The organism is Chloroflexota bacterium, from assembly GCA_014360805.1.
Lineage (GTDB): Bacteria > Chloroflexota > Anaerolineae > DTLA01 > DTLA01 > DTLA01.
In genome coordinates this window covers 1-43,383 of record JACIWU010000019.1, presented here as the reverse complement: position 1 = coordinate 43,383, position 43,383 = coordinate 1, and the positions used below count along the sequence as shown (strand labels likewise).

The window sequence follows — 43,383 nt, the reverse complement described above, 5'->3', positions numbered from 1 at the left end:
TCTCGCTGTACATGTACAACACGCTGGACGAGTGCAAGGTCTTCCTGGATACCGTGCGCGAAATCCTTGCAGAACCGATGTTTGAGGGGCTGCCCATACTCCCCGTGCGGGAACCATAACTGCGCGCGGGAGCACAATCGGGTGCGTGGAGATGTCCGACAAAGTCATCATCCAGAAGTTCCGTGAAATCTTCGCGGGGCCAAGCCCGTATCTCGGGCGGCTGGCCGATGCGACCGTTTGCGCCGACGCGCTGGCGTGCCGCGGGAGCAAAGACCACCTCTACCTTTACGCCCGCATCGCGGACGAGCGGATTGAGGATGTGAAGTTTGAGTGCGGCATGTGCGACCCGGAGATGTTCGTTACCGCCGACCTGTTGTGTCGCCTCATCCATGGCCGGCGCGTGAGCGAACTGGGGTATGTGGACTGGGCGGCGTTCAGCGCGGCGCTAGGGTTTGAGTCCGACGACATGAAGGCCCACTTTGAGGGCGCGCGCCGGGTGCTGGACGCGCTGGTGGAGCACCACTGGGCAGGCAAGCCCTGCGAGTTCTAGGCGGCCGGGGCGCACTTCGGGGATGTCGCCCTGGCCTGGCGGCGCGTGGCGTTTGCGGAGGGGGTATGCCCAGGCTTGGCGCTCACATGTCCATCGCGGGCGGGGTGGATCGCGCCATCCAGCGCGGCCATTCCATCGGCTGCGAGGCCATCCAGATTTTCACCAAGAGCAACAACCAGTGGCGGGCCGCACCGCTCACCGACGAGACGCTGGAACGCTTTCACGCCAACCGGCGGGCCACCGGAATCGCCCCCATCGTCGGGCACGACGCCTATCTCATCAACCTGGCGTCGCCCAACCCCGAACTCTGGCGCAAGTCGGTGGACGCCTTCGTGGACGAAATGGAGCGCGCGGGCCGCATGGGGCTGCCGTATCTCGTTACCCATCCCGGGGCGCATACGGGAGCGGGCGAGGAGGCAGGCCTGCGCCGCGTGGCCCAGGCGCTGGACGAAATCCACGAGCGAACGGCGCACGTCCCGACGAGGATTCTCCTGGAGACCACCGCAGGCGCGGGCAGCACCCTCGGCGGATCCTTTGAGCAACTGGCCGAGATCATCGCCCAGACGCGGCATCCGGAGCGCATCGGAGTCTGTTTTGACACCTGCCATGCCTTCGCTGCGGGGTACGACCTGCGCACGCCGGAGGCCTACGCCGCCACGTTTGATGCCTTTGATCGCATTCTCGGCCTCCATCGGCTGCGCGTGTTTCACCTGAACGATTCCAAGCGGGAACTGGGCAGCCGCGCGGATCGGCACGAGCACATCGGCCAGGGCTTTCTGGGGTTGGAGGCGTTCCGTCTCCTGGTGAACGACCCGCGATTCGCCGACCGCCCCATGATTCTGGAGACGCCCAAAGGCCCCGACATGGCCGAGGACGTGGAGAATCTCCGAGTGTTGCGCGCGCTGATGGGCGATTCGTCCCTGCTGCGCGGAGGTGAAGGATGAAGAAGAGGCGAATTCTCAAGCCCGACGGGCGCTACCTGATCCTCTACGAATTCGGCGAGTCCGAACCGCCCGCGCCGGTTGGCTCGGAGGCCCCCCTCGCGTATAATAGGCGCGAACTCACACCTACGCACAGGAGCAACGCCATGCGAACACCGATTATCGCCGGCAACTGGAAGATGTACAAGACCGTGGAGGAATCCGTCGCGCTGGTCAAAGCGATGCGGCCGGCGCTGGAAGCCATCGGGGGGATTGAGACGGTGGTGTGTCCCCCGTTCCTGTCGCTGCCCCACGTGGCCGAGGCGCTGCGCGGCTCCACCGTTGGCGTGGGCGCGCAGGACATGTTCTGGAAGGACGAGGGGGCCTACACCGGCGAGGTCTCGCCCCTCATGCTCAAGCCGTTCTGCCAGTACGTCATCCTCGGACATTCGGAGCGGCGGCAGTACTTCGGCGAGACCGACGAGACGGTGAACCTGAAGGTGAAGGCGGCTCTGGTGCACGGTCTGATTCCCATCGTCTGCGTGGGGGAGAACCTGGCGCAGAACGAAGCCGGCCAGACGCAGGAAGTGGTGGAGGCGCAGGTGCGCGGCGCGCTGGCGGGGCTGACCGCCGAGCAGACCGCGGGCATCGTCATCGCCTACGAGCCGATCTGGGCCATCGGGACGGGCAAGCCGGCCACGGGCGAGGGCGCCAACACCACCATCAAGACCGCTGTCCGGGGGACGGTGGCGCGTCTGTTCGGCGAGTCGGTTGCCGACAGGATGCGGGTTCAATACGGCGGCAGCGTGAAGCCCGGCAACATCGCCGAGTTCATGAGCCAGCCCGACATTGACGGCGCGCTGGTGGGCGGGGCAAGCCTCAAAGCCGAGGACTTCGTGGAGATTGTGCGCCTCTCGGCGGAGGCGAAAGGGCTGCGCCGCTAGCGCAGGGGGAACGATGCTCGGCCCCTGGACGCCGGTCGCCGCCTTCTTCGTCGGGTTCGTGATGGTGCTCCTGCTGACGCGGTGGATCACGCATCACCTGCAGGGCGTCCTGTTCCTCCTGGGCGCCGATGCAGAAGTCGTCATGTACCTGCAGTTTGCGTTCCTGTTCCCGGGCATCCTGGTTCACGAGGTGGCGCACTGGCTGACGGCGAAACTGCTGGGCGTCCGCACGCTGGGCTTCTCCGTCTGGCCCAAGCGCAAGACCAAGAGCAAGGTGCAGTACGGCGCGGTGCGCATCGCCCAGACCGACATCGTGCGCGGATCCCTCATCGGGCTGGCCCCGTTGGTGGTGGCGAGCCTGCTCATCATCGCCATCGGCCGCTACGCGCTAGGCACGGAGGCGCTGCGGCTGGCGGTGGCTTCGGGCCAGTGGGGGCAGGCATGGGGCGCGCTGTCCCAGTCCATACGCGCCGCCGATTTCTGGCTGTGGATGTACCTCGTCTTCGCCATCAGCAATGCCATGTTCCCGAGCGAGTCGGATAGGGAAGCCTGGAAGCCGCTGCTCCTCTACGCCGCCGTCGCCGCGGTCCTTCTGTACCTGGCCGGCTGGAAGCCCACGATGGAGTCGGTGCAGGGGGTGCTGGCTCGGGTGATGAACCCGCTCCTCTACGCGTTCACCGTTACCGCCGCGGTGGACCTTTTCTTCGCCGCGGTTATCGGCCTGACGGAGATCGCGATCGGCCGCCTGCTGGGCAAGCGGGTGGTGTACTAGGCCGCGGGCTGGCGGCATCCACGAATCACACGAACCCACGCGAAGGGTATTTGCGCCCAACGCTGGGGCATTGGGCTGAATAGGCGAAACCCCGCGGGGCGACGTTTCGCACGTAGGGGCGACCGGCGGGTCGCCCCTGATATGGAAGGGCGTGTCAAGTAGCGCCATCTGTTCATCGCTTTCTTTGGGCAAGGGTGATCCGAAACCCCCAGGGGAGACTGGAGAGGAACTCGGCGACGATGTGTCAACCGGATATTCGCGGGTTGGGTACCGCATGATACATTGTGCGTCGGGAGCAGCCTCGATCTACGGACGCGGGTTCGGCCATGCCCTTGACGGGCCGGTTTACCGCATAGGGGCGACCGAGGGTCCTCCCCAGGCCACCGTCTCCAGTCTCCCCTTTTAGGGCCTTCTCACCTTTACCCTGGTATCCTCCTACGCAGCGTCCAAAGTCAGTAGCGCCCAGACAAACCCGGCCATCTCTCGCGCGACGGCTATCGCTGCCGTGTTCCGGTCTTTGCGCACCGCGACTTTCCAGAATTTGTGATGCAGCCGCCGCTCTGCCTTCTGGGAGATCGCAACCACCTCCGGCGGTTGGTTGCGTGCTGTTTCGCCAACCGATCACTCCTCCCAAGGGGACGCGCCTGATTCCAGGCCGCCTCGCACAGAACCCACCGCGCGTGGCTGTTCCCCACCTTCGTGATCTTCCCGCTCCGCCGACGTTCCCCCGAACTATACTCTTGGGGCACCAGCCCAAGATAACTCATCAACTCAGGCGATCCTCGGAACCGGTGGGCATCCCCGATCTCCGTAATCAACACCATGGCGGTGTGCAACGCAATCCCGCGCAAGCACATCAACCGCTGCACCTTCTCTCGGTAAAAAGGAGTTTCCGCAATCTCCGCAATCTTCTGGTCTACCTCCCTTCGCTCCGCCTCCAACTGCTCCAGAACGCGCAGATGGCTCTCCACCACCATCGCCTGAAGAGGCTCCAGGTTCAAGGAACGCAGCCACTTGCGGTGCTTCTCCGTCCAGTTCCGCCCCTGGGTGTACCGAAGCCCTAACAACCCCAGAAACTTCAGGATGCGGTTCTTCGTCCGCGTCATGTCGCGTGTGAGATCCTCCCGATGGCGCACCACGGACCTCGCCATCTCTTCCCTCTCATCAGGAACGCGCACAGGACGTAACATCCCGGATTGGTACAATAGGGCCAGCCTGCGCGCATCCCGACGGTCGGTCTTGATGCGGTCTCCAGGCCCCTTCGGGATGAATGCCGGTGCGACCACCTCGCAAGGAATGCCCAGTTCATCTAGCCACCGCTTGACGACAAACCCCGCGCTGCTGGCTTCATAGCAGAGGCGCAACTCCCCCCGCTTGCGCCACCGTTTCGCAGCACGCTCCAGATGCTTGCGGTCATTGGGCACTTCATCCTCAAAACATTCCCCGGTCTCGGGTGAGAAGAGAAACGCCACGATACTCTCCTGATGGACATCCAGACCGCCATAGTATACAATGCTCATCGGGCTGACCTCCTTGGCAAAATGCCATAAGTTGTATGCGGATAGGGTGGAACACCCCACTAACCCGCGATTGTACAACAAGGTCGTCAGCCCTTCCATTTTATCTATGCGGCGCCCTTTGTTGCCCCTGCCATCCACATGCGCAGGTTATCCTATCCCCGCGGACAGACTTCAGACAAGACGAAAACCATAGTTGGCAGGCGTCTTGCTCGCGATATTCGTTCTATCCGTCGGCACGGATGACGTACTAGTTTTGCACAAACTTGTGAAATCTGCTATAATGCGTGCCGTACCGCTGAACCATCACGCGATTACATGAGGAGGAACGAGATGCCGACACGTGTACCCGACATCGTCATCGGTCGCCTGCCCCTGTATCTGCGCGCCCTTGAGCATCTGCTCAAGGAGGGGCGCGAGATCACCTCGTCCCAGGAACTGGGCGAGCGGCTGGGCTACAGCGCGGCCCAAATCCGCAAGGACCTCTCCTTCTTCGGCGAGTTCGGCAAGCAGGGATCGGGATACCGCATCGCGTATCTGGCGCAGGAACTGCGCAAGATTCTGAAGGTGGACCGCGAGTGGCCCGTGGTGCTGGTTGGTGTGGGCGACCTGGGGCACGCGCTGGTGCGCTACGCGGGCTTCAAGCCTAAGGGCTTCCGCATCGCGGCGGCCTTTGACAATGACCCCGCGAAAATCGGCCAGCAAGTCGGCTCGTTGGTGGTTCAGGATAGCCGCTTGATTCCGGAGGAAGTGAAGCGCATCGGCGCGCAGATCGCCATCATCGCCACGCCCGCCTCCGCCGCCCAGGAGGTGGCCGACACGCTGATCGCGGCGGGAATCCGCGCCATCGTGAACTACGCGCCCATCTCGGTGAAGGTGCCGGCGGGCGTGCGTATCCAGTACGTGGACCCGGCGGTGCAACTCCAGCGCCTCACGTACTACCTGTAGCCGCCGGACAAGGTGGAACCCACGCATGGTCGCTGATGTCCGGGCGAAGGCCCTGGAAGTCCATCGTCGTCTGCTGGCTGCCTACGGCGAACCGCCGCCTCCATCCGGGCGTGACCCCATCCAGTCGCTGGTGTTGACCATCCTCAGCCAGAACACCAACGACCGCCTGCGCGACATCGCGTTCCAGCGCCTGCGCGAGGCCTTCCCATCGTGGGAGCAGGTCCGCGACGCGCCCGTGGAGGCCATCGGCCAGGCGATTCAGGTCGCCGGCCTGTGGAAGCAGAAAGCCGCGCGCATCAAAGAGGCGCTCCAGCGCATCACGGCGGAGCGCGGCGCGTTGTCGCTGGAGTTCCTCCGCGAGTTGCCGACGGAGGAGGCCCGGCGCTACCTGCTCTCGTTCAACGGCGTAGGGCCGAAGACGGCCGCCATCATCCTGTTGTTCACCCTGGGCATGCCGGCCTTCCCGGTGGATACGCACGTGCATCGCGTAACGCGGCGGCTGGGGCTTATCCCCGACAAGACGGGCCGCGAACAGGCTCACGAACGGCTGGAGGCGCTCCTGCCGCCGGACATCTACTACGCCTTCCACATCAACGTGATCCGCCACGGTCGGGCCGTGTGCGCGGCGCGACGCCCACGCTGCGCCGAGTGCGCGCTCCGCGACCTGTGCGACTACTACGCCCGGACCTGCGGCCCCGCCGAGACGATGCAACCGTAGACCGCCGGCAATCCGAAGGAAGACGCTCATGACGACATTGCTCTTTGTACGGCACGGCGCCACCGAAGCCAACGACATCGGCTACTGGCAGGGCTGGGAAGACACCTGCCTGACGGAGACCGGCCTGGCGCAGGCCCAGGCGGTAGCCCGGCGCATCGCCCACGAGTTCGCGCCCGTGGCCGTGTACAGCAGTTCGCTGCGCCGCGCCCTGCAGACCGCCGAACCCATCGCCCAGTCCACCGCGTGCCCACTCATCCCCCACGACGGCCTGCGCGAAATCCACTTCGGGCAGGTGAGCGGCCTCACCATCGCGCAATTCCGCGAGCGATTCCCGGGCCTGTTTGAAGCCTGGGCCGACAAGATGAACCTGGACTTTCACTGGCCCGGGGGCGAAAGCCGCAGGGCGTTCTTCACGCGCGTGTGGGGGGCCGTGGACGAGATTCTGGCCGCGCACCCGGGGGACGAAACGGTGGTCGTCGTGGCGCACGGCGGCAGCCTGCGGGCCGCCCTGGCCTACCTGCTCCCCGACCGCTTTACCAACTGGTGGGCCTACGACTTGCGCAATGCGTCGCTGACCGTCGTGGATGTCGTCGCTGGCGTGCCGAGCCTGCGCCTGCTCAACGATTGCGCGCACCTGGAAGCGCAGCCCGGCCCACCGGCACCCCCGCCTACATGATGCTGAACGTGGAGCCGGCGGCGGTCTTCTCCACGTGGATGCGGACGGGGAATGCGTCCTGCAATTCCTCCACGTGGGTAATCACCAATATCTTGTCAAAGTCGTCCTGCACCGACTGGATCGCTTCTACCAGTTTGCGGCGGCCCGCGGCATCCTGGGAGCCGAACCCCTCGTCAATGATGAGCGTCCGCAGTTGCGCGCCCGCCCGCCGCGCCAGCAACTTGCTCAGCGCGACGCGGATGGCGAAGTTCACGCGAAACGCTTCGCCTCCGGAGAACAACTCGTAGGGGCGCGAGCCCAGTTCGTCCGAGATGTGGATTTCCAGCGTCTCCACCGTGGTGCCCGACTTGGTGTCCCGCTGCGTCTGGAGCGTTACCTGCATCCGACCGTCGGTCATGCGCTGCAGAAGGGCGTTGGCCTCGTCCTGAATCTCCGGGATGATGCTTTCTATGATCATGGCCTGAATGCCCTTCTTGCCGAAGGCGAGCCGCAGGTCATCGTACAGGCTCTTGTTGCTTCTGGCCTCTTCCAGCGCCCGGGATTTCTCTTCCCTGCGCGCGGCCAGGCGGTCGCAATACTCCAGTTTCTGGCGCGCCATCGCCAGCCGATCGCGGGCGCGCCGTTCGCGCTCGGCCAGCGACTCGGCTTCGGCCCGCTTCGCCTTCGCGTCGGCTTCGGCACGGGGCAGGGTCGCCAATTCTGCCTCCAGTTGGACCTTGCGGTCGCCGGACTCGGCCAGCGCCTTCCGGAATTGGGCGATTTCCTCCTCGTAGCGGGCGATGTCGGCCCGAAGGCCGTCAATCCGCTGGCTCGCGCTCAGCAGATTGGCGTGCTTGGTCTCGTACTCGGCCAGGGCTTGGAGTGCGCGGCGCGCTTCTTCGTGGGCCTGCGGGTCGTAGTCCAGCGCGCGAATCTCGGCCTGCACCTCGGCCAGGCGCTTCCGCTCGTCCTGGGCGAACTCCTCGCGTTCCAGGCGGCGCTGGATGTCAGCCGCCGCTTCGCGCAGCCGCTTCGCCTCCTCTACAGCCGTCTCTGCGCGGGCCAGCGCCTCCGAGAGCGCCGCTTCTTCCCGCTGCTTCGCGCCGCGGCCCTTCAGCGCCGCGTCCAGCGCCCCCAGTTCGCGCTCCAGCCGCTCGCGCTCGGCGTCCAGCGCCTGCATACGGTTCTGGTTGGCCGTGAATTGCTCCTTCTTGGCGCGCCCCTCCGCCGTCATGTCCTCAATCAGACGCTGGCGGCTCTCGTCGCTCAGGGGCGAACGGCACAGGGGACAGGTGGCTCCCGCCGCTCCCAGTTGGTCAATCTTGCCCCTAAGGTCGGCCATTTCCCGGCGCAGCCGCTCGTTCTCGGACCTCAGGCGCTCGGCTTCCAGGCCCGAATCCTGGATGGACTGGCGGAGAGCGTCCCGCTGGCGTTCCTTCTCGTCCAGGGCTTCCAGTTCCCTGGCGACCTGCGCTCGCTTGGCCCGCAGAGATTCGGCCTTTTGGGCCTCGGCTTCCTTGTCGGCGGCCTGCTTCTGCGCATGCTCCAGTTCCAGCGCCAGTTTCTGGCGGGCCTGGGCGATGCGGCCTTCCAGGCGCACCGCTTCGGCGTTCAGTTGGTTGGCGCGAATGCCCTTGCTCGCCAGGGCCGCTTCGCGTTCTCGCGCTTCCAGAAGCCGCTGGTAGCCCGCCTTGATGTCGGCCTCCTCGGCCAGCAGGGCCTCCAGCACGGCCATCTGCTTCAGCACAGACTCGCGCCTCTGCTCCCTGTCTCGGAGCGCGCGCTCGTCCTGCGCCCGCCTTGCGGCCAGTTCGTCCAATTCGCGCTTCTTCTGTTGCAGGCCGCTCAGCACCACCTCGGCCTCCCGCGTGGCCCGCTCGGCGTCCTCCCGCTGGCGGGTCAGACTTTCGCTCTCCAGGGCAAGCGCCTTCTCCTCATCCCGATACGCGGCCAGATTCTTCAGTTCGCCGTCCAGGTTCTGAATCTCGCCGGTGAGGTGGGCGATTTCCTGCTCGGCCTGCCGCGCATGATCTTTGGCGATTTCCTCCGCGCGGTCGTAGAGCGCCAGGCCCAGGATGTCGGCCAGCACCTGCTTGCGTTCCGCGGGGGCTTTCACCGTGAATTCGTCGGCGCGGCCCTGCACCAGAAACGCGGAGTTGATGAACGTGTCGTAGTCCATCCGAAGGATCGCGTTGATGCGCGCCTGGGTTGCGCGCTGCGAGTCTTCGGTCAGCACCACGAACTTGCCGCCTCTGTCCGCCTGCAACTCCAGCGCGCTTTGCCCGCGCCCCCTACTGGTGCGTTTGCGGATGACGCGGTAGAGTTGGCCGTCCATCAGGAAGTCAAACTCCACGTCCATGTCGGTCTGCCCCTGATGGATGAGTTGGTCGTCCTGGCGTGCGCGGGCCTTGCCCCACAGCGCCCAGGTGATGGCGTCCAGCAGCGCCGACTTGCCATGCCCATTGGCCCCCGACAGGCAGGCGACATGGATGCCGGCGAAATCCAACACGGGGGCGTTGTCGCTGTAGCAGAGGAAGTTGCGAACCTGAAGGCGTACCGGAATCATGGAACCTCACCTCGCCGTGGCTGAACTACGGGCAGTATAGCACAGGTGGCGGCCGAATCAAAGTGCATCCACGAAGAACACGAATGGGCACGAGCAAAGCCGGGGATGGGGGGTGCGCCCACGCCGCCCGACGCTCAAGCCTCGGGCAAAACGGGCGAAGTCCTGCGGGCTGTTACTCACGCTCGCTCTTTCATAAGAACGCACGATGTGGTAACATAGCGCCAGGAGGCCCATCGGGAGGGCGCACATTCGGTTGGCGCTGCTCTCTCGGCGGCCATCGTAGGGCAAATTGGCAATTTGCCCTACGTCTAGCGGCCCCCTGTTCTGACGGGCCGAACTCAAGATGCGAGTGTTCTAGCGGCCATCGTAGGGCAAATCGGCAATTTGCCCTACATCTAGCGGCCCCCTGTTCTGACGGGCCGAACTCAAGATGCGAGTGTTCTATTGGAGTAGCGAGATTCAATAGCCCCGAGGGGGCTTCGCGCCCATAGCGCGGGGGTTTAGCCCCGCGCGGTGTGTTCACGCTCGCGCCCAGGCGAAAGCCCAGGCCCGGAGCGCGTCCGAGCCTGGGGCTTTGCACACAAGGAGACTGCGATGAGGACTAGAAGGAGCGGCGCCCGCCGCGGCCCCCGTAGCCTCCGCCACGGCTTCCGCCGCGGCCACCGCCGCCTCGGCCACCGCGGTCCTCGCGGGGCCTCGCCTCGTTCACATTCAGCGCGCGCCCGCCCAACTCCTTGCCGTTGAGGCCAGCGATGGCCGCCTGCGCCTCGGCTGCGCTGGGCATCTCCACGAATCCGAAGCCTCTGGATTCGCCGCTGTACTTGTCCTTGATGATGGCGACCGAACTCACCTGACCGAAGGCCTCAAAGGCCTGGCGCAGTTCTGCTTCGGTGGTCTCCCGCGCCAAATTCCCTACATAGATGTTCATGTTACCCCTTTCTGGGTTCACCCTGGCGTCCGATACGGCATCGGACACATTCCACACGGTCAGTGAAATCGGCCGCACCCGGTGTGTGGTCATCCTGACACAAATACAGTGTACGCCAAGGCGCGGATTGTGTCAATTCGGGAGGGGCTTGCACGATGCGCCGCCTGGGGGGTCGCTATGCGGATGCAAGCCATTCGCCGCCGACATGGCGATTCACGCCGCGCAACGCAAAGGCCCATACGCCCAACGGCTCGCGCTTCACCTGCGCCGCGAAGCGGCGTCAGGTGCAAGCGCGTGTTAGCCTGCCATATCGCCCTCTATCGGGCCTTTGTTACGGCTCCCTTCTTGCCCTGTTGTATCTCCGACAACCGTATCACCAGGCGCAGAGCTTCATCCACTGCGGCTTCGTCTGGAAAGGCCTTGGCCACATCGGGGTCAAGCAGCACCAGATTAGTACCTGCACGATAGCGGGCTACATACTTGCCCCGAGTGCCACCCTTGAGTAGTTCGCGCAGATCATATTCGGGACGCAACTCATCGTCCATGTGTTTCCGCAAGTTCTTGGCTGCCTTCTGCGGATCCCATTCAAATTCCATTCATATACCCTACTGGGGATCTCACCCCCAAGAATGCCCTTTTGCCGTGTTCGGAAGCCGTCCAACATCCGTTCTACCGTAACTGTACCATACTCCTGCCCCTGTGTCAAGGAGTTTGTACCAGCGGTGGTGCCATTTCGGTGGAAACTGGTCAGACCGACAAGCGGCAGCATGAAAAGCATGGGCGCAGGGCACGTTCGCATACTGGCCCTGCCTCGGGCGGCTGCGGAGTGCCGCCCTACAAACTTGTGTTGGCGGCCAACGTGCGACGCACTTCCGAAGTGCGTCGCACCTTAGCCGCACTACGGAAAGGCGCCCCACGTGCCTACGATTCCCCATTCGCGTGGATTCGCGTTATTCGTGGATGGCTCTCCGGCGGCGGTGGAATGCCGCCCTAATTCACCGCACTTGCACGCTGCCGATCGTGAGGTTTTGCCCCTGACCCAGGCGGGCCAGTTCGGCGTCCAGCACCGGCAGCGGGTCTAGCGTGAACGCATCGTACACGGTGAGGCGCAGCGTGGCCTGCCCCGTCGCGCCTGGGGGAATCTCCAGCGCGTGCGGGTCGTCCACGGCCACGCCCCGCGTCCACTTCAGCGTGGGGATGGCCCCCAGCGCAGGCGTGGTGTCATGCTGCACGGCCCACGCGCCGTCGTCGGCGGCCAGCGACACCGACACGGCGTAGTCGTTCACGAGTGGCTTCAGCGCCACAAACCTGGCCGTAACCCGCAGCGATTCGCCGGCCTGGGCCTCGGCGGGCAGCGCGCCCACGCCCGCGAAGATCATCTCGCCGCCCAGGTTCACGTACCGTGCGCCGGCGGAGAAATGGGGCAGCATGGCTTCGTTGCTCCAGGCTCGACCCCACGGCCCCAGCGGTTGGAGCAGGCGGCCCGTTGCGTCGTGCAGGCGGATGGAGAGCCAACCCTCGCCGTAGGGCACGGGCGTGCCAGACGTGAAGTAGGCCGGGGCAGGCGGCACGTGGACGATGCCCTGGGCCGCCAGGTCGCCCGCGCGCAGGAATTGCACCGCGTAGTCCCCGGCGGGCAGGCCGTCGTTCCGCCAGTGCAGGTACAGCGCGCCCGATCCCGCGACGTCCCAGTCGGCGCCGACCAGGGTCAGCCCGCCCGCGAACCGCTGCACCATCGGGTGCAGGGTTACGGGCGGCTCCACGGCCGGCCGCACCCGCACGTCGGCAAGCGGTACGGCGTCGCGCCCGTCCGGCGTCTGCAACCGCCGCCAGCCGTCGGGCAGCGTGATGTACGTGCCCGCGATGACGGCGTACTCGCCCGCGTCGGCGGTCGGCAGGATGGCAAGCCGATGCTCATCCACCACCACCTCGCCGGCCTGGTACAGCCTGCCGTCGCGGGTGAGGTCGCTTTGGCCCTGCACCCGGCCGCCGGCATCCACCAGGTGGACGAAGAACGAGTAGTCGCGGTCCAGCGGCTCCACCGGTTGCCAGCACAGCCACAGGCGCAATTCCTTGCCCGGCGCGGTTTCGCTCTCGCTCAGCCGATAGCCAATGAGGCGGATTTTGCCGTCAAAGACGGCATCTACGGCGACCAGGCCCGGCGGCACGTCTCGCATGGGGGCGTCCGACACCCGCCAGCCACCTTCGGTGCGCACGAACCGGTAGGGCGTGGCCTTGTACGCCTCAAACCAGTTGGTGATGAGCACGGGGCCTTGCTGCAGCGCCTCGCCGATGCGCCGAATCCACACGTCCTCGTTCGGCGTCGCGCCTTCGGGATAGACGTAGAGCACGCGCACGTCGGGCCGCGCGCCTTCCACGTACTGCAGGTACCAGAGGGGCGTGGCCCAGTGCCAGTTGGCGAGAATCGTCGCGCGGGCCGGCGCGGAGCCGAGCAGGGTTCGCGCCGTCTGCTCGGTGGAATAATCCCGATGCAGGGCGCGGAAACTGGGCGCGTTGGCGACCCAGGGCGCCGCGCACAACGCCAGCACCCCCGCCACGACGAGAACTCGCAACGTCGCCTGGCGCGACGCCCACGCGATCCCCTCGGCCAGGCCGATGCCCAAGAGCACCGCCAGCGCCACGTAGGACGGGATGAGGTACTCCACCGTCTGCGGCGCGCGGTAGGTGATGGCCGTGGCGGTGTTGACCAGGAACACGCCGCCGATGAGGAGCGCGGCCTTGGGCCGCCTGGCCAGCGCCGCGATGCTCGCCAACGCCATCGCCACAGCCAGCGGCGCGCCGAACTCCATGCGCACGATGTTCAGCCACACGCCGATGCGCCCAGGAAGGAGGTCGGCGCGGGCGAAGTAGAACATGTCGCCCCTGAAGCCCGACGCCAGGATATGCTCCAGAAACCGGCCCACCGAATCAATGGGCGAGGGGTCAAAGGGCGCGCCCGTCAGGCTCCGCACGGGCAAGTACAGCAACACCAGGAGCGACGCCACGAATGCCCCCGCCGCCGTCAGAAGCCAGCGGGTGCGCTTGAGCAGCAGACGGTCGGCGACGAGAAGGTACACGACCAACGGGATGAACAGCAACCCCAACGAGCCGTGGTGCCCGACGGCCAGCCCCGCTGCCACCGCTAGCGCGATCAGCCCGTTTTCGGACGGCTTCGCGCCATACTCCAGCGCCAGAAGGAGCATGAGGGCCGTGAACAGCGCCATGAGCGAGCGGATGTTGGCGGTCGTCGCCTGTGCCCAGAAGGTGGTGATGCCGCCCAGGGCCAGCGCAGCCGCGAGACCGGCCACCGCCGATGCGGTCAGCCGCCGCACCGTTCGCGCCACCAGCGCCAGCGCCAACGCGGCGAACACGGCCGATAGGAGATTCACCCGCCATGCGACGGAGTTGAGGGGCAGGAGCGTCGCCAGTTTGCCCAGCAGCGTGTACAGGGGGTAGCCTGGCGGGTGCGCGATGCCCAGCACGCGGGCCACGAACTGGAATTCGCCGCTGTCGGCGGGGAGCAGGCCCGGAGCCAGAGTCGCCACGTACACGGCGAAGGCGACGACGGCGACGGGGCCTTCTACCGGCCAGTCGGCCCGCGCGGGCAAGTTGGCCAGCGCCAGCGCGAGCAGCGCGAACGCCGCCACCCATCCGGCCACCGCCGGCGACACGACAGGCCACGCGGCGTAGGCCAGCAGCACGAACAGCGGCCAGGTGCGGATGCGCAGGCGCGCCGAGGCCCATCCGAGCGCCCCGCCCGCCACGCAGACCAGGCCGGCGATGAGGAGCAGCCGCGGCGCGGATAGGGCAACGGATTGGCTCTCGGCCCAAACTCGGCCCGCGAAGAGCCCAAGGACGATGCCCGCCAGGATGTGGGATATGCCTCGCAGTCTTGCCAATGCGCCCTCCGGTGATGGTGGCGCTCATTCTATCCCGCCGACGCGGGGACGTCAAAGCGCGCCCTGCGGGCAGCAATGCCGCGCCATTCCCCTTCTCGCCCCGCTTGCGGGGGAGAAGGGGCCAGGGGATGAGGGGGTAAACCCTTGCCTCCCTATGCCCCGCCCAGCAGCAGGCTCACGACCATCACCAGCGCCACGCCCAACCCGGCCAGGACGCCCACCCTATCCCGACGCGACGCGGACACGACGACGGTTGTCGCCACGGCCGCCAGCGGCGTCAGCAGGATGCCCAGAAGGCCCGCCGAGACCAGGCCCTGCGCCTCCCCTGCCAACGCGGAACGGAGCACCTGCGTTGCAGGCAGCGTGCGTTCGGGCAGCGCACCGGTGGCCGCCAGTGACCATACGCTGCCGGCCAGGATCAGCACGACGCTTGCCGACAGCCCCACCAGCAGCACGTAGTACACGAAGCGATGCAGCGGCGTGGCGAATCTCATAGTCCCAGTGCCCTCCACCCCATCTGAACCGCGATCACCAGCAAGAGCAACTGGAACAGACTTCGCAGGGCCTTGCTTCGGATCCGAGAACCCAGGCGCGAACCGACCTGCGCGCCCAGGAATGCCCCAAACGCCACGGGGACGGCCAGCGAAGGGATGACCAACCCGCCGCCGTAGTACACCATCGCGGCTGTCGCCGTCGTGATCCCGATCATGAACGTGCTGGTGGCCGTGGCCGCCTTGATGGGGACGCCCAGCACCTGGCACATGACGGGAACCTTGATGATGCCGCCCCCGACGCCCAGCAGCGACGACAAAACGCCGGCCACGGTGCTCACCAGTGCGCCAATCCCCAGGTGCTGGACGCCGTAGCGCACTTCGCGCCCGGTGGCGGGGTCCGTGAACGCCGCCGGCAGAACGCCGTCGGGGTTGTCGGCTGTCTCGCCCAACGGGGGGCGCCGCATGGCGTACACAATGTACAAGGCCATCGCCGCGAAAAGGCCGTAGAGCCAGCGCCCGCTGACCCACATGGCGATCAGCCCGCTGCCGAGCGCCCCTATCGTGGTCGTGGTCTCCAGGATCATCGCCAGTTTGATGTGGGTGAACCCGCGGCGGACGTACACCAGGCTGCCCGCCAGGGAGTTGGTAACCACCGCCACGACGCTGGTGGCGACGGCTGTCTTGATGGGCAGGCCAAAAAGGAGCGTCAGGCCCGGCACGATGAGGATGCCTCCTCCCAATCCAAGCAGGCTGCCCAAGATGCCCGCAGCGATGCCCAGCCCCAAATAGCCAAGCGATGTCATCGTCCGCGTACCTCAGCGAGGGGCAGGATAGGAATGATTCGCGGCGACCACGGGCAGGTAGAGCCAGGGGCGGGGCCTGCCGGGGGTTGGCGGCGTCGCGGTTGGGGTCAGCGTGGCGGTCGGGGTTGCCGTCGGGCCGGCCGTCGGTGTGGGGGTGGCCGTGGGCGTGGCCGTCCCCGTGGGGATTGGCGTCGCGGTCGGCGAGACCATCGGCGTGGAAGTCTCGGTCGCCGTGGGCGTGGGCGACGCCAGCGCCCCGGGCAGCGATTCGGGTTCCGCATACGTGATCACCAGGCACGGACGCAGGTTCACGTCCCGCCACTCCGACGCCGCAATCTGCACTTCCGTGGACCCGACCGAGCCTTTGAGGACCACCCCGAAGTTGGCGGCGGGGTTGGCAACCCATTCCCGCACCGCCGGCGTGATGTCCAGCGAGTACCAGGTGGCATCATCCAGCAGGGTTTGCTGGCCCGTGTACGGATCTATGTACAGGAAGCGGCGCAGCGGGCGCGCGTCGGTGGCGTTGGCGTCCCTGTCCGGACTGTCGCCATCGGTGCTGTTGGCGCCTTTCGCGCCCCACGGAGTGGACGCCGAGGCCCGCTCCCACGTCGCCTCGTCGGGGTTCCATGCCTTGCGCAGAACGTAGGCCGATACGTCAATCTCGCCCTCGTTGGAGTGCTTCAGCACGTAGAAGCCCAACGTAGCCCTGAGAATGCGGGCATCGGCCGGCAGCGAAGACACGTCAAACCCCAGAAGCGCGGCCTTCCTGTCAGGGGATGTAACGCGCAGAACGGCCGCGTCGCCCGGGCTGTTGAAGTTCTTCTTTGGCTGGCCGGAGTCAATGTACGTGTCCACCGCGCCAGCGTATCCGTTCCATCCCTGCCGCAGGGCCACCTGGCGAATCTCGGGCGGGCGCGACACCACAGTAACCGCGCGGGCCGGCGCGCGGGTTACGACCGCATGGTCGCGGGTGGCCAGGTACTGGAAGACCTCGTCCGCTGGAGCCACCCATACCTCATCCGCGCCGCCCGGGCCGTAGGTGAAATGCAGGTAGTCCAGCGACGACCCAGCCACGTCGTTGGGCGCCACCTCATGCCCGTGAAGGCTCAACCAGAAGTGCAGCGTAGGGTTGTTCACGGCCTTCTGGTGTGCGTCGTCCATGTAGTAGATGGCGGCGCTGGTGTTGGGGCGCGACTCCCGGGGCCTGCCCACATCGTACCGTTGCAGCCGATAGGGAAGGGTGCTCCACGGGATGTTGTCCACTGCCGTCGCGCCCCCGCCATCCGCCTGGATGATGGGCAGGCCCAGGATGTCGTAGTTCGCGATCGCCAGGTCGCGCAGGTAGTTGCTATTCTGGTACGCCGTGTACACCAGCGTCCGGTACCCGCCCAGCGCATATTCCAGCGCCTCGGTGCATTTGGCAATGTTCTCCACGACGCAGCCGGGCATGGATTCGGGGCTAGAATGGAAGAAGCCGTGATTGTACAGACTCCAGCCGGACGCCAGAAGCGCGGACACCTCGTTGGCATCCATGTAGTCCCAGGTGTGCGCGCCGTCGGGATTGCCGCGCCAGGTGATGCTATCCCCGCATGTGCCCAACGAGAAGCCCGGCGGCAGCATCCACTCGCCGATGACGGCCACGCCCGCGCGGTATCCCAGGCGGTCCAACAGAGGCTTGCCATACTGCCACACCGACAGCCGCCCGTCGTCAAAGGTGAGGCTATAGGCCCAGCGCTTGTCGCCCCGCAAGGCCGCCTTCTGCACTTCGCCGATCTGCTCGGCAGGGGTAACCAAGCCCACGATGCGAATATCCACCTGCGGCGCGTTCGTGGTGAAGACCACCCATCCGCTCGCGGGGTCGTAGTCCGAGGGGAGCACGCGCCCGCCTGCGATCACCTCCACGCTCTCGGCTTGGCCCACGCGCACCTTGAGCGTCAAATCTCGGATGCGCACCCACGCCGGCACGGCCGAGTAGTCCACATCGTAATGCAACCAGGACGACGCTTCGGCGTCCGCGGACGAAGGCGCCACCCGGTCGGGGAGCGCGAGGCTGGCGGCAACCGCAAAGCCGAGTATGACAAGAGCGAGCAGGATCCGAATCGTGGAGTTCACGGGCATCGCCTTCCTGATAATCGTAACGCCGGGAAGAGCCCAACGGTTGCTCCGCCCGGCGCCTGATTATAGGCGCGCCCGCCCTGGGTTGTCAAAACGGGTGGACGGGCCGGCCGCCGCGGGGTATAATGCTCCCATGAAGGCATGGCTTCTCGCTGTCGGGCTGGTCTGCATGGGGCTACTTTGCGGGGGGTGCAGGAGCGCCGCGCCCGCCCCGCCTGCCGCCACGCCGAGCATCACCCCCGGCCTCGCGCAGACGGAGACCGCAACGCCACACCCCACGCCCACGCCGACGGGGACGGCGGTCGCCACGTCGGCCCCCACTGCCGCGCCGCCCTCGCCAACTCCAATCCCCACGCGCACGCCCAGCCCCGCGCCCAGCGCGACGCAGGAGGTGCAGGTGTACGAGCAGTCCATGACCGTTCTCACGTATCCGTTTGCCGCGCACCTGGTGGCCGCCCCGGATTCCGTGTACGGCGGCCAGGTGGTGCGACTGGACCGCAGCGCCTACGAGGCATCGCGGCCCGAGCCGTCGCCGCACACCTACCGGGCGCTGGTCGTAGAAAACGCCTACCTGCGGCTCACCTTCCTGCCCGAATTGGGCGGTCGGCTGTATCAGTGCGTGTACAAGCCCACGAATCAGGCGATTTTCTACAACAACCGCGTGCTCAAGCCCACGTATTGGGGGCCGCTGCCGCGCGAGGAGAACTGGTGGCTGGCAGCCGGCGGCCTGGAATGGGCGTTTCCGGTGAACGAGCACGGGTACGAATGGGGCGCGCCGTGGGAGGTTGCCGTCCGTCGGGAGGGCGCGGGCGTGGAGGTCGTCCTGCGCCGTGCGAGCGGCGCGCTCCACGCCGAGGTCGCCGTAACGCTGGCGGCCGGCGAGGGGCGCTTCACCGTGTCGCCGCGGCTCACCAACGCCGGCACCCGCACCCTGCCCGTGCAGTTCTGGGCCAACGCCATGCTTTCGCCCGGCAGCGCGACGGTCGGTCCCGACCTGCGTCTCATCTTCCCGGCGGCGCAGGCGATTGTCCACAGCACCGGCGACCCATCGCTCCCCGGCGAGGGCGCAACGATGCCCTGGCCCGTGGTCGGCGGGCGCGACTTGAGCCTGTACGCCAACTGGCGCAACTGGCTGGGCGTCTTCGCCGCCGAACCGCTGCCTGCGTTTGTCGGGGCCTATGACACTCGCGCGGATGTGGGGGTGGCCCGCGTGCTTGGGGGCGTCGGTGGGGTCAAACTGTTCGCCTTCGGCAGCGAGTTCCCGGGCCTTTCCACCTTCGCCGACGATGGCTCGGCGTATGTGGAACTGTGGGCGGGGGCGAACCGAACGTTCTGGCCCGACGATGACGTGGCGTTGAACCCCGGCGCGTCCCTGGGCTGGACCGAGACCTGGATTCCGGTGGCCGGCATGGGCGGATTCACCGCCGCCACGCCGGATGCCGTCGTCCGCGTGGAGCGCGGGGGCGGCGGCATTGCAGTGGGGGCGTTCAGCCCTGTGCCACGGGCAGCCACGTTGCAGGTGGATGCCGCGGGCACAATCCTTCTTTCCGAGCGCGTTCTGCTCGGCCCGGGGCGGCCCGTGGCGCGGCGGCTGCCTCCTGCGGAAGGCCCCGTCCATTTGCGGTTGTGGGCCGATGATGGTATCCTGTTGGCCGAAGCGCAGCGCCCGTAACGGCGCGGGGCCTGCGGGCAGACACGCGGCCCGCGCCGACCAACGGCCGCAACCTATCCCAGACTGTCGGACAGAGGACATGGACAAAGCGCCCACGGACACACAACCGACACCAAGCACGCACGCACCCAAGCGCCGATTTCACCCGCGGCTGGGCGTGGCGTTGGTGATTGTGGGTCTGCTGGTGCTCCTGGCGGCGGTTACCGCGCTGGCGGTGTACCAGGGGTTGCAGGATCGGGCCACCCTGGCGCGGCGCAACGCCGAGGCTCACTACCAGGCCGGCCTGGCCCACATGCAGGCGGGCGAGACCGACCTGGCCATCGCCGAGTTTGAACTGGCGTTGAGGCTGGCCCCGGACTATTCCGAAGCCCGCGCGCAACTGGCGGTGGCCCAGCGCACCCGCGCCGCCGCTGGCGTTCCCACGTCCGAGGTGTACCAGGCCGCGCTGGATGGCCTGTTCGCGCAGGCGGTGGACTTGTACAACCAGCGCGATTGGAGCGGTGCTGCCGCCGCTTTTGAGCACATCGCCACGCTAGATCCCACCTACCGCCCCCAGGAGATTCAGCAGTACCGCTTTGATTGCTATCGGCTCCAGGGCGAGGCGCTGGAGGCCGAGAATCGGCTGGAGGAGGCCATCCGCGCCTACGATCAGGCCCTGCGCGCGCGGCCATCGGCGGCCGATATCGCCCGCAGGCGCGAACTCCTGGCGCTGTACAGCACGGGCGCAGGGGCAGCGGGCGCCGATTGGGGCAAGGCCGTGGAGGTGTTCCGCCAACTGTACACCATTGACCCCACCTTCCGCGACGTGGGCCAACGCCTGTACGACGCCTATGTGGGGCACGGCGATGCCTACATGGGCTGGGGGTTGTGGTGCCAGGCGCAGGAAGCGTATGCCGCCGCCAAGAGCATGGACGACAACCCCACCATCCGCGCGCGACTCAACGACGCGTCGCAGCGGTGCGCCGGGCTGGCCGAAGCCGCGCTGACGCCTTTACCCACCCGCGCGGCGGGACCGCCCATCCTGTCCGAGTTTCCGTTCGGGAGGCTCATCTTCGCCCGCTACGATGACGCCCGCAAGACCTACGACATCATGGCGCTGGACGCCGGAGCGGAGCAGGCCCAACTCCTTGCCCGAAACGCGAATCAGCCGGCGACAAGCCCCGATGGCGAGCGCCTGGCGTTCCATTCCACCGACAAGACGGCGCCCGGCATCTTCGTCCTGGACGTGCGCGGCGGCAAACGATGGGCCATCTCCACCTCGGCGCGGGACTCGCGGCCCTTCTGGTCGCCCGACGGAACCCAGGTCGCCTTCATCCGCGACGCCGGCTCGCCGACGGCGATGATTTTGGCGGCGCCTGCGGACGGGTCCGGCGAGGCCGCGCCCCTGGCCAGTGGCTGGTCCGCCGCCTGGTCGCGCACGAACCACCTGGCCCTCACCGGATGCGACGAGGCCCAGCGCGAGTGCGGCATCTTCGTGGAAGACTTGAGCCGCGGCGGGCGCATTCGCCTCACTGCCGACAAGAACGACGTCGGTCTGGCCTGGTCGCCCGACGGCAGCCACGTGGCCTATGTGTCCAGCCACGACGGCAACTGGGAAATCTACACCGTGAGGATAGAAGGCGGGTTTGTCCGCCGATGCACCGTCAACGCCGCCGACGATGGGATGCCGACCTGGTCGCCCGACGGGCGGCAGATCGCCTTCGTCTCCAACCGCGACGGCGTCTGGAGCCTGTACGTGATGCTGGCCGACGGAAGCGAGCAGCGCAAGATCATGGACTTGAGCATGTCCAGCCCTGACTGGATAAGCGGGCAGATGGCCTGGCTGCCCTAGCGGCCGATGGCGTGCGGGTGATTCATCGGCCCAGTTTGCGCTCCAGGTCTCGTAGGGCCTCTTGCAGTTGGTCCTGGCGCACGGCGGTGGTGAAGTCGCCGCGCGTGCGCTCCAGGACGCCGCGCACCATGTCGGTGGTGCGGCGCAGCCCCCCTGTGATCGCGTCGGGATAGTCCACCATCGCCAGGTGGCTGTAGATGATGTCTATGGCTTCCAGGGCGCGCTCCCCTTCGGCCACCTGGCCGCGGCGGATGCAGTCCAGCACGAAGCGGCGCAGCTCGCCTGCGGCCTCGCCGATGCCGTTGAGGTAGGCCGCTGGCTCCACCGCCAACTCCTTGGGCGTGGGAACAGGCTTGTTGGCGATGATGGCGTAGGTAATGTGGGCCTCGGCCAGTTCCTTCAGGGCATCCTGGGTATAGCCAGCAAAGTAGATGTCGGGATAGGCCGCCAGGTCGCGCACCATCTCGGCGGCGACATCGCGGGCCGCCTGTAGCAGGGCTTCGGCTGCGGCAAACTCCCCCCGGTGCACCGCGCGGATGGAGTTGGCGCAGTGCCGAATCAGCGTGCGGGAGCGGGCCAGGGTCGCGTCCCGAACGGCGTTCTTGGTCTCCAGTTCGTCCAGGATGGCCGCAATCGTCTGGTGCAAATTGTCCATGCGCGTCTCCTTTGCTAGGGCTGCGGGCGCGAAGTTGCGGGCATCGGCTCTTCTGGGGCGGCCCGCTTCACGGCCAGCAGCGTATAGTCGTCAAACTGGGGTTGGCCGTTGACGTGAGCGGCAACCTCGCGGTCAATGTGCTGAATCAGGGCTTCGGCGGTCTGGCTCATCGCGTCCACCAGGCAGCGCGCCAGGCGCTCGGTGCCGAACTCCTCTTCGCGCTCGTTGATGGCGTCGGTGAGGCCGTCGGTGTACATAAGCAGCACGTCGCCCGCGTTCATGCGCGTCTGCTTTTCCTCCAGAGCCACATCCTCCATGACGCCCAGAATCATGCCGTCGGCCGACAGGTATTCGGGCGTCTGGCCGCCGACGCGGGCGAGGAGCGGCGGGTTGTGGCCGGCGTTGGCGTAAGTGAAGACGCCCTCGCGCACGTCCAGCACGCCGTAGAACACCGTTACGAACATGCCCGAGGACGAGTCGGCCACGAGGAGGTCGTTGGCCCTGCGCAGAGCCTCGGCGGGGCTGCGACGTTCCAGCGCCGAGGCGCGGATGATGGTCTTGGACAGCGCCATGTACAGCGCCGCGGGCACGCCTTTGTCCGAGACGTCGGCGACCACAAACCCCACGCGGCGCTCGTCAAACAGGATGATGTCGTAGAAGTCGCCTCCCACGCGCCGCGCCGACCGCCACAGGGCCGCCACTTCCCAGCCAGGCAGGAACGGGCACGAACTGGGGAGAAAACTCTTCTGGATGCTCCGCGCCACTTCCAGTTCCTGCTCCAGGCGCTGGCGCTCGGCCATCTCCTGGGACAGGCGGTAGTTCTCCACCGCCATCGCGGTCTGACTGGCGATGCCCGTGAGCAGGGCCATGCGGTTCTCGGGGAAGCGGTGCTCCAGCCCCTGGAAGTCCACCAGCATGGCCCCCAGGATGTCGCCTTTGGTCTGGAGGGGCAGCGCTAGGAGCGAGCGGATGCCGAACTTCTCGGCCAGGTCCTTCGGGACCAGGTCGCTTTCGGCTACATTCGCGACAATGAGCGGCTCCTTGCGGTGCGCCAGTTCGCCGAGCAGGGGGAATTCGTCGGCGCGGAAGGCCAGTCCCGCGAAGTCGGCCTCCAGTTTGCGGTCCACGCCGTACTGCTTCGCGGGCAGGAATTGCTGCCGACGCTCGTCCCACAGGAGAATCATGCAGCGGTCCACGCCAACCAGGATGGGCGTGATGCGCACGACGGCTCCGAGCGCCTCGTCCAGGTCCACGGCGGCGTTGATGGACTCGGCTACCTGGAGCAGGGCGTTGGAGACATAGGCCTCTTCCTGGAGGGCGTCGTAGAGTTGGGCGCTTTCAATCGCGGTGGCCGTCTGATTGGCCACGCCCGACACGATGGCCAGCGCCTTGCTGGCGGGGGGCCAGGCGGCGTCGGCGAATTCCACCGCCATGCAGCCGCGAACCTCGCCGCGCGCCACGAGCGGGAAGGCCGCCAGATGGCGGATTCCGTAGGCGCGCACCAGGTCGGCGGGAACCCAGGCCGTGATTTCCTCGTCTGGCACGATCACGGGGGACTTGCTGGCGACAATCCTGGCGAGCAGGGGCACATCGGCGGGGCGAAGGCACAGGGCGCCCACCCTGGGGGCGGCTCCCCGCGCCGTGCTGTACCCCTCGTCGGTGCAGAACTCGCCGGTGGCGCGGTCCAGCAGGAAGATGGTGCAACGGTTCACGCCCACCAGGAGCGGCACGATGTCCACCACCGCGCTGATGGCCCCCTCCACGGAAGTCTGCTGGCCCACCGCCTCGGCCACCTGCAGCAGGACGGTGGAGACCCACGCCTCTTCCTGCTGCGCGGCGAAGAGCGTGGCGTTGCGCACCGCCACGGCGATCTGGTCGGCCAGCGCCTGGAGCACAGGTAGATCTTCGGCGTCAAAGGCGTTGGGCTCCTGACTCTGGAGGTCAAACACGCCCAGAATCTGCTTGCCGAAACGCAGCGGCATGGCCAATTCGGAGCGGACGTCGCCGATGCTGGGGCCGGGACGGTAGCGGGGGTCCGCCTGCACGTCGTTCACCACCAGCGGCTCGCCGGTGCGAGCCACCCAGGGGACGATGCCCTCGGCGTCCAGGCCGAAGCGCAACTGGGCCGAAACGGAGTCGGCGGGGGCGGTTCCGGCTCGGTACACCACCTCGCGCTGCGCCCCGTCCACGGTGAAGACGTGGACGTGCGGGTAGTTGAACTGCTCGGACACCAGGTTCACCACCTCGTCCAGCATGGCGTCCAGGTTGAGGATGGAGACGATCTTGCGTCCCACCTCGCTGACGGCGGCCAGTTGCCGCGCGCGCTTGCGTTCGCGGTCGTACAGCCGCGCCTCGTGGATGGCGACGGCCACCTGGGTCGCCACCGTCTGCATCGTTGCCAGGTCGTCCTGGGTGAACGCGTTGCGCCGATCGCTCTGCACGTCCAGCACGCCGAGGATGCGCCCTTCCAGCAGCAGGGGAACGGTCAACTCGGAGCGGGTCTCCTCCAGGTGATCCACGGGCCTGTAGCGCGGCTCCTGCGTTACGTCGTTAGCCAGAACGGGCTGGCCCGTCTCGGCCACGTAGCCCGTGATGCCCTGGCCCAGTTCCACCTGAAAGTAGCAGGTGCGCCCCGACTCGGACGAGGCCGCCTGAAAGTCCAGTTTGCCCGTGCGCGGGTCAACGGTGAACAGGGCCACGTAGTAGTACCCGAACGTCTCGCGGATGACGTCCACCACCAGGTTGAAGAGCGTAGTCAGGTCGCGCAGCACCGCCACTTGTTGCGTAACGCGCGCGATGGCGGCCAACTGTCGGGAGCGGCGCTGTTCGGCCTCGTAGGACTGGGCCTTGCGGATGGCGAGCGCGCCCTGGGCCGCCAGCGCCGACAGGATGCGCAGGTCGTCCTCGGTGTACACGTTGGGGTCGGCGTGTTGCACCGACAGGACGCCAATGAGGTCGTGGTCGGCCACCAGGGGCACCAGGATGACGGAGCGGGTCGCCTGGCCGATGACCGTCGGCGTGAAGGGCAGGGCCTCGCGCTCCATGTCGCGGATGAGGAGAGGCTGGCGGTGCTCCTGGAGGTAGCGGATGCCGGGCGTGTAAGGGATTTCGTTGGGACTCAACCGCTGGCCGTTTTCCACCATGATCGCGTGCCGAATGCGTTGGTTCTGCGGGTCGGCGATTCCCAGCATGAACGTGTGCGACGTATCCACGAGTTCGGAGCAGTAGCGGTAGATGAGTTCGCACAGTTCGTCCACGTTCAGGGACGCGCGGGCGAAATCCCAGCCGATGCGGTCCAGGAGCGTGAGTTCGCGGAGCCGCCGCTCGCGGGTCAGGCGGGCGTCGGAGAACGCCTGCAAGGTGATGCTGGCGGCCACGACCCCCGCCGTTACGACCGCAAACAGGCCCATCTCGCCGCGCGCGTACAAAACCGCGATGGGCACGGCCATGGGCAGCGGCAGGAGTTCCACCAGCACGGAGACGGGGAGCGAGTCGCGGACGAAGGTACGCAGGCCCGCCCTGCCGCCGGATAGGGTCATCACCGCGCCCCAGGCCAGGTGATCCACGGCGAACCACGCGACGAAAAGCGCCGCAAGGGCTGGCACGTCGTGCCACGACGGGCGTAGCAGGGGGATGTCGCCGCCCAGATGGAGATAGAGTGCGCCGCCCCCCAGCGCCATCATCGCCTTCAGGCTGCCGTCAAACAGCGGGGTGAGCAGGAGCGTCTCCCAGTTGCGCGCCTTGCCCCGCAGCGCGTGGAGCCATAGGTACACGAACCCGCCCAGGAACGAGACCACCGCGCCGCCCAGCGGGCCGAAGATGAGAACCGCCGCCACGTCCACCATGCCCACCAGGCAATGGGTTACCTTCTGGGTGGTGTGGAACCCCGACCGCTGCAGGATAGCCGATAGGGCGACGAAGAGGAGCAGGGGGACAACCTGGGGACGCCATGCCATCGTCGCGGCGGCATAGGCCAGCGCGGCCAGCCCGCCGGCGGCGACCGTCAGTTGGAAAGCCACGCGCCCGAATGGGAGTCCTGCCTTCACCCTAGCCCACCTCGCCGCCCAGGAACGCGGCTGCCGCTTCTTGCTCGGACGCGTGAATCGCGAAGATCTTGTGGAAGCCGGATAGCACGAACACTTCCCTGACGCGGTCTTTCATGGCACACAGCCGGACATCACCGCCCTGTTTTCGCGCGGCGCGCAGGGCCACCAGGAGCACTTTCAGGCCGCTGCTGCTGATGTAACTCACCCGCCCGAAGTCCACGATGATGTGAGGGTGCCCCGCAGCCAGGAGTGCGTTCAGTCGCGCCTCCAACTCAGGCGCGAGGCCGGCATCCAGTCGCCCGCGCGCCTCCACCACCCACACATCCTCGGCCCAGTCGGAGCGGCGCACATTCACCGCGTTTTCCTCTTCACCATCGTCAGGCGGTTGCCGTCCTGGTCAAACTCAAATCGCACCTCGTCCATGATGGAGCGCATGAAGTGGAGGCCCAGGCCGCCGGTTTCGCGGCGCTCCAGCGGGGCCTCCAGGTCGGGCGTGTGCACCGCGCGGGGGTCAAAGGGGCGGCCTGTGTCGTGGACCTGGATTTGGATTCGGTCGGGGTACACGGTTACGGCGATGCGAATCTGCCCGGGGCCGCCGGCGTAGGCGTGCTCTATGACGTTGGTACACGCCTCATCGCAGGCCAGTTGCAGGTTGAACACACCTTTCTCGTCAAACCCAGCCTTGCGCGCGATGCCGGCGATGAAATCGCCGATGAGGGCCAGGTTCTCAAACCGCGCGGGTACCGTCAGTTCGTACAAAGAGGTTTCTTCCATCCGCTTGGTTTCCACGACAGGCGACCCGTGGCGCGGGTTTCCATACCCGCGGCCCGCACGCGCCACCGCTCGCTCGCGGTGCGCCCTGCCGCTACAGGTTCCCGACGGCCTCTACCGCATCCGGGAATATCTTGAACACGCGGGTAAGGCCCGCCAACTCAAAGGTCTCCATGATGTGCTGGGGAAGCGCCGCCAGGTACACATCCCCGCGATTCCAGCGGCGGCACGTCTTGGCCGTGGAGATGAGGACACGCAGGCCCGCGCTGCTGATGAAGTTCAGGCCCGACATGTCCACCGCGATGCGAAACTGCCCCTGCTCCATGAGGTCTTTGAGGACCTTTTCCAGGTCGGGGGCGTTGCTGCTGTCCACGCGGCCGGAGACCTTCACCAGGCTGGCCCGCTTGAGTTGCTTGACTTCCATCTCCATTGAGAGTCCTCCTTGCGCAAATGGGGTGATGGTGCGAAAGTTCACGGCCCATTATACCCGATTGCGTGGCGCGTGTACAATTGCGGACAGAGCGGATTCGCTTCACCGTGTGTTGGCAACGCCAGAAGCCAACACACTTTGGAGCCGCGCGCCAGGCCCAGCGTTGCATCCGCCCAAGCCCCGTGCTACAATGAAATCCAATCCCTGGTTGCGCTCTGCATTCTCCGGAGGAGGCGGGCAACATGAGACAGATGCTCGTGGGACTGATCGCCATGCTCCTTATTATTCTCCCCCTGCTGGTGCCCGCTCCGGACCTGCCGGCCCGCGCCCAAGGCCCGGGCATGACGCGTTCATCCTCCGCCCTATGCTCTCCCTTCCCCCCGCCGACCGGCCCTATCGTTACCGTCTCCACCGAGGCCGAACTGCGCGACCAGGCCCGCAACGCTGCACCCGGCACCACCATCCTCGTCGCCCCTGGCACCTATTATCTGCAGGATGCCGTCTGGGTAACCCACGACAGCATTGCCATTCGGGGCGCTACCGGGGACCGCGATGACGTAGTCCTGGACGGCGGCGGCATGCTCACGTGGACGAACACCCATGTCATCGCCATAGATGCCGACGACGTTACCGTGGCCGACCTGACCATCCGCAACGGCGACGAGCACGGCATTTCGGTGCAGGGTCGCGACCGTCCGGTCCTGTACAACCTGCACATCGTGGACACCGGCTACCAACTGGTCAAGGTCAACCTCCTGGGCGACGGCAGCGACGACGGCCTGCTGGCCTGCTCCCGCCTAGAGTACACCACAACCTCGCCGGAGGACTACACCAACGGCATCAGCGCCCACAATGCTCACCGCTGGACGGTGCGCGACAACCAGTGGATCCGCATACGCACACCGGGCAATGCCCCCGTCCCCGCCATTCTGTTCTGGTCAGGCTCGTCCGACACGGTGGTGGAGCGCAACCTGCTGGTGGACTGCTACCAGGGCATCGCCTTCGGCAACGCCAGCCACGGCCCCGGTGATCACATCGGCGGCGTGGTGCGTAACAACGTCATCTACGCGTCCCTGCCCCACGACGTGGTCGTTGAGATGGTCCATGCTACCGACTGGCTGGTGGCCCACAACACTGCCCTGCTCCTCAACCCCGACGCCGGCCTGACCTGGGGCATGGAAGCGCGCTTTGCTGACACCTCCGGCACCTTCGCCTACAACCTGACCAACATGGACATCCGGCTAAACCGCGACGGAGCCAACGCCACCGGCACGGGAAACGTCGTGAATGCCCAGAGCGACTGGTTCGCCGACCCGGCGGGCGCAGACCTGCACCTGACGAACGCGGCCACGGCGGCCATTGACCAGGCAGCGGCATTGGCGCAGGTAACCGACGATTTGGACGGCGACGCGCGGCCCATCGGTCCCGCGCCGGACATCGGCGCCGACGAGTTCCGATCCCAAACCCAAACCTCAATCCCGCTGGCGGCGGGGTGGAACCTGGTGTCAGTGCCCGTGGTGCCCCACAGCACGGCTATTACCGACGTGCTGGCATCCATCGCGGGCAGGTATGCCATCGTTCACACCTGGGACGCCGCCGCGCAGGGGTGGCGCACGTACAACCCCGCGCTACCCCCGGAAGCGAGCATGTTGCACTCCCTGGACGAAAAGACGGCGTTCTGGATTCTGCTGACCGAGGCCGCGACGCTGACGGTGGATGGCACGCCACCCGCCACGACCGACCAGACCTTGTTTGCCGGGTGGAACCTGGTGGCATATCCCTTTGCTACGGCGCGCCCTGTGGCCGAGGCGCTGGCGTCCATCGCGGGCAAGTACACCGTGGTGTGGGCGTACTACGCCGACGAGCCACAGCCGTGGAAGCACTACAGCCCCGCTGCACCCTTTGGCAACGATTTAGCGGAGATGGAACCCGGGCGCGGGTACTGGGTGCGCGCGACCGAGGCGTGCACCCTTGTGATTCCGTAGGGGCTGCGCCCGTGAGTACACGGGGCCAGCTCCTGGAACTGACCAACCCCTCTGTGCGCTATCTTGCCCTGCGCGATCTGTTGGAAATAGAATCCGCAGAGTTGTGCGCTTGGTACAGGCGCGGCGCACCTCAGGGAGTGTGTCGCACCTTACTCACCAACACAAAATAGAACCGAGCCCGAGGCCAGACAAATGCAGGGGCAGACCCAGGAGTCTGCCCCTGACATCTGGGGCGCGCACGCCGTTGCGCCCCCTGCTACTCGTACCGCAGCGCGTCTATCGGGTTCAGCGCCGCCGCGCGGCTCGCGGGGTAGATGCCGAAGAACAACCCCACCGCCGCCGAGAACCCTGTCGCCAGCAAGACCGTGGACACGGTGATGACCGGCTGCAGCGACCCCGACAGTTGCCCTACCAGTTGCGACCCTACGGCGCCCAGCGCGATGCCGATGAACCCGCCGGCCAAACTGAGCACCATCGCCTCAATCAGGAACTGCCACAACACATCCCGCCGACGCGCGCCTACGGCTTTGCGCAGGCCGATCTCCCGCGTGCGCTCCGTTACCGACACCAGCATGATGTTCATGATGCCGATGCCGCCCACCAGAAGCGAAATCGCTGCAATGGCCCCCAGGAAGATGGTCAGGATGGACGTGATCTCGCCGAAGATGTTGAGGATGTCCTTCTGGTTGATGACGGTGAAATCGTCGTCGCTCTCGTACAGGATGCCGTGGCGGTCGCGCAGCAACTGGGCGATCTGCTCCATCGCCGCCTCCATGCGGCTTTCGCTCACCGCCTGGGCGTAGATGGCCGACACAACGTAGTCGCCCGAGGCCGAGCGCCGCTGCGTCAGTTTGGTGTGGAACGTGGTCAGCGGCACGAACACCGAATCGTCCACCCCGCCGAACCCCGTGCCGCCTTTGCTGGCCAGCACGCCGATGACCCGAAACGAGATGCCTTTGATCTTGATCGTCTGGCCCACGGCGTAGCCATCTGGGAAGAGCGCCTCGGCAGCCGAATGGCCCAGCACCGCCACCCGCGACCCGCCATTGAAATCCTCCTCGCTGAAGAACGTCCCTTCGGCCACCTTGTGGTTGCGCACCTGGGGATAGTTCACGGTCGTGCCGCTCACCGATGTGCGGATGCCTCGGTCGCGGTAGACCACCGTGGTGTTTATGAAGGACTCCACCGCCACGGCCTGGACGTCCGGCACGCGCTGCGGGTCTGCGATGGCCTTGGCGTCGCCGTAGGTCAGGGTGTTGATCGTGCTAGTCGCCATCGCGCTGCCCGCGTTCCTGCTGGACTGGGCCGACAGGTTCCCCGGCACCACAAACAGCAGGTTGGAACCGATGCTCTGAATCTGTTCCTGCACCAGCACTTGCACGCCTTGCCCCACCGACAGAAGCGTGATCACCGCCGCGACGCCGATGATGATGCCCAGCATGGTGAGGGCCGCGCGCAGTTTGTTGGCCGAAAGGCTCCTGAAGGCGATCTTGATGCTCTCTGCGATGTTCATGGCGCGCCTCCCGCAGATTCTACGGCCAACTGCATCTGGGCCACCGGCTCGTCGCCCACGATCTTGCCATCCAGAAGCCGCACGATCCGCCGCGTGTGTCGCGCGATCTCCAGGTCGTGGGTTACGAACACGACCGTGATGCCCCGCTCCAGGTTCAGCCGCTGGAAGATGCCCACGATCTCGCGCCCCGACTTGGTGTCCAGGTTGCCGGTCGGCTCGTCGGCCAGGATGATGGACGGCTCATTGACCAGCGCCCGCGCGATTGCCACGCGCTGCTGCTCGCCGCCCGACAGTTCGCTGGGCCGATGATCCAGCCGATGCCCCAGCCCCACCGCCTGCAGCGCGGCCACCGCCCGTCTGCGTCGTTCCGCGCCCGAGACGCCGCCGTAGGTCAGCGGCAGTTCCACGTTCTGCAGCGCGCTGGTGCGGCGCAGCAGATTGAAGTTCTGGAACACGAAGCCGATCTTCTTGTTGCGGATGCTGGCCAACTGGTCATCGCTCAGGCGCGACACGTCCACGCCCTCCAGAGTGTACTGCCCGCTGGTGGGCTGGTCCAAGCACCCGATGATGTTCATCAGCGTGGACTTGCCCGAACCCGACGGCCCCATGATGGCCAACAGTTCGCCCCGACGGATTTGCAGGCTCACGCCGCAGAGCGCCGGCACCTCTACGACGCCCATCTTGTACACTTTGCAGATGTCGGTCATTTGAATCAATACGTCATTATCCATTGCACCCTGCCCGCTCTTGCCACTGGTAGCCTCATTGCGGCCCGAACAGGCTCCGCAACTGCTGGCTGGATGAGATCGTCGTGATGACGACGGTCTCGCCCTCGGCCGGGCCTTCCAGGATTTCGGTGTAGCGTTCGTCGCGGATGCCGGGCTTGATGTACACCTGCTCCACCTGCCCGTTGCGCAGCACCTGCACGTAACGCTGGCCCGTCTTCTCGTCGGTGCGAATGGCGCGGTTGGGCAGCACAAGGGCGTCGGCCTTCTCGGCCACGACGATGTCTATCGTCGCGCTCATGCCCGTGCGCAGGGGCGCGTCGGTGGGATCCACGGCGATGCGCACATCATAGGTAACCACGCCTGTGGTCTGCGACCCCGCCAGCCCGACGCGGTCCACATGTCCCTGAATCGGGGTATCGGGCAGCGCGTCCAGGGCGATGCGCGCCACCTGCCCCACGCGCACCAGCGCCACGTCCATCTCATCCACCGCCACCATGATGTGGAAGGCGGACGTGTCGGCGATGATCACAGCGGGCGTCCCCGCAGCCACCAATTGCCCCACATCCACCGACACCTTCTCCACGACGCCAGCAAACGGCGCGCGCAGCACCGCCGAGTCCAGCCTTCGCTTCGCCTGATCCACGGCGACCTGCGCCGAATCCACCTGCGACTGGGCGATGGCCAAATCCTCAGGCGAGGGGGTGCGCTTCAGCCGCTCTAGGTTGGCCCGCGCCTGGGCAATCTGCGCCTCGGCGGCCTTGAGCGCGCTCTCGCTGGGGCCTGCCGTCGCGACGCGGTAGTTGGCCAGGGCCGTCTGGTAGTCTATGGTTGCCTGCTGCAACTGGAGCGCCTGGGGCGAGGCCGCGGCATCCCCACGCCACGCGATGCGGTCGTAGGCGGCCTGCGCCTGCTTCAGCACGGCCTCGGCCCGCTCCACGTTGGCTTTGGCCACGGCCACCTCGTCGGCCGTCGGCCCTTTCTTCAGTTTCTCATAGGACGCGATGGCGCTGGCCAGGCTCGCCTCGGCCGCAGCGATGTCCTCTTTGCTGGGGCCGGCCTTGGTCTGCTCATAGCGGGCTTGGGCCGCGCGCAGCGATGCCTCGGCGCTCCGCAAGGTCAACTCCAGGTCGGTGGCGTCCAGCCGAGCCAGGGGCTGGCCCTTCTGGACAACGTCGCCCTCGTCCACCAGGACCTCCAGGACGCGGCCCGATATCTCAAAGGACAGCGTGGCCCTCTGGGCGGGCGCGACGTTTCCGGTGGCGTTGACCACCTGCGTGAGCGCCCCCCGCGCCACGGTTACAGTCTCGGCTTGGGTTGTGCCGTTGTCGCCTCGGCCCACCGCGCGCACCAGGAAGAACGCACCAACGGCCACAGCCGCCACGATGGCTACGATGACGATAGTCTTCCGGTTCATGTTGCCACTCCCTCATCATGCGACGCTACGCTGGAGCATCAGGTCCCGCAGGGGCAGGTCTGAAACTGCCCCTACCCTTACCGCGATGATTTGCAACGAGGATCGTCGCTTAGCGTCGCTATTATTTTGTGTCGCTAATTATATTCACCCCCGCACCACATGTCAAATCGGGTGTGTCTCCCAACGGCGACGCCCGCAGCGCGGGTTTCCATACCCGCGCGCCTGCACGGCGACGCCCGTAGCGCAGGTTCCCATACCCGCGCACCCCTCACGAGCGGCGAGGGCGGGCCAGATCCTCGGTGTCCAGAATCAACGTTACGGGGCCGTCGTTGTGGATTTCCACCAGCATGTGCGCCTGGAAGCGGCCCTCCTCCACACGGACACCGAGGCCCCGCAGCGCCTGACAGAATCGCGCCACGAGGGGTTCCGCCACATCGGGCGGGGCGGCGTTGGTGAAACTGGGGCGGCGGCCCTTCCGCGAGTCGCCGTAGAGGGTGAACTGGGACACCACCAGCGCGGCCCCTCCCACGTCCAGCAGCGACAGGTTGAACTTGCCGTCGGCGTCGCTGAAGATGCGCAGATTGGCCACCTTGTCGGCCAGTTTCGCCGCGTCTTCGGGCGTGTCTCCGTCTTTGACACCCAACAGGACGACCAGCCCGTCGCCGATTTCCCCGACGGTTTGGCCGTCCACCGTAACCTTGCCATGCGTTACGCGCTGCACCACGGCTCGCATGAGGTTTCCTCTCGCCTGTACAATCTATCCAGCGTCGCGGCCCACCAGTTGTCGCAAGTCGTCCAACGCTCGGTTCTCCAATTCATCCATGATAGCCGCCAAGACCTGGCCGGGCAAATCGGGCAGGCGGCAGATGGCGATGTCCAGCATCACGGCGCTGGCTCCCGCGAGCACGGCCTGCACCGCCTGATGCGGCGCGTGGAGGCCGCCGAAAGCGACCAGCGGGAAGGGGAACTCGCGCAAGGCGAGGAGCGCGCGAACACGCCCGGGCCGTGCACGTCGCCCTGCACCCAGGCTTCGTCCTCGACGCTCCACGCGGTCCCCTGCGGGGGCGCGCCCACTACGAGGGCATCGGCCACGCCGACCAGCGCCTCGGCGTAGTCGGCCGCGCCTGCAAGGGGGACCTGTACCAGCAGCGGCTTGTCGCTGGCAGCGCGCAGTCGGGCGGCGGCGCGCGCGGCCTCGTCGGGCGGCAGGGCGTCGGCCCGCCATTCCAGCGCAGCGACCTCGCGCGCCTCCTCCAGGGCCTCGGCGCAGGCGGCCAGTTCCGCCGGCGACTCGCCCGCCACGTGCGCGATGACCGGCGGATTGGCCCGCCGCCAGCGCTTTGCCCAGTGGCGCAGCACCGACCGCACCGCCGCCGGGCCTCCGGTGTCTATCACGACACCCGCGGGCACAGGCGCAAAACGCGGCGACTTGCCGACCGCCCGCGCGGCCAGCGGCAGCGTAACCACCGCGCCCAGCGCCGCCGCATCCACCGCCTCGGGCGCGGCCCCGTATCCGGCCGCCCCACACCCCAGCAGGATGGGCGTGGCCAGGGGAAGTCCTGTCTTGTGCCCAGGGGCCAAATCCACCGACAGGTTCGCAGAGGCTCTCATCGTTTCGCGCATCTTCACACCAGGTCGCGCAAGTCAAACACAGGGCCGTCGGCGCAGACGCGGGCCGACCCGCGACGCAGCCGAATCCGACACACGCCGCACACGCCGAGCGCGCACAGCATCCGCCCGCGCACCAGCACCTGGCAGAACCCCCGGGCGTAGCGCAGTCGCACCTGCTGTATGGCCTCGGCGAGGGCCAGATGGAGCGCGGGCGACCCCGCCGCATAGGCCGCATCGGCCCAGCGCAGCGTTTCGCTCAACGCCGCCGTCAGGGCCTCGGTTCCCACGGCCGAGCGGTACTCCGCCGATGACGGCAGCAGCCCGGGCGGCAGGAGTTCGGCGCGGCTGAACGGGCTCCACACCAGGAACGACACCTCTAGCCGCCGCGCCGCCGCTTCCTGCACCAGCGTCAGCAGCGGCAGCCCTTCCATCCCCTCGGACACCACCAGCAGATTGCGCGCCGCGGCGTTCAGCGCGAAGCCGTTGCCTAGTGGCCCTGTAACCTGAATCGGCCGCTCCGGCCATAGCGTCGCCAGCCAGCGGTCTCGGTCGTCCATCTGGAGCAGGCATCCCAGGTCCTCTGCCGAGAGGTGGGTGGGGAAAAGCGGCGTGGGCAGGTACGGCTCCAGCCGCTGGCGATCCACAACGGCGATGAACTGCCCCGGCCGCAGGGATGCGGCCACGTCGGGCGCGCGCAGGCGAAGCCAGAGCAGATCGGGGTCCAGCACCCGAACCTCGGCCACCCGCGCGCGTGTAACCCATGGGGCCATCGCTTGCCTCTCAGCCCGACAACGCCTCACGCAGCGCGTCGGCCACGCGGAACGGATCGCTGCTCACGACGCTGGACCCGAAAAACTCCATGGCACCCACGTCCGACGTCCTGCTGTGGAGCGGGCCGCGGTCCACCATCCGCGCGATGACCGGGAACCCGGCCCAGTCTTCGGGCACGGAGTCTATGGGCTTCCACAGCAGCGCCAGATTGAAACTCTGGACGCCGAGATGCCGCACATACGCCTGGAGCGCGCCGTACACGCCGTGGACAAACGCCGGCCCGATGCGGTCGGCCACCACCCAGACCTCCTTCTCCTTCTTGGGCGCCAGGTAGGCGAAGACGTGGACGCCCTGGGATTCCACGCCCAGGCCGAGCGCCTGGTGAACCGCGCAGAGGTCCGCGAAGTAGTCCGTGCCGTGGCCGATGCGGTAAAGGAGCGCCGCCCGCCTCAAGGCTTCCACCTGCGCGTAGTGGATACCCTTGCCCAACACGGCCTGCATGTGGCCGTGCACCCGCGACGCGGCGGCCCGCCACAGGCAGTTCCAGAACAGCATGAAGTAACGCACGTCGGCGTCGGCGCTGTGGGCCGCCCGCGCCCAGGCCAATGCGGTTTCCAACGCGTCGTCGATGGACGCCTCGGTGAAAGCCAGCGGGTCGTGCTCGTCAAAGATGATGACCGAGTGGAATCGCTCAATGGGCACAAGGTTCGCTGCCGTTACAGAGAAAGCGCCGCGCACCCGCCCGAAGGTGTTTTCGGTAGTGCGTTCCAGCGGCGCGCAGAAGGGGTCGTCGGCGGTCGGGCCTGGGATGTCCACCGATGACGCCAGCCGCTCGTCGTGGGGGCGGCGCTGACGCAGCGGGTTGAACAGCGTGCCGTCCAGGGTGATGAGGTTGGTAACCCGCACCAGCGTCTGGCGCAGCACGGGCTCCACGCCGCCGAACAGCGCCTCCACTTCGGCCTTCATCGGCGCGGGAATCACCACGTCGGCCTGGTCGGTTGCAATGTGGAAGATGCGGGCAAATCGTTCGCGTTCGGCCTCGGGCAGCGCGGCCACCAGGGATTCCAAATCGGCGATAGTACGTTCGTGTTCGGTCATGTTCTCCTCGTTTGGCGTCTAGTATCCCAGCGTCTTGTCCACCAGGTTCAGCAGCGGCTCGCCAGCCAGGTAGCGCCGCAGGTTCTCGGCGAACAGGTCGGTGGCGCGGTCGTTGTAGGCCGCCGTGGTCGCCGCGATATGTGGCGTCAGGATGACGTTGGGCAGGTCGTACAGCGGGCTATCGGGCGGCAGCGGCTCCTGCCAGAAAACGTCCAGGCCAGCGCCCGCGATGCGGCCCTCGCGCAGGGCGCGGATGAGCGCCTCCTCGTCCACCACCTCGCCCCGTGAGATGTTGACGAAGTACGCCGTCGGCTTCATGGCCCGAATGACCGATTCGCTCACGATCCCGCGTGTCTCGGGCGTCAGAGGGAGCGCCACCACCACGTAGTCGCACGCCGACACCATCTGCTCCAGTTGGTCGGGACCGAAAACGCCGTCCACATGCTGCATCTGGGCGTCGCCCGCGCCGGGGATGCGATAGCCGACGTCTTCGCGCCTGCCCGGGTTGCGCTTGGACGCCAGCACCCGCATGCCGAAGGCCTTGGCGAGACGGCCGATCTCGCGGCCGATGCTGCCGTAGCCGATGATGCCGATGGTTGCGCCGCGCAGTTCCGCGCCGAGCAGGGCCGCCCAGCGCCCCTTGGGCCATTCGTGCTTCTGCTGCAGGGCGAAGGCTAGGGGGAATCGGCGGGCGAAGGCCAGCATGGAGCCGAAGACGTATTCGGCGATGGGCACGGCGTGGATGCCGCTGGCCGTGGTGATGGCGATGTCCGATTTCATGATGGGCTTGTCCAGCAGGTGATCGGCCCCCGCGCTGGAGAGTTGCACCCACTTCAGGCGCGGCGCCTGTTCGGGCAGGAAGTCGGCGTGGTACGTGTACAGAATTTCCGGCTCGCCCACCAGCGGCAACATGTCTTCGGGCGTCTTGCAGGTGATCTGCGCGATGTCCAGGGCGGGCGAGACGGCTCGCAGCCGCGCCAGTTGCTCATCCGACAGTTTCAGCACGCTCAACACTTTGACTTTCTCGGCCATATCCACGCTCCGATGAGGGATTCGGCATTCAGTATAAACCGAGATGGCCTTCTCGTCCAGAACAGCGCAGCCGCGTCATCGCGGGCGAGGCGACTGCGCCGCCGTTCTTGCATCGCCGCCTCGCCCGTGCTACACTCCGGCACGAGTTCCATCTTGTTACCTCTCAATCGGGCGGAGCGCACTCTATGGCAAGGCTGCATATCGGCATCGTCGGCGCGGGGCCGGCGGGGATCATGGCGGCGCTGGAAGCGGCGCGGCGCGGCGCACGGGTAACGCTGTTTGACACCAACGCCATCGTCGGGCGCAAGATTCTGGTAACCGGCAACGGGCGGTGCAACATCACCAATGTCCATGCCGCGCCCGACAAGTACGCCTGCGCCGACCCCGAATTCGTGCGCGTGGCGTTCGCGCGCTTCGGCCACCGCGAGACCGTCGCCCGCCTGCGCGACGTGGGCATCCTCATCTACTCCACGCCCGACGGCTGGTGCTATCCTCTGTCCGAGTCGGCGGCCAACGTGGCCGACATTCTGGGGGCGGCGCTGGAACTGGCGGGCGTGGAGACGCGCCTGCAGACCAAGATCGCGGACATCCGCCCCGGCCCGCGCGGCATCGGCCTGGCGATCGGCGGGGGGCCGCACGTGCAGACCTTTGACCGCGTCATCGTGGCGTGCGGGGGCAAGGCGTATCCGGCGCTGGGGTCCCGCGGGGATTTGTTCCCGGTCTTGGAGTCACTGGGGCATCGCATCGTGCCGATTCGTCCGGCCCTCGCGCCCCTCACCGCCGACGTGAAGCGGTTCCACAAACTTCAGGGTGTGCGGCTGGACGTGGCGCTGACCCTGTACGACGGCGACCGCGTCCTGGGGCGCAGCATGGGCAACATGATGTTCACCGAGTACGGGTTCAGCGGCCCGGCGGCCATGGACTTGGCCCATCTGGTGAGCGCGCGCCCGGGCACCTACCTGACGCTGGAGATCAACCTGCTCCCCTACGTGCGGGCGGCGCTGGAGGAACTCCTGGCGCGCAAGAGCCGTGAGCCGTTCCCCGTGCGCGTTCTCCTGGGCGCGGTCCTGCCCCAGAAGATTCCGCCGCTCGTGATGGCCGTGGCCGGCGTGCGCCCCGACGCCAGGCTCACCGAAATCCCGGACGCTGAGCGCGCCCGCCTCATGGAGACGCTCACCTGCCTCAAGGCCACCGTTACGGGCACGCGCGGCTTTACGTTCGCGCAGGTGTCCACGGGCGGCGTCCCGCTCGCCGAGGTGGATCCGGCTACGATGGCGTCGCGCGTGGTGCCGCACCTGTACTTCGCAGGCGAGGTTCTTGATGTCGTCGGCCCGTGCGGCGGGTACAACTTGCAGTGGGCGTGGACCAGCGGGGCGATTGCCGGTGCGGGGGCGGCGGGTGGCGGGTAACCCCTCACATCCCCCTGGCCGCCCGCAGGCGCTGTTCCCTCGCCCGCGGCGGGAGAGGGCTAGGGTGAGGGGTGTTCGGATCACGAAGGACACGAAAGGGCGCGAAAGGCACGACCGCACATGCGCATGCCGCGCGGGGCTAAACCCCCGCGCTAAAGGCGCGAAGCCCCTTCGGGGCTGGCCCAGCCCGTAGGGCTTCGCCCATTCAGCCCGATGCTTCAGCGTCGGGCGACAAGCAACCGCGAATCCACCCCCAGCCCGCAGGGCTTCGCCCATTCAGCCCGATGCTTCCGCCTCGGGCGGGCGTGCGCGTAGGTTCGTGTAATTCGTGGATAACCGGGTGGTGTACGCTGGGGCCTCATGGGGGCCTGTCCTGGATGCGAAAAACGAAGAAAAAACGAGAAAACACGCGTTCCTGTCCGTCTTAACCCGAGATATCCTCGCAAATGTTCTCTATGATTCCCCTTGTCCCGCGAATCGCATTCCACATCCTTGCTTTTTGACCCTGGTTTGTGTATACGCTAGGTAGTCTGACACGGCTGTATGGCCATGAAGAAGGAGACGTTTATGGTTTTGGAATGGGAGTGCATGGAATGCGGCTATATTGAAGAAGGCTCTCGCCCGCCTGCGCGCTGTCCCGAATGCGGTGCACCGCGGCACCGCTTCCAGCGGCTGGATATCCTGGACGAGGAGGAGGAAGACGAAGCCTTGGACCTCCTGGATGACTACGACCTGGAGGAAGACGAAGACCTCTGGGACGAGGATGAGGACGAGGACTTCTTTGACGACGAAGATGAGGATTTCTAGTCCCTCGCGCGTATCCCAACGCGCCCGACCCGTGCCGGGCGCGTTTTTGTTTTCGGCCCCGCTTGTGCTATACTTCGCACCATGAACGAACCCGAAGTGATCCAACGCATTCTGGAACAAACCAAGACCATTGCCGTCGTGGGCCTCTCGTCCAATCCCGACAAGACTAGCCACCGCGTGGCGGCCTTCCTCCAGTCCAAGGGCTACCGCATCATCCCGGTAAACCCCACCGTGGAGGGTGAGATTCTCGGCGAGAAGGCGTACCCCAGCCTCCGGGCCATCCCGGAGCCGTTTGACGTGGTGGATGTCTTCCGCCGCGCCGAGGACGTGCCGGCGGTAGTTGATGATGCCATCGCCGCGGGCGCGAAAGTCCTGTGGATACAACTGGGCATCGTCAACGAGGAGGCGGCGGCCCGCGCCCAGGCTGCCGGCATGACGGTCGTCATGGACCGCTGCATGATGGCGGAGTACAAGAAGCGCTGGGGGGCATAGGAGCGGTGGATAGGCCGGCGCTCATCCTGCGCACGTTGCTGCTCGCCTGGGCCTTGCCGTTGGCGCTAGCGCTCTTTGCCGCTGCCCAGTTGCGCGCCGTGCCGGTGGAGCCCGCCTTTCTGCCCACCCGCGTGTGGCCCACCGCGACGCCAACCCCCACCGCGACCCACACGCCGACGCGCACCCCATCGCCCACGCCGACGCCAACACCCACCCCCACGCCCACAGCCACGCCGACGCCGCGCCTGCCCACCCCAACGCCCATCGTGTACAAAGGCCCCGACGCGGCCGCGCTGGCGCTGGTAACCAAAACGCAGGGCCTCTCGCCTGACTACGCGCCCACCGACTTGATCTCCCTCAACGACTTGGGTATCCTGACCTACAACAACGACCCGGAAGAACTTCGCTTCCAGGCCGCCATGGACCTGGCCGAGATGTTCGCCGTGGCCGAACGCGAGGGGATTCACCTTCTCGTCCGCTCGGCCTACCGTTCCTACGCGGTGCAGGCCGCCATATTCGCGCAGTACGTGGAAGAAGAGATGCGCCGCGCCGAAGCAGCGGGCCAACCCATCTCTCGTGAGGAGGCCGAGGCCCGCGCCAACCAGTACTCGGCGCGCCCAGGCTTTTCGCAGCATCAGTTGGGCACCACGGTGGACGTTACCAGCGCCGACGCCACCGACCTTGTCCCCGATTTCGGCCAGACTCCCGCCGGCCGCTGGCTCCACGACAACGCTCACAAGTTCGGCTTCGTCTTCTCCTACCCCCAGGGCAAGGAGCGCCTCACCGGATACATCTACGAACCCTGGCATCTTCGCTGGATCGGCCGCGGCCACGCCGAGATGCTCCACGCGTTGGACTACCTCAACCCCGACTCGCCCATGACGCTGGACGTGTACCTGCAGGGGCTACAGTAGGCGGAACCTTTCGCCTTGCGCGCGCGTCTTGGAGATAGCCGGGGCATTCGCTCTGGCCGAGTTGCGGACTTGCACGAGGAGGAGATCCGATGAGAATCCCATGGCTGAACGTGCTGATGATCTGTGTTCTGTTGGGGCTGACGGCCTGCGCCCCCGGCAGATCTGCCCAGGCTCAAATCGCCCAGTCCGACAAACCTCGCGTCCAATCGCCTGCGGTCGGCGCGTCGGACCTGGCCGAACTGGTCGCGGGCAACAGCGCCTTCGCCTTTGCCCTGTACCAGGCCATACGCCAGGAGCCGGGCAACCTGTTCTACTCGCCCTACAGCATCTCGCTGGCCCTGGCGATGACCTACGCCGGCGCGCGCGGCAACACCGAGCGCCAGATGGCCGACGTGCTCCGTTTCACGCTGCCCCAGGAGCGGCTGCACCCCGCCTTCAACGCGCTGGATCAGGCGCTGGCGAGCCGCGGCGCGGGGGCCAAATCCAAGGACGGGAAGCCCTTCCGCCTGAGCGTCGCCAATTCGCTGTGGGGGCAGGCGGGCTACAAGTTTCTGCCCGCGTTCCTAGACACTCTCGCCATGAACTATGGCGCTGGTCTGCGCCTGGTGGATTTCCGGTCTGCGCCCGAAGCCGCCCGCAAGACCATCAACGACTGGGTGAGCCAGCAGACCGAGGACAAGATTCGGGACTTGATTCCCCCCGGCGCGATTGACACGCTGACGCGCCTGGTGCTGGCCAACGCCATCTACTTCAACGCCGCCTGGCTGCACCCGTTTGAGAAGGAGAGCACGCAGGATGGGCCGTTCTACCTGCTGGATGGCTCGCAGGTTACCGTGCCCATGATGCGCGGAGATGCGCGCTTCCGCTACTTCGCGGGAGAGGGGATTCAGGCCGTGGAGTTGCCCTACGACGGCGAAGAGGTGTCCATGGTGATCCTCGTCCCCGATAAGGGCCACTTCCCCGCCTTTGAGGCCGCGCTCACCGCCGACCAGGTGGCCGACATCCTGGCGAAGATGGAATTCGCCAGCGTCAACCTCACCATGCCCAAGTTCAAGTACGATGCGTCGCTGAGCCTGGCCGACACGCTCAAGGCGATGGGCATGCCCGATGCCTTCAGCATGAGCGCGGACTTCTCGGGCATGGACGGCACGCGCAACCTGGCCATCACCGATGTGTTCCACAAAGCCTTCGTGGCCGTGGACGAAGCGGGCACCGAAGCGGCCGCCGCGACTGCCGTCGTCATCGGGCTGACGGCGATGCCCGCGAGTCCGGTGGATTTGACGGTGGACCGCCCGTTCGTCTTTCTCATCCGCGACGTGCAGACGGGTGCCATCCTGTTCGTGGGGCGCGTGCTCAACCCGGCGTAGATGACCACGCAGCGGCGTGCTTTCGGGCGCGCCGCTGCGCATATTTCCCGTTGCCGGCACGGTCGGCGCGGACCGCCTGGCCTAGAGGCTCACCACCTTGCCGGCCCGCAGCATCGTTTCGGCGATGGTGTACATGTTGGAGACCTCGCCGACGGCCACCTTGTCCTTCAGCCCGAAGTGGCCCAGGCACGTGCCGCAGGCGAGCACCTTCACCCCGCGCCCGCACAGCGCCTTCAGGTCTTCCACCACCGCCGAGCCTTCCACGACCAATTTGACGCCGGCGTTGAAGAAGATGACGGTCTCAGGAAGCGGGTCTACCTCGCCCAGAGTGTGGAAGAAGGCGCGGATGAGGATTCCGCCCAGTTCGGGGTCATCGCCGCGCCCCATGTACTGATCCGGCACGACCAGCACCAGCGGGCCGGATGCGGGCGCTTCGCCCGTCGGCTCGGGCTGGGCCGCGAGGTGCGCATGGGGGGTCTTGGCGATGTGCAGGTAGATGCCGTCCTCGCGCGTCTCCACGCGGACTTCGGCCCCGCTTGCCTGCGCCATCCGCTGCACGTTTTGGCGCGCGGTCTCGTTGTCCACGATGGTGGTAACGGAATCGGCCTCTTGCAGCGCGTTTCGGGTGAGGATGACGGGTTGGGGGCATGCAAGCCCGCGCGCATCCACGACCTTGCTCATAAGCGCCTCCTGGGTGTGAGGATTTGTGCCTATGATATGCGTTCGCCGCGATTCTGGCAAGGGGCGTGCCGTTCCCTCTCCCGCTGGGAGAGGGCGAGGGTGAGGGGTGCCACCGCCGCGCGGGGCGCGCGGGGCTGAACCCCCGCGCTACAGGTGCAAAGCCCCTTCGGGGCTGGGGTAGCCCGCAAGGGGCGTGCCGTTCCCTCTCCCGCTGGGAGAGGGCGAGGGTGAGGGGTGCCACCGCGCGCGCACACGGCGTACCGCGTAGGGGCGACTCGGCGAGTCGCCCCTACGGGCGAACCCGCGCCCGCAGGGCTTCGCCCTTTC

The 43,383-nt window shown here is 66.8% G+C and carries 37 protein-coding genes; 15 read left to right on the top strand and 22 right to left on the bottom strand.

Translation table 11 applies throughout. The annotated features are described in order from the left end of the window. Positions 1 to 151: 151 nt before the first annotated feature. The 4 genes from H5T65_05100 to H5T65_05085 all read left to right on the top strand — a co-directional run bounded on the left by H5T65_05100 (position 152) and on the right by H5T65_05085 (position 3,186). Positions 152 to 550, top strand: coding sequence for a hypothetical protein (locus H5T65_05100; GenBank protein ID MBC7258602.1), 399 nt, complete (start codon positions 152 to 154; stop codon positions 548 to 550). Positions 551 to 615: 65 nt separating this feature from the next. Continuing rightward, positions 616 to 1,494, top strand: coding sequence for a deoxyribonuclease IV (locus tag H5T65_05095; protein MBC7258601.1), 879 nt, complete (start codon positions 616 to 618; stop codon positions 1,492 to 1,494). Positions 1,495 to 1,637: 143 nt separating this feature from the next. Further along, on the top strand, positions 1,638 to 2,414 hold the full coding sequence (locus H5T65_05090; GenBank protein ID MBC7258600.1) for a triose-phosphate isomerase: 777 nt from the start codon (positions 1,638 to 1,640) through the stop codon (positions 2,412 to 2,414). Between the two features lie 13 nt (positions 2,415 to 2,427). Then, a complete protein-coding gene (locus H5T65_05085) occupies positions 2,428 to 3,186 on the top strand; it encodes a hypothetical protein (protein MBC7258599.1) in 759 nt (252 codons plus the stop codon). Between the two features lie 494 nt (positions 3,187 to 3,680). Here the strand turns inward: H5T65_05085 and H5T65_05080 are convergent, their stop codons facing one another. Then, positions 3,681 to 4,706, bottom strand: a complete 1,026-nt coding sequence (locus tag H5T65_05080; protein ID MBC7258598.1) for an IS110 family transposase — start codon at positions 4,704 to 4,706, stop codon at positions 3,681 to 3,683. Between the two features lie 315 nt (positions 4,707 to 5,021). Between H5T65_05080 and H5T65_05075 the strand changes: the two genes are divergently transcribed. From H5T65_05075 to H5T65_05065, 3 genes are read left to right on the top strand one after another with little or no spacing between them, the layout of a single operon-like run. After that, positions 5,022 to 5,651: a redox-sensing transcriptional repressor Rex gene (locus H5T65_05075; protein MBC7258597.1), complete on the top strand. Its 630-nt coding sequence runs from the start codon at positions 5,022 to 5,024 to the stop codon at positions 5,649 to 5,651. A 25-nt stretch (positions 5,652 to 5,676) separates the two neighbouring features. Next, positions 5,677 to 6,369: an endonuclease III gene (locus H5T65_05070; protein MBC7258596.1), complete on the top strand. Its 693-nt coding sequence runs from the start codon at positions 5,677 to 5,679 to the stop codon at positions 6,367 to 6,369. 28 nt (positions 6,370 to 6,397) lie between these two features. Beyond that, positions 6,398 to 7,045, top strand: a complete 648-nt coding sequence (locus H5T65_05065; protein ID MBC7258595.1) for a histidine phosphatase family protein — start codon at positions 6,398 to 6,400, stop codon at positions 7,043 to 7,045. Here H5T65_05065 and H5T65_05060 read toward each other — a convergent pair. The 7 genes from H5T65_05060 to H5T65_05030 form a co-directional block, all read right to left on the bottom strand. Next, entirely contained in the window at positions 7,038 to 9,590 is a 2,553-nt protein-coding gene (locus H5T65_05060) for an SMC family ATPase (protein ID MBC7258594.1), read from the bottom strand. The genes H5T65_05065 and H5T65_05060 overlap by 8 nt on opposite strands. 601 nt (positions 9,591 to 10,191) lie before the next feature. After that, positions 10,192 to 10,518, bottom strand: coding sequence for an RNA-binding protein (locus H5T65_05055; protein ID MBC7258593.1), 327 nt, complete (start codon positions 10,516 to 10,518; stop codon positions 10,192 to 10,194). A gap of 317 nt (positions 10,519 to 10,835) precedes the next feature. Beyond that, entirely contained in the window at positions 10,836 to 11,063 is a 228-nt protein-coding gene (locus tag H5T65_05050) for a hypothetical protein (protein ID MBC7258592.1), read from the bottom strand. 450 nt (positions 11,064 to 11,513) lie between these two features. Further along, positions 11,514 to 14,417: a DUF2723 domain-containing protein gene (locus tag H5T65_05045; GenBank protein MBC7258591.1), complete on the bottom strand. Its 2,904-nt coding sequence runs from the start codon at positions 14,415 to 14,417 to the stop codon at positions 11,514 to 11,516. A 152-nt stretch (positions 14,418 to 14,569) separates the two neighbouring features. Further along, entirely contained in the window at positions 14,570 to 14,911 is a 342-nt protein-coding gene (locus H5T65_05040) for a DUF1634 domain-containing protein (GenBank protein MBC7258590.1), read from the bottom strand. Continuing rightward, positions 14,908 to 15,714, bottom strand: coding sequence for a sulfite exporter TauE/SafE family protein (locus H5T65_05035; protein ID MBC7258589.1), 807 nt, complete (start codon positions 15,712 to 15,714; stop codon positions 14,908 to 14,910). Before H5T65_05035 ends, H5T65_05040 begins: the two co-directional genes overlap by 4 nt. Positions 15,715 to 15,726: 12 nt before the next feature. Beyond that, on the bottom strand, positions 15,727 to 17,832 hold the full coding sequence (locus tag H5T65_05030) for a DNRLRE domain-containing protein (protein MBC7258588.1): 2,106 nt from the start codon (positions 17,830 to 17,832) through the stop codon (positions 15,727 to 15,729). A gap of 130 nt (positions 17,833 to 17,962) precedes the next feature. Here H5T65_05030 and H5T65_05025 point away from each other — a divergent pair, with 130 nt between their 5' ends. Together H5T65_05025 and H5T65_05020 are read left to right on the top strand one after the other, a co-directional pair. Then, a complete protein-coding gene (locus H5T65_05025) occupies positions 17,963 to 19,501 on the top strand; it encodes a DUF5107 domain-containing protein (protein MBC7258587.1) in 1,539 nt (512 codons plus the stop codon). 79 nt (positions 19,502 to 19,580) lie between these two features. After that, a complete protein-coding gene (locus H5T65_05020) occupies positions 19,581 to 21,332 on the top strand; it encodes a PD40 domain-containing protein (GenBank protein MBC7258586.1) in 1,752 nt (583 codons plus the stop codon). A gap of 22 nt (positions 21,333 to 21,354) precedes the next feature. Here H5T65_05020 and H5T65_05015 read toward each other — a convergent pair whose 3' ends face one another. The 5 genes from H5T65_05015 to H5T65_04995 form a co-directional block, all read right to left on the bottom strand. Then, positions 21,355 to 21,987, bottom strand: coding sequence for a haloacid dehalogenase (locus H5T65_05015; GenBank protein MBC7258585.1), 633 nt, complete (start codon positions 21,985 to 21,987; stop codon positions 21,355 to 21,357). Between the two features lie 14 nt (positions 21,988 to 22,001). Beyond that, positions 22,002 to 26,033: a GAF domain-containing protein gene (locus H5T65_05010; GenBank protein ID MBC7258584.1), complete on the bottom strand. Its 4,032-nt coding sequence runs from the start codon at positions 26,031 to 26,033 to the stop codon at positions 22,002 to 22,004. Position 26,034: 1 nt separating this feature from the next. Next, positions 26,035 to 26,388, bottom strand: a complete 354-nt coding sequence (locus H5T65_05005; protein MBC7258583.1) for an STAS domain-containing protein — start codon at positions 26,386 to 26,388, stop codon at positions 26,035 to 26,037. Continuing rightward, positions 26,385 to 26,807 (bottom strand): ATP-binding protein, encoded by a 423-nt coding sequence (locus H5T65_05000; GenBank protein MBC7258582.1) that lies wholly within the window; start codon positions 26,805 to 26,807, stop codon positions 26,385 to 26,387. The genes H5T65_05005 and H5T65_05000 overlap by 4 nt, the downstream gene beginning before the upstream one ends. A 91-nt stretch (positions 26,808 to 26,898) precedes the next feature. Beyond that, on the bottom strand, positions 26,899 to 27,234 hold the full coding sequence (locus H5T65_04995; protein ID MBC7258581.1) for an STAS domain-containing protein: 336 nt from the start codon (positions 27,232 to 27,234) through the stop codon (positions 26,899 to 26,901). Positions 27,235 to 27,476: 242 nt separating this feature from the next. Here H5T65_04995 and H5T65_04990 point away from each other — a divergent pair, with 242 nt between their 5' ends. Continuing rightward, on the top strand, positions 27,477 to 29,219 hold the full coding sequence (locus tag H5T65_04990) for a right-handed parallel beta-helix repeat-containing protein (protein ID MBC7258580.1): 1,743 nt from the start codon (positions 27,477 to 27,479) through the stop codon (positions 29,217 to 29,219). A 256-nt stretch (positions 29,220 to 29,475) separates the two neighbouring features. On the opposite strand, the gene H5T65_04985 is transcribed toward H5T65_04990, so the two are convergent. The 8 genes from H5T65_04985 to H5T65_04950 form a co-directional block, all read right to left on the bottom strand. Continuing rightward, complete coding sequence (locus H5T65_04985; GenBank protein MBC7258579.1) at positions 29,476 to 30,732, bottom strand: ABC transporter permease; 1,257 nt, start codon at positions 30,730 to 30,732, stop codon at positions 29,476 to 29,478. Then, on the bottom strand, positions 30,729 to 31,448 hold the full coding sequence (locus tag H5T65_04980; protein MBC7258578.1) for an ABC transporter ATP-binding protein: 720 nt from the start codon (positions 31,446 to 31,448) through the stop codon (positions 30,729 to 30,731). The genes H5T65_04985 and H5T65_04980 overlap by 4 nt, the downstream gene beginning before the upstream one ends. 46 nt (positions 31,449 to 31,494) lie before the next feature. After that, on the bottom strand, positions 31,495 to 32,874 hold the full coding sequence (locus H5T65_04975) for an efflux RND transporter periplasmic adaptor subunit (GenBank protein ID MBC7258577.1): 1,380 nt from the start codon (positions 32,872 to 32,874) through the stop codon (positions 31,495 to 31,497). 268 nt (positions 32,875 to 33,142) lie between these two features. After that, entirely contained in the window at positions 33,143 to 33,607 is a 465-nt protein-coding gene (locus H5T65_04970) for a D-tyrosyl-tRNA(Tyr) deacylase (GenBank protein MBC7258576.1), read from the bottom strand. A 149-nt stretch (positions 33,608 to 33,756) separates the two neighbouring features. After that, positions 33,757 to 34,485, bottom strand: a complete 729-nt coding sequence (locus H5T65_04965; GenBank protein ID MBC7258575.1) for a hypothetical protein — start codon at positions 34,483 to 34,485, stop codon at positions 33,757 to 33,759. 14 nt (positions 34,486 to 34,499) lie between these two features. Further along, a complete protein-coding gene (locus H5T65_04960; GenBank protein ID MBC7258574.1) occupies positions 34,500 to 35,255 on the bottom strand; it encodes a hypothetical protein in 756 nt (251 codons plus the stop codon). 10 nt (positions 35,256 to 35,265) lie between these two features. Continuing rightward, positions 35,266 to 36,354 carry a hypothetical protein gene (locus H5T65_04955; protein ID MBC7258573.1) on the bottom strand — a complete coding sequence of 363 codons (1,089 nt, stop codon included), beginning with the start codon at positions 36,352 to 36,354 and terminating at the stop codon, positions 35,266 to 35,268. 18 nt (positions 36,355 to 36,372) lie between these two features. Then, a complete protein-coding gene (locus H5T65_04950; GenBank protein MBC7258572.1) occupies positions 36,373 to 37,386 on the bottom strand; it encodes a D-2-hydroxyacid dehydrogenase in 1,014 nt (337 codons plus the stop codon). Positions 37,387 to 37,571: 185 nt separating this feature from the next. Between H5T65_04950 and H5T65_04945 the strand changes: the two genes are divergently transcribed. The 5 genes from H5T65_04945 to H5T65_04925 all read left to right on the top strand — a co-directional run bounded on the left by H5T65_04945 (position 37,572) and on the right by H5T65_04925 (position 42,375). Next, a complete protein-coding gene (locus tag H5T65_04945) occupies positions 37,572 to 38,795 on the top strand; it encodes an aminoacetone oxidase family FAD-binding enzyme (protein MBC7258571.1) in 1,224 nt (407 codons plus the stop codon). Between the two features lie 567 nt (positions 38,796 to 39,362). Then, positions 39,363 to 39,602 (top strand): hypothetical protein, encoded by a 240-nt coding sequence (locus H5T65_04940; protein MBC7258570.1) that lies wholly within the window; start codon positions 39,363 to 39,365, stop codon positions 39,600 to 39,602. Between the two features lie 81 nt (positions 39,603 to 39,683). Further along, positions 39,684 to 40,094, top strand: a complete 411-nt coding sequence (locus tag H5T65_04935; GenBank protein ID MBC7258569.1) for a CoA-binding protein — start codon at positions 39,684 to 39,686, stop codon at positions 40,092 to 40,094. A 5-nt stretch (positions 40,095 to 40,099) separates the two neighbouring features. Next, the gene (locus H5T65_04930; protein MBC7258568.1) at positions 40,100 to 41,008 is read left to right on the top strand and encodes a M15 family metallopeptidase; all 909 of its coding nucleotides are present in this window, start codon (positions 40,100 to 40,102) and stop codon (positions 41,006 to 41,008) included. Between the two features lie 89 nt (positions 41,009 to 41,097). Next, positions 41,098 to 42,375: a serpin family protein gene (locus H5T65_04925; GenBank protein ID MBC7258567.1), complete on the top strand. Its 1,278-nt coding sequence runs from the start codon at positions 41,098 to 41,100 to the stop codon at positions 42,373 to 42,375. 81 nt (positions 42,376 to 42,456) lie between these two features. Here H5T65_04925 and yedF read toward each other — a convergent pair whose 3' ends face one another. Continuing rightward, positions 42,457 to 43,056, bottom strand: coding sequence for a sulfurtransferase-like selenium metabolism protein YedF (gene yedF / locus H5T65_04920; GenBank protein ID MBC7258566.1), 600 nt, complete (start codon positions 43,054 to 43,056; stop codon positions 42,457 to 42,459). Positions 43,057 to 43,383 lie beyond the last annotated feature (327 nt).

Coding starts and splice junctions, on each gene's coding strand:
- H5T65_05030 (MBC7258588.1), bottom strand. CDS start 17,832: ATGCCCGTGAACTCCACGATTCGGATCCTGCTCGCTCTTGTCATACTC.
- H5T65_05035 (MBC7258589.1), bottom strand. CDS start 15,714: ATGACATCGCTTGGCTATTTGGGGCTGGGCATCGCTGCGGGCATCTTG.
- H5T65_05020 (MBC7258586.1), top strand. CDS start 19,581: ATGGACAAAGCGCCCACGGACACACAACCGACACCAAGCACGCACGCA.
- H5T65_04975 (MBC7258577.1), bottom strand. CDS start 32,874: ATGAACCGGAAGACTATCGTCATCGTAGCCATCGTGGCGGCTGTGGCC.
- H5T65_04965 (MBC7258575.1), bottom strand. CDS start 34,485: ATGAGAGCCTCTGCGAACCTGTCGGTGGATTTGGCCCCTGGGCACAAG.
- H5T65_05100 (MBC7258602.1), top strand. CDS start 152: ATGTCCGACAAAGTCATCATCCAGAAGTTCCGTGAAATCTTCGCGGGG.
- H5T65_04970 (MBC7258576.1), bottom strand. CDS start 33,607: ATGCGAGCCGTGGTGCAGCGCGTAACGCATGGCAAGGTTACGGTGGAC.
- H5T65_05095 (MBC7258601.1), top strand. CDS start 616: ATGCCCAGGCTTGGCGCTCACATGTCCATCGCGGGCGGGGTGGATCGC.
- yedF (MBC7258566.1), bottom strand. CDS start 43,056: ATGAGCAAGGTCGTGGATGCGCGCGGGCTTGCATGCCCCCAACCCGTC.
- H5T65_05075 (MBC7258597.1), top strand. CDS start 5,022: ATGAGGAGGAACGAGATGCCGACACGTGTACCCGACATCGTCATCGGT.
- H5T65_05050 (MBC7258592.1), bottom strand. CDS start 11,063: ATGGACGATGAGTTGCGTCCCGAATATGATCTGCGCGAACTACTCAAG.
- H5T65_05080 (MBC7258598.1), bottom strand. CDS start 4,706: ATGAGCATTGTATACTATGGCGGTCTGGATGTCCATCAGGAGAGTATC.
- H5T65_04925 (MBC7258567.1), top strand. CDS start 41,098: ATGAGAATCCCATGGCTGAACGTGCTGATGATCTGTGTTCTGTTGGGG.
- H5T65_04995 (MBC7258581.1), bottom strand. CDS start 27,234: ATGGAGATGGAAGTCAAGCAACTCAAGCGGGCCAGCCTGGTGAAGGTC.
- H5T65_05040 (MBC7258590.1), bottom strand. CDS start 14,911: ATGAGATTCGCCACGCCGCTGCATCGCTTCGTGTACTACGTGCTGCTG.
- H5T65_05085 (MBC7258599.1), top strand. CDS start 2,428: ATGCTCGGCCCCTGGACGCCGGTCGCCGCCTTCTTCGTCGGGTTCGTG.
- H5T65_05015 (MBC7258585.1), bottom strand. CDS start 21,987: ATGGACAATTTGCACCAGACGATTGCGGCCATCCTGGACGAACTGGAG.
- H5T65_05055 (MBC7258593.1), bottom strand. CDS start 10,518: ATGAACATCTATGTAGGGAATTTGGCGCGGGAGACCACCGAAGCAGAA.
- H5T65_05070 (MBC7258596.1), top strand. CDS start 5,677: ATGGTCGCTGATGTCCGGGCGAAGGCCCTGGAAGTCCATCGTCGTCTG.
- H5T65_04960 (MBC7258574.1), bottom strand. CDS start 35,255: ATGGCCCCATGGGTTACACGCGCGCGGGTGGCCGAGGTTCGGGTGCTG.
- H5T65_04950 (MBC7258572.1), bottom strand. CDS start 37,386: ATGGCCGAGAAAGTCAAAGTGTTGAGCGTGCTGAAACTGTCGGATGAG.
- H5T65_05025 (MBC7258587.1), top strand. CDS start 17,963: ATGAAGGCATGGCTTCTCGCTGTCGGGCTGGTCTGCATGGGGCTACTT.
- H5T65_04940 (MBC7258570.1), top strand. CDS start 39,363: ATGGTTTTGGAATGGGAGTGCATGGAATGCGGCTATATTGAAGAAGGC.
- H5T65_05065 (MBC7258595.1), top strand. CDS start 6,398: ATGACGACATTGCTCTTTGTACGGCACGGCGCCACCGAAGCCAACGAC.
- H5T65_05000 (MBC7258582.1), bottom strand. CDS start 26,807: ATGGAAGAAACCTCTTTGTACGAACTGACGGTACCCGCGCGGTTTGAG.
- H5T65_04985 (MBC7258579.1), bottom strand. CDS start 30,732: ATGAACATCGCAGAGAGCATCAAGATCGCCTTCAGGAGCCTTTCGGCC.
- H5T65_05060 (MBC7258594.1), bottom strand. CDS start 9,590: ATGATTCCGGTACGCCTTCAGGTTCGCAACTTCCTCTGCTACAGCGAC.
- H5T65_04935 (MBC7258569.1), top strand. CDS start 39,684: ATGAACGAACCCGAAGTGATCCAACGCATTCTGGAACAAACCAAGACC.
- H5T65_05090 (MBC7258600.1), top strand. CDS start 1,638: ATGCGAACACCGATTATCGCCGGCAACTGGAAGATGTACAAGACCGTG.
- H5T65_04990 (MBC7258580.1), top strand. CDS start 27,477: ATGAGACAGATGCTCGTGGGACTGATCGCCATGCTCCTTATTATTCTC.
- H5T65_04945 (MBC7258571.1), top strand. CDS start 37,572: ATGGCAAGGCTGCATATCGGCATCGTCGGCGCGGGGCCGGCGGGGATC.
- H5T65_04955 (MBC7258573.1), bottom strand. CDS start 36,354: ATGACCGAACACGAACGTACTATCGCCGATTTGGAATCCCTGGTGGCC.